Annotated in this window: 49 protein-coding genes (2 of these 49 only partly in view); 22 read left to right on the top strand and 27 right to left on the bottom strand. The window is 54.6% G+C overall.

Annotated elements, in window-relative coordinates; translation table 11 throughout:
* Window positions 1–316, top strand: partial view of a hypothetical protein gene (locus tag B2952_RS13055; RefSeq protein ID WP_290733529.1) — the 3' end only. It extends 2417 nt beyond the left edge of the window; only the last 316 of its 2733 coding nucleotides appear in the window; the start codon falls outside the window, past its left edge; it ends in the stop codon at window positions 314–316.
* Between the two features lie 11 nt (window positions 317–327).
* Here B2952_RS13055 and B2952_RS13050 read toward each other — a convergent pair whose 3' ends face one another.
* Window positions 328–1125, bottom strand: coding sequence for an HAD-IIA family hydrolase (locus B2952_RS13050; protein ID WP_290730872.1), 798 nt, complete (start codon window positions 1123–1125; stop codon window positions 328–330).
* Window positions 1126–1174: 49 nt separating this feature from the next.
* Between B2952_RS13050 and B2952_RS13045 the strand changes: the two genes are divergently transcribed.
* Window positions 1175–1885, top strand: a complete 711-nt coding sequence (locus B2952_RS13045; RefSeq protein ID WP_290733527.1) for an RsmE family RNA methyltransferase — start codon at window positions 1175–1177, stop codon at window positions 1883–1885.
* A gap of 159 nt (window positions 1886–2044) precedes the next feature.
* Window positions 2045–2587, top strand: coding sequence for an LPP20 family lipoprotein (locus B2952_RS13040; RefSeq protein WP_173365842.1), 543 nt, complete (start codon window positions 2045–2047; stop codon window positions 2585–2587).
* Window positions 2588–2710: 123 nt separating this feature from the next.
* Here B2952_RS13040 and B2952_RS13035 read toward each other — a convergent pair whose 3' ends face one another.
* The 5 genes from B2952_RS13035 to B2952_RS13015 form a co-directional block, all read right to left on the bottom strand.
* Window positions 2711–3889 (bottom strand): hypothetical protein, encoded by a 1179-nt coding sequence (locus B2952_RS13035; RefSeq protein ID WP_290733525.1) that lies wholly within the window; start codon window positions 3887–3889, stop codon window positions 2711–2713.
* A gap of 15 nt (window positions 3890–3904) precedes the next feature.
* Window positions 3905–4888 carry a DUF6175 family protein gene (locus tag B2952_RS13030; RefSeq protein ID WP_173381563.1) on the bottom strand — a complete coding sequence of 328 codons (984 nt, stop codon included), beginning with the start codon at window positions 4886–4888 and terminating at the stop codon, window positions 3905–3907.
* A 29-nt stretch (window positions 4889–4917) separates the two neighbouring features.
* Complete coding sequence (locus B2952_RS13025; protein WP_290733523.1) at window positions 4918–6570, bottom strand: FecR family protein; 1653 nt, start codon at window positions 6568–6570, stop codon at window positions 4918–4920.
* Between the two features lie 85 nt (window positions 6571–6655).
* Entirely contained in the window at window positions 6656–7192 is a 537-nt protein-coding gene (locus tag B2952_RS13020; protein WP_290733521.1) for a DUF4416 family protein, read from the bottom strand.
* A 36-nt stretch (window positions 7193–7228) separates the two neighbouring features.
* Window positions 7229–8467, bottom strand: a complete 1239-nt coding sequence (locus tag B2952_RS13015; protein ID WP_290781649.1) for a hypothetical protein — start codon at window positions 8465–8467, stop codon at window positions 7229–7231.
* Between the two features lie 156 nt (window positions 8468–8623).
* Between B2952_RS13015 and B2952_RS13010 the strand changes: the two genes are divergently transcribed.
* The gene (locus B2952_RS13010) at window positions 8624–10927 is read left to right on the top strand and encodes a DNA internalization-related competence protein ComEC/Rec2 (protein ID WP_290733519.1); all 2304 of its coding nucleotides are present in this window, start codon (window positions 8624–8626) and stop codon (window positions 10925–10927) included.
* Between the two features lie 25 nt (window positions 10928–10952).
* On the opposite strand, the gene hisN is transcribed toward B2952_RS13010, so the two are convergent.
* The gene (gene hisN, locus B2952_RS13005; RefSeq protein WP_290733517.1) at window positions 10953–11759 is read right to left on the bottom strand and encodes a histidinol-phosphatase; all 807 of its coding nucleotides are present in this window, start codon (window positions 11757–11759) and stop codon (window positions 10953–10955) included.
* A 1-nt stretch (window position 11760) separates the two neighbouring features.
* Complete coding sequence (gene hisC / locus B2952_RS13000) at window positions 11761–12849, bottom strand: histidinol-phosphate transaminase (RefSeq protein ID WP_290733516.1); 1089 nt, start codon at window positions 12847–12849, stop codon at window positions 11761–11763.
* A gap of 63 nt (window positions 12850–12912) precedes the next feature.
* Between hisC and B2952_RS12995 the strand changes: the two genes are divergently transcribed.
* Window positions 12913–13611: a hypothetical protein gene (locus B2952_RS12995; protein WP_173381556.1), complete on the top strand. Its 699-nt coding sequence runs from the start codon at window positions 12913–12915 to the stop codon at window positions 13609–13611.
* Window positions 13612–13687: 76 nt separating this feature from the next.
* Here the strand turns inward: B2952_RS12995 and B2952_RS12990 are convergent, their stop codons facing one another.
* From B2952_RS12990 to B2952_RS12980, 3 genes are all read right to left on the bottom strand, one after another.
* Window positions 13688–16240, bottom strand: coding sequence for an ATP-dependent Clp protease ATP-binding subunit (locus tag B2952_RS12990; protein ID WP_290733514.1), 2553 nt, complete (start codon window positions 16238–16240; stop codon window positions 13688–13690).
* A 21-nt stretch (window positions 16241–16261) separates the two neighbouring features.
* Window positions 16262–16387 (bottom strand): hypothetical protein, encoded by a 126-nt coding sequence (locus B2952_RS12985; protein ID WP_290724373.1) that lies wholly within the window; start codon window positions 16385–16387, stop codon window positions 16262–16264.
* Window positions 16388–16544: 157 nt separating this feature from the next.
* Entirely contained in the window at window positions 16545–16790 is a 246-nt protein-coding gene (locus tag B2952_RS12980; protein ID WP_290730891.1) for a DUF7675 family protein, read from the bottom strand.
* 761 nt (window positions 16791–17551) lie between these two features.
* On the opposite strand from B2952_RS12980, the gene B2952_RS12975 reads away from it, so the two are divergent.
* On the top strand, window positions 17552–18706 hold the full coding sequence (locus tag B2952_RS12975) for an A/G-specific adenine glycosylase (RefSeq protein WP_290733512.1): 1155 nt from the start codon (window positions 17552–17554) through the stop codon (window positions 18704–18706).
* Window positions 18707–18830: 124 nt separating this feature from the next.
* Here the strand turns inward: B2952_RS12975 and B2952_RS12970 are convergent, their stop codons facing one another.
* From B2952_RS12970 to B2952_RS12945, 6 genes are all read right to left on the bottom strand, one after another.
* Window positions 18831–20543, bottom strand: a complete 1713-nt coding sequence (locus B2952_RS12970) for a hypothetical protein (RefSeq protein WP_290733510.1) — start codon at window positions 20541–20543, stop codon at window positions 18831–18833.
* Window positions 20543–21127, bottom strand: a complete 585-nt coding sequence (locus tag B2952_RS12965) for a hypothetical protein (protein ID WP_290733508.1) — start codon at window positions 21125–21127, stop codon at window positions 20543–20545. Before B2952_RS12965 ends, B2952_RS12970 begins: the two co-directional genes overlap by 1 nt.
* Window positions 21124–22371, bottom strand: coding sequence for a transcription antitermination factor NusB (locus B2952_RS12960; protein WP_290733506.1), 1248 nt, complete (start codon window positions 22369–22371; stop codon window positions 21124–21126). Before B2952_RS12960 ends, B2952_RS12965 begins: the two co-directional genes overlap by 4 nt.
* Window positions 22359–23285, bottom strand: coding sequence for a methionyl-tRNA formyltransferase (gene fmt, locus B2952_RS12955; protein WP_290730898.1), 927 nt, complete (start codon window positions 23283–23285; stop codon window positions 22359–22361). The genes B2952_RS12960 and fmt overlap by 13 nt, the downstream gene beginning before the upstream one ends.
* A gap of 87 nt (window positions 23286–23372) precedes the next feature.
* Entirely contained in the window at window positions 23373–25208 is a 1836-nt protein-coding gene (locus B2952_RS12950; RefSeq protein WP_290733504.1) for an FISUMP domain-containing protein, read from the bottom strand.
* A complete protein-coding gene (locus tag B2952_RS12945) occupies window positions 25201–26037 on the bottom strand; it encodes a TIGR02147 family protein (RefSeq protein WP_290722662.1) in 837 nt (278 codons plus the stop codon). Before B2952_RS12945 ends, B2952_RS12950 begins: the two co-directional genes overlap by 8 nt.
* 201 nt (window positions 26038–26238) lie before the next feature.
* Between B2952_RS12945 and B2952_RS12940 the strand changes: the two genes are divergently transcribed.
* Together B2952_RS12940 and B2952_RS12935 are read left to right on the top strand one after the other, a co-directional pair.
* Window positions 26239–26664 carry a CidA/LrgA family protein gene (locus B2952_RS12940; RefSeq protein WP_097036730.1) on the top strand — a complete coding sequence of 142 codons (426 nt, stop codon included), beginning with the start codon at window positions 26239–26241 and terminating at the stop codon, window positions 26662–26664.
* A complete protein-coding gene (locus B2952_RS12935; protein ID WP_290733501.1) occupies window positions 26661–27353 on the top strand; it encodes an LrgB family protein in 693 nt (230 codons plus the stop codon). Before B2952_RS12940 ends, B2952_RS12935 begins: the two co-directional genes overlap by 4 nt.
* A 25-nt stretch (window positions 27354–27378) precedes the next feature.
* Here the strand turns inward: B2952_RS12935 and B2952_RS12930 are convergent, their stop codons facing one another.
* Window positions 27379–28803 carry a nitroreductase family protein gene (locus B2952_RS12930; protein WP_290733499.1) on the bottom strand — a complete coding sequence of 475 codons (1425 nt, stop codon included), beginning with the start codon at window positions 28801–28803 and terminating at the stop codon, window positions 27379–27381.
* A gap of 226 nt (window positions 28804–29029) precedes the next feature.
* Between B2952_RS12930 and B2952_RS12925 the strand changes: the two genes are divergently transcribed.
* Window positions 29030–31066 carry a cellulase family glycosylhydrolase gene (locus tag B2952_RS12925; RefSeq protein ID WP_349679811.1) on the top strand — a complete coding sequence of 679 codons (2037 nt, stop codon included), beginning with the start codon at window positions 29030–29032 and terminating at the stop codon, window positions 31064–31066.
* A gap of 131 nt (window positions 31067–31197) precedes the next feature.
* Window positions 31198–34803, top strand: a complete 3606-nt coding sequence (locus B2952_RS12920; RefSeq protein WP_290733497.1) for a hypothetical protein — start codon at window positions 31198–31200, stop codon at window positions 34801–34803.
* Between the two features lie 20 nt (window positions 34804–34823).
* Here B2952_RS12920 and B2952_RS12915 read toward each other — a convergent pair whose 3' ends face one another.
* The 7 genes from B2952_RS12915 to B2952_RS12885 all read right to left on the bottom strand — a co-directional run bounded on the left by B2952_RS12915 (window position 34824) and on the right by B2952_RS12885 (window position 42193).
* On the bottom strand, window positions 34824–36641 hold the full coding sequence (locus tag B2952_RS12915; RefSeq protein ID WP_290733495.1) for a homocysteine S-methyltransferase family protein: 1818 nt from the start codon (window positions 36639–36641) through the stop codon (window positions 34824–34826).
* Window positions 36642–36662: 21 nt separating this feature from the next.
* Window positions 36663–37109 carry a hypothetical protein gene (locus B2952_RS12910; RefSeq protein WP_173382296.1) on the bottom strand — a complete coding sequence of 149 codons (447 nt, stop codon included), beginning with the start codon at window positions 37107–37109 and terminating at the stop codon, window positions 36663–36665.
* Between the two features lie 3 nt (window positions 37110–37112).
* Window positions 37113–38051, bottom strand: a complete 939-nt coding sequence (locus tag B2952_RS12905) for a hypothetical protein (protein ID WP_290733493.1) — start codon at window positions 38049–38051, stop codon at window positions 37113–37115.
* A 13-nt stretch (window positions 38052–38064) separates the two neighbouring features.
* On the bottom strand, window positions 38065–38508 hold the full coding sequence (locus tag B2952_RS12900; RefSeq protein WP_173382295.1) for a hypothetical protein: 444 nt from the start codon (window positions 38506–38508) through the stop codon (window positions 38065–38067).
* A 66-nt stretch (window positions 38509–38574) separates the two neighbouring features.
* Window positions 38575–39897: a class I SAM-dependent RNA methyltransferase gene (locus B2952_RS12895; protein WP_290733491.1), complete on the bottom strand. Its 1323-nt coding sequence runs from the start codon at window positions 39895–39897 to the stop codon at window positions 38575–38577.
* Window positions 39898–39978: 81 nt separating this feature from the next.
* Window positions 39979–40443, bottom strand: coding sequence for a hypothetical protein (locus B2952_RS12890; protein ID WP_290730919.1), 465 nt, complete (start codon window positions 40441–40443; stop codon window positions 39979–39981).
* Window positions 40444–40450: 7 nt separating this feature from the next.
* Window positions 40451–42193 carry a hypothetical protein gene (locus B2952_RS12885; protein WP_290733489.1) on the bottom strand — a complete coding sequence of 581 codons (1743 nt, stop codon included), beginning with the start codon at window positions 42191–42193 and terminating at the stop codon, window positions 40451–40453.
* A 311-nt stretch (window positions 42194–42504) separates the two neighbouring features.
* Here B2952_RS12885 and B2952_RS12880 point away from each other — a divergent pair, with 311 nt between their 5' ends.
* The 6 genes from B2952_RS12880 (at window position 42505) to B2952_RS12855 (ending at window position 49268) form a co-directional block, all read left to right on the top strand.
* Window positions 42505–43563, top strand: a complete 1059-nt coding sequence (locus tag B2952_RS12880; RefSeq protein WP_290733485.1) for an MlaE family ABC transporter permease — start codon at window positions 42505–42507, stop codon at window positions 43561–43563.
* An 8-nt stretch (window positions 43564–43571) separates the two neighbouring features.
* The gene (locus B2952_RS12875) at window positions 43572–44354 is read left to right on the top strand and encodes an ABC transporter ATP-binding protein (protein WP_290733483.1); all 783 of its coding nucleotides are present in this window, start codon (window positions 43572–43574) and stop codon (window positions 44352–44354) included.
* Window positions 44355–44366: 12 nt separating this feature from the next.
* Complete coding sequence (locus B2952_RS12870; protein ID WP_290733481.1) at window positions 44367–45293, top strand: MlaD family protein; 927 nt, start codon at window positions 44367–44369, stop codon at window positions 45291–45293.
* A gap of 9 nt (window positions 45294–45302) precedes the next feature.
* On the top strand, window positions 45303–45905 hold the full coding sequence (locus tag B2952_RS12865; protein WP_290722626.1) for an ABC-type transport auxiliary lipoprotein family protein: 603 nt from the start codon (window positions 45303–45305) through the stop codon (window positions 45903–45905).
* A gap of 495 nt (window positions 45906–46400) precedes the next feature.
* Entirely contained in the window at window positions 46401–48758 is a 2358-nt protein-coding gene (locus tag B2952_RS12860) for a CotH kinase family protein (RefSeq protein ID WP_290722624.1), read from the top strand.
* Window positions 48759–48851: 93 nt separating this feature from the next.
* Window positions 48852–49268, top strand: a complete 417-nt coding sequence (locus B2952_RS12855) for a hypothetical protein (RefSeq protein WP_290730936.1) — start codon at window positions 48852–48854, stop codon at window positions 49266–49268.
* 61 nt (window positions 49269–49329) lie between these two features.
* Here the strand turns inward: B2952_RS12855 and B2952_RS12850 are convergent, their stop codons facing one another.
* On the bottom strand, window positions 49330–50160 hold the full coding sequence (locus B2952_RS12850) for an ATP-binding cassette domain-containing protein (RefSeq protein WP_173382288.1): 831 nt from the start codon (window positions 50158–50160) through the stop codon (window positions 49330–49332).
* Window positions 50153–50365, bottom strand: coding sequence for an exodeoxyribonuclease VII small subunit (xseB, locus tag B2952_RS12845; RefSeq protein WP_173365988.1), 213 nt, complete (start codon window positions 50363–50365; stop codon window positions 50153–50155). The genes B2952_RS12850 and xseB overlap by 8 nt, the downstream gene beginning before the upstream one ends.
* A gap of 69 nt (window positions 50366–50434) precedes the next feature.
* On the opposite strand from xseB, the gene B2952_RS12840 reads away from it, so the two are divergent.
* From B2952_RS12840 to B2952_RS12815, 6 genes are all read left to right on the top strand, one after another.
* On the top strand, window positions 50435–51184 hold the full coding sequence (locus tag B2952_RS12840; protein WP_290733479.1) for a hypothetical protein: 750 nt from the start codon (window positions 50435–50437) through the stop codon (window positions 51182–51184).
* Complete coding sequence (locus tag B2952_RS12835; protein WP_290733477.1) at window positions 51181–52758, top strand: hypothetical protein; 1578 nt, start codon at window positions 51181–51183, stop codon at window positions 52756–52758. Before B2952_RS12840 ends, B2952_RS12835 begins: the two co-directional genes overlap by 4 nt.
* A complete protein-coding gene (locus B2952_RS12830; protein ID WP_290733475.1) occupies window positions 52751–54154 on the top strand; it encodes a hypothetical protein in 1404 nt (467 codons plus the stop codon). The genes B2952_RS12835 and B2952_RS12830 overlap by 8 nt, the downstream gene beginning before the upstream one ends.
* Entirely contained in the window at window positions 54151–54774 is a 624-nt protein-coding gene (locus B2952_RS12825) for a hypothetical protein (RefSeq protein WP_173365992.1), read from the top strand. The genes B2952_RS12830 and B2952_RS12825 overlap by 4 nt, the downstream gene beginning before the upstream one ends.
* A gap of 7 nt (window positions 54775–54781) precedes the next feature.
* Window positions 54782–56386 (top strand): hypothetical protein, encoded by a 1605-nt coding sequence (locus B2952_RS12820; RefSeq protein WP_173382282.1) that lies wholly within the window; start codon window positions 54782–54784, stop codon window positions 56384–56386.
* 96 nt (window positions 56387–56482) lie between these two features.
* On the top strand, window positions 56483–57671 hold the 5' portion of the coding sequence (locus B2952_RS12815) for a hypothetical protein (protein ID WP_290733473.1). The gene runs 455 nt beyond the window's last position; only the first 1189 of its 1644 coding nucleotides appear in the window; it begins with the start codon at window positions 56483–56485; its stop codon lies off the right edge, out of view.

Here is a 57671-nt window from a genome sequence, read left to right as displayed (position 1 = left end):
GAACGGGCACGCGAAGCTTATCGCAAGCCCCAAGATGGACACCCAGGTATTCGAGGTAGAAAGCGACCGTGCAGGATTCATGGTTGTCGCGGGCAACTACCATCCCTACTGGAACGCGACCGTGAACGGCAAGCCCGCAAAAGTCTACAAGGCTTTCGGCACGCTCCGCGCCGTCGAAATTCCGAAGGGCAAATCCGAAGTCCGCATGGAATACCGGAGCCGTCCGTTGCACGCCTGCATCAAGGTGAGCGCGGTCGCGGCGCTGTTCCTCGTCGCTATCGGGGTGCTGGTTCTTATCCGTCGCAAAAAAGCCTAGCCAAGGCCAGTCTAGGCACGACCTTCGAAAAAGGCGTCGAAGTCAATATCGCGGACGCTTTCAACTATAAACTCGGGCTTGGTCTCGAGTTTTTCTACATCTTCGCGCTTGGTTTCGCCACAGAGCGGAAGCACAAACCTGCATCCGCTGCGCTTCGCAAGTTCGAAGTCGGTATAGAGGCGGTCGCCCACAAAGAGGATCTCTTCGGGTTCGTATTTTTTGAGTACGCCCGCAAGCATCGCCGGATTCGGCTTTCCGAAACTGCGTTCCGGTTCCACGCCATAGGCCGTCTTGAGAAGCGCCATGAAGCTTCCGATATCGGGCACGGGCCCGTTTGCATCGGGGCACACGAAATCCGTATGCGTCACCCAGAACGGGATCCCGCGCTGGACGCGGAAACTGAGTTCGCAGAGTTCGCGGTAGTCAAAACTGTTGTGATAGGCGACGAGCACGAGTTCGGTCTCTTTTACCGACGGGCAAAGGTTCAGGCTCGGATCCTGCGCCGCGAACCATTCATGCACTTCGGGATTCGCAAAGAAGAACACGTTCCTGATGCCCTTTTCATGAATCGCTTCGAGCGAGAGGTAGAGCGCAGAGATGATGGAATCGTCACGCAGCGGAAGTCCCATCACATGGAGGCGGTTCTCGTAAAATACAGGCGACTTGCTCGTGTTGTTGCTCAGGTAATAGACCGGCACGCGGGCTGCCACGCGTTTCACCGTCGCGACAGCACCTGGGTAAGGACGCCCGCTCAAGTAGAGCGTGCCATCCAGATCAAATACGACTGCCTTTACCGGTTTGTGTTCCACGATGCGGTAAATGTAGCAAACACCCGCAAAAAGTTTTATATTCTACGCCATGAAGACTCCCGACAGCCGTTTCTACTGTCCGCGAATTGACGTGGGCGAATTTACCCTCGACGAAAACGAAAGCGGGCACGCAGTCCGCGTTTGCCGCGCCACCGTCGGCGACACTCTCGAACTCTGCGATGGGCTCGGGCATTTTGCCGATGCGACAATCGTCAAGGCCGATCCGAAGGCCTGTGAAGTTCGCATCGACAGGTTCGAAACCGTATCGGCCGAGCGCCCCAAGCTGAACCTCGCCATCGCATGCCTCAAGGACGACGCGCTAGAAGAAGTCGTATTTCACGCGGCACAGACAGAAATTGACACTATCTATTTCTTGCGCACCGACTTTTCGCAGGAGCCGAAGAACTCCGACCTGCACAAGCTAATCCGCCGCGCCGAACTCAAGAGCCTGGTCAGCCTCAAGCAGTCGAAAAAACCATGGCTGACCCGCATCGAAGGTCCAGTCGAATTCGACCGCTGGCTCGAAAGCGAAAGCGGGGACCTCGTCCTCTGCGACATCGATGGCGAACGCAAAGCACCCGTCCTAGACCGTAGGACAACCCTCCTCATAGGTCCCGAAGGCGGATTTTCCCCCCGGGAAATCGGGGCCGTCAAATCTTACCAACAGGGCAAGACGCACCTCCTGAATTTGGGAAACACCCGCCTCAGGGCAAGGACTGCCGCCATAATCGCCCTTGGATGTTTAATTTATCACATCTAAAACCATGCCAAAAAGCCTCTTGTCCCTTAAAAATCACATTAAATCACTTTTTTGTAAGAAATACCGAATTTGACTTGACTTTCTTGTTTCTTTAAGATATTTTTGTTTACAGACTTCATATCATCCCATTTTGGGAAAAACAACAACAAGGAGTTTACTATGAAGAAGTTGATCGTTGCCGCACTCGCAGCATTCCTCATGATCGGTTGTAGCTCGACCCCGCAGGAAAAGTCTGCCAGCAAGCTCATCGAAATGCAGATGCTCAAGAAGAAATACCTGAAGGACCACGTGCCTGCCGGTATGGGTATCGGTGTTTCCACCGACGAACAGATTGCCATGGAAAAGGCCGATCAGAACGCCCGTGTCGACCTCGCCAAGGAAATCGACGCCCAGACCAAGGCTCTCATCAAGAACTTCAAGGAAGACGTGAACGACCAGGTTGCCGAACACTTCCAGAGCACTTCCAAGACTGTCGTAAACACCCACATGAGCGGTGCTACCCTCACCGACGTGCAGGTTGAAACCGACGAGAACGGCCACTTCAAGATCTACGGCATCATGACCCTCGACGCCAACCTCGTCGAAGAACTCATCAAGAGCCTCCAGGCCGCCGGTTCCTATGACGACGCTGTCGCCAACAAGATCCGCGCTGCTGCCACCAAGGCTTACGCTGAACTCGATGCCGAAATCGAAAAGCAGTAATTCCTAGCGGAATCCGCATTTGAAAAGGACCCGGCCGCATGGCCGGGCCCCCCTTTTTTTACCTCAACAAAAAGAAGAGGCCGACGCAGCCGTCAGCCTCTTCCTCTATACGTTCCTTCGCGCCTACTTTTTCTGACAGGCCTTGCCGAACATCTGGTTCAGCTTGGTCGCCGGGAGTTTCTTCACCGCGGTCGCCTGCGCAAAGCCCTCGTCACGGCCGACACCCTGGACGGATTCAGTCGTCTGCTGTTCAAAAGCACCGAGCGTCACGGTACCACGCGACGTGCAGAGGGTCTTGCTCGTATTCATCTTATCGGTGAACTGGAGCTTTGCATTGAGCGCCGGGAGCGACTCCTTGTCGAGGAGGGTGATTCCCGCATCGGCCAAGAAACTCTTGAGAGCGCCACAAGCCTCCACCGGTCCGTCGCAGACTAGCCTGTAGGTGCAGGCGGCCTTCTCGGAATCGTAGCGCACAGTCTGCGAAAGGAGGACCGCAGCACGGACGTAGCGGAAATTCAAGTCGGCATGCACCGTCACCTCGCCCGCCGGATGCAGTTTCTTCACTTGGGCAAGCGAGAACACGGCCTCGCCTTCATCGTTCGTTTTCTCGTGCGCGATATCCCTGCTATCCTGGGTCAATGCAAGGGGGAATCCCTTCACTGGGCCCGCGAAATCCGTCACGGTCACCATCAGGGCTTCGCTTGTGAGGTCGGTTTCAATCTTCAGGCTACTCATGCCCGAGATAAGGTATTCCTTCAGTTCGCCAAGGGTGCTCTCGAGTTTCATTTCCTTCGGAATCTTCTGCACGCAGCTCAAGTCTTCCAGGAGCTCGGTATAGGAATCGGCAAGTTTCTCGAGAGCGACCATGTCGACGCCCATCTTGCGGTAATCGCGGTCCACCATGTCGAAGCGGATGATGGAATCCTTGGACTTCATCTGAGCACGGATGGAGTTCAAGTCCATGAGGATCTTCGATGCCATCAGGTCGGTATCGATGGTCGCTGTAGACTGGAACGCTCCCTTCGACTTGGGTCCCTGGGTCAGCTTCGCGCCCTTGAGCGTCATGCTGGTAGAGGAGCTCTTCATGCCCTTGGCCGTCGTTGTCACCTTGCCCTTGGAATCTTCCTTCACGGTAGTCTCAAATTCGCTGGAGACCTTAGTCCGCAGCTGCTTTGCAAGTCCTTCCAACGCAAGCTGGTCAGCTTCCTTCTGCGACTTTTTCGAAGTCGCCGTGTATGTCAGCACCTCGGCCGAGGCGAACGCCGTCATAGCAACCAGCGAGGCGAGAAATAGTTTATTCATAACGTCACTCCCGGATTACTGGATTTCCAGGATAATCAGTTTCTTCGTGATGTTCTGCTTGCGGACCTTTGCGAGTCCATCAAGGCTTTCGACAAATTCGCCGTAGACCATCTGTGCATCTTCGTACTTGTCCGGATCCACATAGATTAGCAAGTCATAGGTGTTTCTGCTCATCGAAATCACCTGCATCTTGTTGAATTTCTTCCTCATCTTGATGGAGACGATGTTCGAGATTTCTTCGGCTTGGTCGTCGGTAAAGTCCCCGGTCAAATGCGCAACCACCTTGTACTGCACACCTTTCTCGAGTTCTTCGGCGAGACGGTCGCGGACCTTGTTTTCGAGTTTCTTGATAGCCCTCTGCACGGCCTTCTGCACAAGCACGCGCTGGCTTTCGCCGTTATCCTTGAGGCGCATGGATTCGCTAGCAAGGAGGTTCGCCGTGGAAGCTTCGCTTGCGTTCAGGTCAATCACGATGTAATCTTCCTGGATGCTACCCGCAAAAGTGATGTTGATGTCGGCTCCCACAGAGAGGCCCGCCACATAGGCAAGGTCCTCGTTGTTGCCAGCAATATCGGATTGGAGCTGCACCACTTCATCGAGCTGGGCCTGGCTTTCGAGGCCCATGACCGTATAGTCGCGGCTCGTGAGATAGGTATTGATGACTTCCATCGCCGTCTTCGCAAGCGGATTTTTGCGGATAACGTCAATGCTTCCTGCCATTTTTGCGCCCATCGCCGGAGCGACAAGAACCGTAGGACGGACCTTGAAGCTCACCGTCGAAACCTTGATATCGTCGTCGGCAGCCTCAGCAGCGTCAGCCGTTTTTGCAGAGAGTTCGCCCTGGGCCCTATTTTCCTTGCTCCTTGCAGAGGCGGCCGCGGAGCCGTCATCCTTCGCAGGGGGATTCGATGCGCAACCCGCCAGCACAAAGGCAACCGCAAAGGCACAAAGAACAGAGCCCAGACGGAGACCGAGCACACCTTTTTCATTTTTCTTCATAATCTGTCCTTTATAGGTTCCTAAACCTACTATTCGTTTTCAAGGCCAGCCTTGGCTGCCTCGTATTCTTCTTCCGGAGTCTTGTACTGGATGAAGTTGCGAGCATTGCCCATGTGGTTTCCGCGCACGCAGTAGACTTCGTAAGTCTTGGTCTTGCGCATGCTCTTGCCGTTCTTGAGGACAACCTTCACGTCGAACTTCGCAATCTTGTTAAGACCGATCGTGACGGGCACGGCGTATTCCATTCCATCGAGTTCAGCACCCGAGAAGGACTTGACAACCTTGCCCTTGCGCGTCACGACAATTTCCTTGATTTCGGAAAGGTCCGAACGGGTGATGCCACCGAGACTGAACTTCAGGTCCGTAGAGTATTCCGTCTTCGGCAAGTCGAGATGCTTGCGTTCGACGGATGCGCCCATTTTCAAGGTAAGGCTCTTGAGGTCCCTGCCCGAAGGAGCCTCTTCCTTCTTTGGTTCGACCTTGGGTTCTTCCTTCTTGGGTTCGGCCTTCGGTTTTTCCTTCTTGAGTTCGGCCTTCGGTTTTTCCTTCTTGGATTCCGCCTTGGGCTGTTCCTTCACCGGAGCCGGAGCGGGTTCAGCGGCAGCCGTATCGGCAGCGGGTTCTTCTGCCGGGGCAGATTCCTCGACCGGAGCCGGAGCTACGTACTCCGTCACCCACATGTAGCACTGGATTTCCACATCGCCTTCGCTACAGGTCGCAAGGAAGCGTTTGGTCCCGTAAGCATCGTCATCCCATTCGAACGTGCGCTGATAGACGCCGTTTGCACCCACCGTATCCGATTCGCCGAGGACCGTCACCACGACACCAGGGTTAACGCGGGCCTGCAGGGTCACGTTGGGGAAGAACACCTGAGGCGAGAGCGGGGAGGCCTGGAAGCGAAGTTTCTTCTCAAAGGCGTCCGCGCGTTTCGAGTAATCCTTGTCGAAATCGTTCAAGGTCTGTTCGAGGGAATCGATCATCCCGTCGCCAAAGATGTTCACGTTGGAAAGCTGCGTCGAAAGGGCCCTCGTACCGGAACTTCTCAACTGCAGTTTCTTCACCCTGCCGTTTTGGTCCACAAGCACGGTCTGGTTTTCGACAATGTTCTCGGACGCACCATTTGCGCCGGTAACATCGACCTTGCCTTCCTTCAGGGAGGCCACCATCTGACCGTTGTACCCGCCAACAAAGCCGGCGGTACCGCGAATGGCTGCAGTCGCCGTTCCCGTGCGGAACATGAGCGTATTTCCAGATTTCTGTTTCTGCACATCAAAGTGCACGCCACCATTATTGACTACAATGGAGACCTGTCGGCTCAGGGAATCGAATATTTCCACATCGAGCGTCACTTCGGAGAGTTCCGTAATCCACAGCGAAGAACCGTCGCTCACGGACAAGACCGCTTCGGATTCGGCTCCCGTGCGGATGCGGTCCTTCTCGATCACCGACTGCCCGATGCGCAGTTGCGACCAGTCACCTTCACTCTTGCGCTGCAAGTTCGCATCGCCCAGTGACTTGCGGACCTTCGCTTTCAACTTGGCATGTTCCGGCTTCACGGTTTCGACCTTGGCCGGGGCATCGGTCTTTGCCATGGTTTTGGGATCAGGCTCGTCATTGCAAGCCCAGAAAAAGGCGGCACACAAGGCAGCCGACATGAGGGAAAGTCTATTGGATACTCGCATATATTGCAAATATATATATGTTGACATAGAAAAATAAGATTCCGGCATCAAAAACACATGCAGAACCGGATTTCGGCATTCGCCGTTATCCGCGGACACTTTTCCGCCAGCGTTCACGGATAAGCTGGAGGTCGTGCTGGTAGGGATTGCGCCTAAAATCCTCAAAAGCCCAGGCTGTCGGATGGAAAACGCCCTTGGAATAGGTCAATAGCATGTCGAGCCACACCCCCTCCCCCGCATAGAGCTTGTAGGGGCCGCGCTTGTAGCTAGGAAGCACGACCTTGTCCAAATCCATGTAGCCGATGTCGATGTTCACGTGCCGCGCCCCAGACGCCGAGGAGACGTCTGCCGCAAGTTCCAGCGCATTGCTGCGGGCCTTTTCGAGGGCAATCGATTCCGGCGGGATGCACTTTTCAAACGAGACCACTCCACGGTAAAGATTTTCGCCCATTTCGGGCACATAATAGTCCGTTTGGTCGAATGCAAAGAGCTTGCCCCTGTAACGGAGTGGGCCCCAGGCATCTTCCAGAACCTCGATTACCCGCGTATCCCATTCCGCACCCTGCTGAAGCACAAAGGCTATCAGCTGCACATCTTCCGAAAATTGTTTTTTTTCTGCCATACAAGCACCACAAAAGCAAGCAAAAAACTGACCGGCCTAATGAGGGAACACCGTCAGGTTCTTGCGGACATGTTCCAGTTGCTGTTCGGAAAAGCCCTCGAATTCCTCGCCCGTCACGCTGGGGAACATGAGGTTACGGTGGTCCGGACAGTCCGTCACGCTGAAATCCGCGGCCGCAGCCAAATCCAAGCGGTAGGCGGGCACGGCAAAATCCGAATGCCCAACAGAGTTCTTCTTGAGAAGCCCGCTCAAAAGCAAGTCGCGACAGAACGGCGTATCCGTAAATCCGTCTTCAAGCACCGAGTAATCCATCGTCTCACTCATATCGCTGCGAGTCGAAGTCGTGTGGCGCAGCCCGAGAAAATGTCCCGATTCGTGAACAGCCGTTTCAAGGATTTCCCCGACCGTGACTTCCGATTCTCCGTAGGGAGTCTTCTCGCGGGTGCCAATGACGACCGTGCTGCCCTCTCCTCCGCCAAAGTTTCCTGAGTACAAATAGGAGTACCCAAGCACATGGTCGGCCTCGATACGGTGCACCAGGACCAGGTCCAGGGATTTTTTCAGTTCTTTCTCGGGCCAGCCCCCGAGTTCCGAAACAAACAGGTCGTCCGACGACCTTCCCGCAAGCCAGGGTTCGTCCGCCGGATATTTTTTTCCAAGATCCGGATGCTCATGGGCGTAGCGTACATACAAAGTATCAATACCGATTCCCTTGAAGAACTTGCGGAACGATTTGAGCATCGAATCGGCAAAAGCCTGAACCGTCATGGAGGAATCGGGGAAAACCACTTTACCCACGACAATCAGGTTTATGGAGAAGTTTTTCGAATACGGGCCTTCGGCGTCGAGCCGCACATTTTTCACATTGCCCGTATAAAAATCGCCATTCAGGGCTAGCGTCGTCACCCATCTCGCCCTGTCATTCTCCTCGCAGACAAAATCATAGTAGTAGCGGCCATCCTTTTCGACGGCATCCAAGGACCTCACATGTCTTATGGAATACCTCTGGTCGTCCAGCGCACCCCCCACCCTGAAAAGCTGCAAGACAGGAGCTTCATCCAGCGAAGAATCCTTGTCAAAAGACAATGTGTACGAGACTCCCGGATGAAGGCTCAGGACAGCCCCCGAAGTCAGGTATGCAGCCACAGAATCGCTTATGGCAGGATCGTTCGGGAAAAGGACGTATGGACTCATGAACGACGGTTGCAGGACAGGTTCGCCCGGGTCGACCTCGGAGCACCCGAGCAACATCACCAAATTCACGAGAAAAATCAAACTGAAAAATTTTTTCATCGATTTTGGCTCATTTTCCGTTTTCAACCGTTTTTATAGATAGAGACATCCTTTTAACCCAAAAGTAGATAAAAGATGGTCATAAAGACAAGAAAAAATGCACTTATTTTCGCCAGCCTGCAAGAACTGGCCGCCCCATTGGCCGGAAAACCGGCCCTCGTCAGCGCACTCACCCTGATGGCCGTATACGCAAGCCTCGATTTTCCGGGTTATGCGCCGTTCCTGCTCATCCCCATAGCCGTCGTCGCGAGGACATTCCACAGGAGTGTCCAATGCGCCATCCTGTTCACGCTCATCTGCGGTTGCGTAAGCCATACCGCGCAAGCCCACCGCGAACATCTGCATGCCGGCCACGAACCCAGCGAAATTCCGGCCAAAGCTTGCGGCAACATCGAATCGCTCCTTCCGAGGCCTAGCGGGACCGCCTTTATCGTGAAGGCGGACAGCGGCTACCGATTGCGCATTACTGAAAAACGAGCGTTCGAATCGCTCCCCGAACCCGGAGACAGCATCTGTTTCGAGGCCCAGTGGTACCCCGTCACGCCCCCGACAGTGCCCGGGGCTTTCGACACCCGCGAATGGCTCAGGAGTCAAGGGTTCGCCGCATACGGCAAGTTCAGGCACTGGACATCCTGGCACGGGAAATGGACCGCCGAGCGCAGCTTCTACGCATTCCGCCAATGGATAAAGCGCCGTTTCGAAGCACACCTCGACCCCGCCGAAACCGGACTTTTGCTCGGGCTCCTCGCCGGAGACCGAAGCGGAATCCCCGATGCCATCCGCAACGACTTCCAGCGAACAGGTCTTGTCCATGTTCTCGCCATTTCGGGATTCCACGTCGTGCTACTCGCCGGCATCCTGAGCGTCTTTTTAAAAGCGACACGGCTGCCGCACAAGGTGGCAAACCTCATCGCCATCGCGCTGCTGTTCGTCTATGTCCCTGTCACGGGAGGTTCCCCCGCCGTCAAACGCGCGGTGCTGATGTTCGCCATCCCGCAACTCGGCACCATGTTCGGGAAGCCCGCCAATACGTTCAACAGCCTGGGTGTCGCGCTACTGTTCATCCTGCTTCCCGACCCGTCGCAACTCTGGAACCCCGGATTCCAGCTTTCGGCAACGGCCACGGCGGGAATCCTGCTCGGCAACAGCTGCAACCCCTTCAAAAGCATCCCCGAAGGCCTCCGCAAATCCAGCCTCTGGAAACTTGCCGAAGGCTACGTGCTCTCCCCGACATACGTCACCCTGTGCGCGACGCTTGCGACCGCCCCGTTCCTGATTCACCATTTCAAGACACTTTCGCCGCTCGCCTGGCTCGGCAACATCATCATCGTACCGCTCGTCTCGTGGGGCATGCAGGCCGGACTTTTCGCGCTACTTTCGCCAATCGAATCCCTGTGCGACACCTTTTGCGCTGCAGCCGGATTCTTCTTGCGCATGGCAAGTTTCCTCACTCGCCTGCTTTCGGATTCGTCGGGAGCCGCCATCACCGTCGGTCCATTTTCCCCGGCCATCCTCCTGCTGCTGGGGGCCCTTTTTGCACTCCTTCCCGCCATTCGCAAAAATGCGGTTGCAAAGAAATTCGGACTATTGTGCCTGCTCCTGTTTTCGGCCATCTTCTGCGTCCAGGGTTACATGCGGATTTCGCATCCGTCCTGGAACCTCACGCTTATCGACGTGGGCCAGGGCGACAGCATTTTGCTCACGACGCCTTCCGGCAAGCACATCCTCGTCGATTCCGGAGACAGAAGCAAGAGAGATATGGGAAAAGACGTCATCGTCCCCTTCCTGCGTCACTCGGGAATCCAAAGACTCGACGCGCTCGTCATCACGCATCCCGACCTAGACCATTTCGGCGGAGCCTCCAGCATCCTGCGTACCTTTCCTGTCAAGGAACTGTGGATAAACGAATGTTCGCGCACGGAAGCGAAGGCAGATTGGCAAAAGACAATCGCCACCGCTGCCGACAGGGAAATTTCCATCCGCGACATAGGCCGCGGATTCACATGGAGGGAACACCGTTTCGAAATTCAAGCGGTCCATCCCAACCCGAATTCGACAGCAGGGCTCAAATGTAGCGACGCAAACCAGGGCAGCATCACGCTTCGGGCGCACGGGCTCGGGCACTCGGCGATGCTCACCGGCGACCTGACTGCCGCAGGCGAAAAGGAAATTCTCGCATCCGATGCCAACATCCGAAGCGACATCCTAAAACTCGGACACCACGGAAGCAAGACTTCGAGCAGTGCGCCATTCCTGGACGCCGTTGCGCCGCAACTCGCGCTGATTTCGAGCGGGAGAAAAAACAGGTTCAGGCATCCGAGCAAACAGGTCATCGAAAGGCTCGACTCCCTGCACATTCCCTACCTGAACACGGCGACAAGCGGAACCGTCTTCGTGACGTTTTCCGCGGATACTGTAATTGTCGAACCGATGCTGAAATGAAAGCGGACTATCTGCAAACAAAATGCTAGGAGTTCATGCAGTCGAGGCTCACGCCATGCAGGGCCCCGTTCGTCGCGACACTAGAGAACCCTTCATAAATCGGGGCCACAGGTTTGCCGTCTTCACCGAAAAGTTCCGTCTTGCCGTCGATGGTGCTGAACCTTCCGCCCGCTTCTGCAAAAAGGAGCGGATACGGCGCGATATCCCAGAGAGAAACGACCGGGTCCACCATCACTTCGGCACGTCCCGCCGCCACAAGGTAATATCCGTAGCAGTCGCCCCACCCGCGGTGGAGCCTTGCCCCGCGGCGGAGCTTCGCGAAACCTTCGCCATAGCCCTGGGATTCCATCGTGTTCACCGTACCCGAAAGCACGAGCGCCTCGTTCAACTGTGAAACGCCAGAAACACGCACCGGACGGCCATCCAGGAAGGCGCCACCGCCGTTCACCGCCCACACGGCCGTATTCATCGCCGGGATGCGGATAACCGAACACACCGGGACATTCTTCTTGTAGAGCGCGATGAGCGTCCCGAACAGCGGAACCCCATGCACGAATGCTTTCGTACCGTCAATCGGGTCGATGACCCACTGGTATTCTGCATCGGGGCTCTCGATTCCGTATTCCTCGCCAATCACGCCAAAGCCAGGAGTCTCCTTCGCCCAGAATTCACGGGCCAGTTCTTCCGTACTCTTGTCGGCGACCGTCACCGGCGTGTTGTCCTTTTTCCACTCGACTCCAACGCCGGACTGGAAATACTTCAGGATATTCTCCTGGGCCATTTCCGCTGTCTTGAGCGCAATCTGCAGCAGGTCGTTATATTCCCGGACCATATTACGCCTCGCACCATTTTTTCACGAGCGTGAGGAGGAAAGCGTTTTCTTCGGGTTTTCCAACCGTGACGCGCACGTGCTCGGGCATGCCGAAGCTCGTAAGCCCGCGAATAATCATGCCGTTGCTTTCCAAAAACGCGACCAGTTCCTTCGCGCGTTCGCCAATGCGCACGCAAATGAAGTTCGCCTGTGTCGGGAGGACCTTGAATCCGAGAGCTTCGAATTCGCGGGTAAGCAATTCCACGCCCTCGGCGTTCATCTTGCAAGTCGCCTCGACATGCGCAGTATCACCGAGAGCCGCAATCGCCGCCACCTGCGCCGCCTGGTTCACGTCGAACGGGGGCTTGATTTTCCAGAGGGCGCGGACAACCTCGACACTTCCCATGGCATAGCCCACGCGGAGCCCGGCAAGCCCGTAGATCTTGCTGAAGGTGCGGTTGACAAACAGGTTCGGGAATCTATCAAGGGCGGCGGCCATATTCGGATAATCGCTTGCGGTCGCAAATTCGGCGTAGGCCTCGTCCAAAAACACGAGCACATCCTGCGGCACCTTGCCCATAAAGTCGCAAATTTCTTTTTCCGTGTAGTACGCACCCGTCGGGTTATTCGGGTTGCAGATAAAGGCCACGCGAGTCTTGCCATCGATTTTCTTTGCAAGGTCGTCAAGCGACGTACGCACCTCGCCCTCGCCCACACCGATAAAGTCGGCGCCATTCGAAAGCGTCGTGAACTTGTACACAGAGAACGTCGGCGTAATGCCCACGCAGTTGTCGCCCTGGCGGATAAAAGCCTTGCCCACCATGTCGATAATCTCGTCGGAACCGTTCCCTATGACAATCTGGGACGTTTTCACACCGTATTTTTTTGCGATGGCGTCGATAAGCTTGGGCGCATCGCCACGCGGGTAGAGGTGCAGGCTGTCCGCAATCTCATGAAAAGCCTCGACCGCTTTCGGGGAGGCTCCCAACGGGTTCTCGTTGGACGCAAGTTTGACAATACGCTTCAATCCGTAGCGTTCGCGGATTTCCTCGATAGATTTTCCGGGAACGTAATCGGACAATTTCGAAAGTTCTGGACGCGGTTCGACCATAATTACCTCTTGATTCGCCCCCAAATATAGAAAATCGTCGCAGGATTATTAAATTTAGGGCGTATGAAACGACTCCTCGCCCTCATCGCCGTAGCTCTTGCAACTAGCGCTTACGCTGTCGATCCCATGTGGGATATCCGCTACACGCTCGGGCCAGACACGAGACCATCTCCGAGATGGGGAATCGGCGTCGGAGCCGTGAGCAACTACAGTTCGAACATCCTCTTCCCCGTAAACCTGACCACGGCACTCTCCAAGGAATGGAACATCGGCGGCAAGCTGAATGTCCGCAGCAAGGACAAGTTCGACGAAGTCATCGTCACGCTCGACATTGGCGGGCGATACCTGATAAACGAGAACAACTTCCTCGAACTCGACGGTTTCTTCGGGCTCAACCGAAACAACAGCACGGCCATCGTGCTCACCTACGGAAACGAGCAATTCATATCCAAGAATTTTGCCAACTTCTACGAAATCCGCGCAGGCGTCCTAGAAGGTGTCACCGGAGAAAACGGATACGTCAAGTTCGCCGCGGGAATGACCCCGACACTCTACTTCAACAAGTATTTCCGCACCTTTATCGAAATCAACATGTCCGGAAGCATCGGCAACCTGACCGACGACTTCATGGTCGACATTATCCCGAAATTTGAACTTACCTTCGGATTCATCCGGTTCCGCCTCGACTTCGACATCGGAATCTTGCAAGAAAAGAACAACGACAACGGGACCATAGCGCTCTACGTGATAGCAGCACTATAAAAACCAAGATTTTCAGAAGCAAAAAGCCCGCTTATAAAAGCGGACTTTTCGTTTAGGATGGAGGGATCATGAAGACTTACTTGACTACGAATTTCTCGCCGTCGTAGTCGATGACCACGGGCTTTGCGGCACTCACGTCTCCGGCGAGAATGGCGTGGCTCAGCGGGCGTTCCACGTTCCTTTCCAGGTAACGCTGAATCGGACGTGCGCCGAATTCCGGCTGGTAAGCGCCATCGGCGATGGCATCGAGCGCCTTGTCGGTCAGCGTGAGCTGCAAATCCTGACGGGCCGCACGTTCGGCGAGACCCTTGAATTTGAGCCTTACGATGTCACGAATCTGCGGCTTGGTGAGGCTCTGGAATACCAGCACTTCGTCTAGCCTGTTCAGGAATTCCGGCCTGAAGAAGCTGCGCAGTTCCGGCTCGATTTCCTTCAAGGTCACCGGGTTCGCATCACCCGCGCGATTCTGGAAGTGCGCGGCGCCCAGGTTCGACGTCATGAGAATCAAGGTGTTCTTGAAGTTCACGGTACGGCCCTTGCCATCGGTCAGTCGACCGTCGTCAAGCACCTGCAACAGCGTGTTGAACACATCGGGGTGAGCCTTCTCGATTTCGTCGAGCAGAATCACGCAATACGGATGCGTACGCACGGCTTCGGTCAACTGGCCACCTTCTTCGTAGCCCACGTATCCCGGAGGCGCACCAATGAGTCTCGAAACGCTATGCTTTTCCATGTATTCGCTCATGTCGATACGCACCAGCGCGTTCTCGTCGTCGAACAGTTCCACGGCAAGCGCCTTCGCCAGTTCCGTCTTGCCCACACCCGTGGGGCCCAGGAACAAGAAGCTTCCAATCGGAGCATTCTCGCGGCTTAAGCCGCTACGGTTACGCAGAATCGCTTCCGAAACTGCTTCCACGGCTTCGTCCTGGCCTATCACGCGGGCATGCAGGCGTTCGTCCAGGTGCAACAACTTGGCCTTTTCGCCTTCGCAAAGCTTGGTCACCGGAATTCCGGTCCAGCGGCTCACCACGAGAGCGATGGTTTCTTCGGTCACCTCTTCACTCAGGTCGCCGTCGCTGGCGGACTTCTTGATTTCTTCCGTCTTCGCGGCGATTTCCTTTTCGAGGTTCACGATCTTGTTGTACTTGAGTTCGGCGGCGCGGTTCAAGTCGTAGCGGGCTTCGGCCTGCTCCATCTCGTCCTTCGCTTGCTGCAAGGATTTCTTAAGCCCCTGCAACTCGGCGTTTTTCGCGCGCCTCTCCTGCCAGCGGTCCTGCATCAGCTTGACCGCCGCATCCGTTGTCGCCAACTCTTCGCGCAACTCTTTCAGGCGTTTTACGCTGGTGTCGTCGGTTTCCTTCGCCAAGGCCTGCTCCTCGATTTTCATTTGGAGTTCCTTACGCTGCAAGGTATCCAAGGCTTCGGGCACGGTATCCATCTGCGTCTTCACAAGGCTTGCGGCCTCGTCAATCAGGTCAATGGCCTTGTCCGGCAAGAAACGGTCACTGATGTAGCGGTTCGAAAGTTTCACGGCCGCCACGAGCGCGTTGTCGTGCAGACGCACGCCGTGGTGCGCATCAAAGCCATCCTTGATGCCACGGAGAATGGAAATCGATTCCTCTTCGCTGGGCTCGTCAACCTGCACGGGCTGGAAACGGCGTTCCAGTGCGGAATCCTTCTCGATGTACTTTCGGTATTCCTGCGTAGTGGTGGCACCGATGCAGTGCAGTTCGCCACGGGCCAGCTTCGGCTTCAGCATGTTGCCCAAGTCCATGGAGCCTTCCGTCTTGCCCGCACCCACGATGGTGTGGATTTCGTCGATAAACAAAAGCGTGTTGCCGTCTTCTTCAAGGGCGTCCAGCACGGCTTTCAAACGTTCCTCAAAATCGCCACGGTATTTTGCACCCGCCATCAAGGCAGACAAATCCAGTGCGAACAACTTCTTGCCCTTCAATGCGTCAGGCACGTCGCCGCGGTAAATACGCTCGGCGAGCCCTTCCACAATGGCGGTCTTACCCACGCCGGGTTCACCAACCAGGCACGGGTTGTTTTTCGTCTTACGGCTCAAAATCAAGATGACACGGCGGATTTCCTCTTCACGGCCAATCACCGGCGAAAGCTTGCCGTCGGCGGCCATTTCTACGAGTTCACGGCCATAGAGTTTCAGCGGAGACTGTTCCTCGGCATTCGCGGCACCCGCAAACGGGTCCGACAGCCAAGTTTCCACGACCTCGACGCTACCGAGCGCATCTTCAAAAACCTTCGCAAGGCCACGGTCGCCTGAGAACTTCATCAATGCCACGAGCATATCGCCCGGGGTCACCATACGGTTCACCTGACGCGCCGCCTGCACGGAGGCACGCAAAATGCGGTTCAAGTCGTTATCGGGTTCCACGTCAGGGTTCACGCCTTCCATACGCGGAATCTTCTGCACGAACGGTTCCAGCTTGCCGCGGAGTTCGTTGGTCTTCGCGCCTTTGGATTTATACAGTTTCTTCAAGGTGGCATCCGGGCCTTCGACAAGCCCCACCGCCAAGTGCGCCGCACCCAAGTAGGAATGCGAGCAACGGTCACGCAGGCTCTGCGCCTTCGCCAAAACTTTTTCTGCATCGTTGCTAAAATCGGACATAAATGAACCTTCTTTTTATTTTTACCGCTCTCTAGATGCAAAACCCGTGCCAAGGGCCTCGCTCGGCAAAAAAAACGCCCCAAATAGCGCAAAAACGGCAACTCCCGCCATCAAAAGCAAAAAAAATGTCGCATTTTTCAGCATCATTTTTTCAAAATAAGACGCGCGGGTGTTTAATTCCGCATAAATAAAGGTATATTCAGAAAGTGATCTTATAGAGGCTCTTTATGAGCCGAGGTAAAACAAAGACTCCCCAAAATTTAGGGAGCTATTGGGCTTTTTCAACACTAAAAGTGTAAGATAATCATCGCGACAGCCATTTCCTTTTGCGGAAAAAATTTGCCCAATAAGGGTTTTCTTTATCAAATAAAGCTTTTTGCTCTTTTGAAAAATTATGAGGATAATCTTCAAAAAGGAATAATATCGTTTTTTTGTCAAAAGAAACTGCATGAAGACCTGTTTGGTCAAAATAATCGACCCACCAGATTTTATCATCTTCATTTTCCTTGTAAAATTCAAATTTGCTTGTTTCTTTGTCAACCGTGATCATGATTAACCTCGCTCTCTAATATACCATTTCACCCAAGGAATTGCAATCCCATGTCAAAGTCTTATAGGGGCTCTTTACGGGCCAAATGTAGGACTAAGCACCATAAAACAACCCGTTTAGTCCTATGCTGTAGGCGGTTCGCGCCACAAAACAGCAGGCAAACCTGCACGCGGTAGGACTAAGCACCGCAAAACGAGCCATTTAGTCCTATTTTCAAAGCGTTCAGCCAGCATTTCTTGTCGCAGGCACCCCGCATAACCCCGGCAATTCTGCGCGCGGTAGGACTAAACACCGCAAAACATGCCGTTTAGTCCTATGCTGGAAGCAGTTCGCGCCACAAAACAGCCGGCAATTCTGCGCGCGGTAGGACTAAACGCCCCAAAACGAGCCATTTAGTCCTATTTTCACTGCTTTCTCACCACATTTCTTATCGCAGGCGCCCCCACAGGAGCGAAATTTCGCCGCATTTCCCCGCCGTATTGTAAACCTTTTGCAACAAACAATTCAAAAAGCCCCCTTCGCGCCCCATTTCCCTCAAAAAAATGCCCTTTTTTGCATGCTTTTTCGCAATTTCGCGTTGTAGGTGTTGTAAACCTTTACAATGGAATTTCGTCCAAACTACTACCCGAGTCCCGTTTCAGAATCTACATTACTACATGTAAACCAAACATCCCATACACCAACAACGGCATCCCCTTGCGGGGTGCCGTTGTGGTTTATAGAGCAAAAGTCTTCCCCCGTTTTCTTAAATTTATGCCGCTATGGATAATGTTTCGCTAAAGCGGCTTCGTGAATGGTTCAAGAAGAATGCGGCAGAGCTGCCGTGGAGGCCCGCCGACCTGGACGCCCCGCGCGACCCCTACGCGGTCTGGATCAGCGAAACCATGCTCCAGCAGACGCAGGTATCGACGGTCCGCGATTATTTCGTGAAATGGATGACGCGTTTCCCGGATATCGAGACGCTCGCGGCAGCTTCCGAAGACGAAGTTTTCCGCTACTGGCAGGGACTCGGCTACTACAGCCGCGCGAGGAACATCCTGAAGACGGCGCAGGCCATTTGCGGCGTAAACCGGCCAACACGGGGGGCGGCAAAGTGCGAAATGCCGCGCACCCGTAAGGAGCTCGAAGCGCTGCCGGGAATCGGCGCCTACACCGCAGGGGCAATCTTGAGTCTCGCCTATCACCAGCGCGAAGCGATTCTCGACGGGAACCTTGTTCGGATATTTTCAAGGCTATTCCTGCTCGATTTCCTGCCGACAGACAAGACACCCACCCAGAAACCGCGCAACAGTCAAGGCGAAAGCTGTTCCGAAACCTACTGGAACTACGCGCGCGAAATCGCGGACTCGCCCAAGGCCTACATGCACAACGAGGCGCTCATGGAACTCGGGCGCACCGTATGCAGGGTCAAGAATCCCGAGTGCTGCCTTTGCCCCCTCCAAAGCATTTGCCGAGCTGCGCTCGAAAACCGCACCGCCGAATATCCGCCTTCCAAAAAGCGCACGCAAATAGACTGGCACGGCACCGTCCTCGTCATAGAAAGCGCAGACCACAAGATTCTCGCCGTCCACGGCGGGCAGAAATTTTTCAGGAACCAGTTCACGCTGCCTCATTTCGAATCTCCCCGAGGCGCGACAGCGGGCATTCCCGCCGAAGCCGAAGATTACATCGCCGCAGACGAAATCTCTTCCGTCGAAACCCGCGATTCATTCCGCCACGGCATCACAGTCCACAAAATCGAGTGCGACGTGCTGCTGATCAGGCTAGGCACAACGGCAACAAACGCCACAAGGCATCTCGCCAAACAGCGCAGGGCACATCCAAAACTCGAATTCAAATGGATAGAGGCCAGCACGGCGCAAGCAGCGCTCGCCAACAGTTTCAGCCTCAAGGCTCTCAGGAAGGCTTTCGGCTAGCCGAACCAACAGAGGGCGAATACAACCACAAAGCATGCAATCAGATGAGCAAGCATGCGAACCATGGGATGCGACACGGCAACCGTCTTTTTAGAACAATGATTTTTTAATGTCCGAAAACACATTAGAACGTTTTCCTTACTGTACAAACAAATCGAAGCCTATCGTAATCACCGTTCGGCACCTGGATTACCTCGTCCGCAAGGACATGTATCAGGGTTCCCGTCAGGTACAATCCATGCCTCGGAAACTGCTGTTCGAACGTTGCATCCCAATACCAGTCTCCCTTCACGACTAGCGGGTCGGGGCTGCGCAGGTTCCACTGGGCATCGCTCCTGTAGCGAAGCGAATGCGACACCCGGAAGCTCTTGCGGATGAGCCAGTCCCCGGTAAAGGCGACAAAGTATTCCGCCGGAGTCACCTCGAAGCGTTCCGAAGGCCCGTCGATGCGTTCGAAACCAGCCAGCGCACGGAACTTGAACCAGTCCTCATACCACGTATCAAGCCAAAGTTCTCCAGTGACGCCCTTGATCCAGGAATCGATGCGCGACACATCGCCATAGCGGAACTCGAGAATGCCATCCTTCACAAAATCTTCCACGTCGAACGTCTCGGCGCCGTGTTCCGTCCAGAATGTAGCGCGACCCCCGAGAGATACCGAAGCAATGGTATCGGCAAAAGCCACGTAGCCCTGCACCAGGTTCATCTGGCCCGAAGGCGAAAGATCCATCGTATCCGACACGCTTTTTACGTTGAAATACTCCTTGTCATCGGCAAGCGGGTTCAGGCGCGTACCCGAAATGTTCTTGACGCCAATCGTAACGCCGAGACCCTTCACGGGAACGGGCATACCCATCTCGACGCTATCCTGCACGAGCCAGTCGGAATCGTTCATGCCGAACATGGCATCGGCACGGAGCCAGCGGAACGGCTGCACGCGCAACTGCATGAACGGCCAGAGCACGCGGTCGTTATCCAGCCCGGTATAAACGTCACCGTCGTCACTCACGAACCGGAACGCGATTCCCGCAGACAGCTGGAACATACCCTTCTGGCAGGCGTTTCCGCACTTGTAGAGGACAGAGCCGTTCACCTCGTTGCGTTCGCCGGACTCGTCGACACGAGCGTCCTGGTATTCCGCATGCTCGTAAGCGGCGGTCAGTTCGAAGTTCCAGAAATCCACACGGCCCTCCACGCGGGGCGCCATGTGCACCGGAATCCAGCGGGAAGATTCCATGTATTCCCAGAGATATTCCTCGCCCGCCAAGACGGATGCATTGACGAAATCGTTCGTAAAGCCCACGCCGCCGTATATGGAACTGAACATCGGGTAATTTTCACCAAAGATGGCAAACTCATCGGAAACCATCTTTTTGCGGTAACTGTATGTGCGGGCAGAATAATGGTCGTCCTGGAAACCACGCGCCATCGCCCAGAATCCCTTGAAACTCGGGCTTCTGAAGCCTCCTTCGAGAATCGGCGTGCGGTTCGTGGGCCTGTCCGTCTCGGTAATCACGTCCTGGTAAATCATGTCGCCGAGTTCGTTACCCGTCTTGACCCACACGGAGGGTTCCATCGGATTCCACGAAGGCAGCAGCGACATGCGGTTGAACAGCAATCGGTTGCGCAATTTCTGCGGGGTCCAGAGTTCGGTTTCGGAATGGATTCCACCGGCACCGAGAATGCGGTCAAAGAAATAAGTCGGGCCACCCACGAGGAAGGTGCCGTCGTCACGGTTCACCGCCTCCATGCCTTCCATTTCGGGGTCCACCGCAGCACCCGCCAAAACTGCAGAAAGCGTAAGTACAGACAACGTTGTCGAGAGCGAGGATTTCATTACCAGACCCTCCTTTCTACATAAACGCCGATGGTCAAGGTATTGGACCTTTCGGGAAGCGTCCAGATCTGTTCCCAAAGCGCATTGAACCCTATCGTAAACGACCTGTAGTACAGGAACGGCATGTTGATCCGCGCGAACCAGCCGAACTCCGTCTCGTTATCGAGAAGCATGCCGCCACGGCCTTTCAAATAGTCATCTTCGCCATCATAATCGGCACGGGCCCAGTTGCAAGTAAAGCCAGCGCCAATCGCAAGCGGCTTGACATATTTCCAGTGCCAGTCGAGACCGAGCCTCCCTACGAACTGGTGGACTCCCGGATACGGGATTCCCTCGGGGCGCACCTTCACGTAGGCGTAGTTGAAGTTGACAAAGCCGTCGAAATCGTCCCAGTAAGAATAGCGGAATCCGACTCCCCCATAGAACGAATTCTCGACAGCATCGATCAAGTCTCCGAAGGGGTACATCTCGCCGCCTTCGATGGAGACATAGATTTTCGAGAAAGCGGAATCTGCCGGATTCTGCGCAAAGAGCGTGGAAGCACAGCACAGAACTATTGCCGATAAAATAAATTTCAGTCTCATACTTTTTTCCGTTCCAAAGCCTGTGCAAAAAATCCGTCAAAACGATTATCCTGCGCGCCGGGGAGCACATGCTCGCCACGCTTGACTAATTCGGGATGAGCCTTCAAGAAGCGGTTTACGACCTGGGTCGTTTCCAGCGGATCGGGGCTACACGTGGCATATACGAGAATGCCGCCTTCCACAAGGCTTGCCGATGCGGATTCAAGAATTCCGTACTGCAGTTCGGCAAGTTCCTTCATGGAATCTTGCGTAATGCGGTACTTTGATTCGGGCCTGCGGGGCATAACGCCCATGTTGCTGCAGGGCACATCGAGCAAGATGCGGTCGAACTTCGACTGCTGCGGCGAAAGCGCGTCGATGCATTCCAGTCGCACGTTCTTGAGGCCCAGGCGGTCCACCACGTCGTGCATCTTTTCTACGCGGAATGCGGAAACGTCGCTCGCGAGAATATCGAGCGAACTGTCCATCTCGCCCATCAGCGCAGACTTTCCGCCGGGAGCGGCACACGCATCCCACACTTTAAGGCCAGGTTTCAGGTCGAGCAATTTCACGACCTCGTACGCGGAAGGGTTCTGCATGCTGAACTCGCCCTTCGCGAAAGATTCCGATTCCAGAATCGGCTTGAGTTTCGCATCTTCGGGAACCTGGATGTAGCGGTCGTAGAGAATCGAAGCACCCGTAAGCCCGAGCTTCTGGGCAAGTACCGGGGCGGAAGTCTTCTGCAGGTTCACGCGAATCCATTCCACCGGGCGCTCGAGCGTCGCCTTCGCAAGCGATTCTGCACGGTCACCGCCGTAAATATCGAACCAGCGACGCACCAGCCATTCGGGCACCGAACTTTCAATCGAAACGCGGCGCACGCGCTGTTGCGGAAGTGCGGGCAGCCCGGACCTCCGCGCGGAATGCAGCACGGCGTTCACGAGCCGCGCGGAACCTTCGCCAAGGTTCGCCGCCTTCGTGAGTTCCACGCTCGTCGAAACGGCGGCGTGGTCCGGGATTTCCATAAAGAACATCTGGAAGATTCCCATTTCAAGCACGGTCGCCACTTCAAGCGAGGGCATTTTCTTTACGAGAGTCTTTAAAAAGTATTGCAGGTACAGGTGCCTGCGGCACACGCCCAGGGCAAGTTCCATCGCAAACGGAGAAAGCCCACTTTCTTTAATAAAGCTACCGTCCTTCTGCCACAGCAGAAGCACGCGGTATGCGTCCATGCGCTCTTTCAGGGAATCGTCTAGCAAAAGCAAAGTCCTTCGCGCTTCTGGATTCCGCGCATAAAGTCGGCGACAGGCATAGGCTTCTTGCCTTCGGCCTGAATCTCGATGACCTCGAGCAGGCCCTCGCCCGTACCCACGTAAAAGCGATTGTCCTTGAATTCCACTGCACCCGGAGCAAGCTTCGGGCCCGCCTCCGGAGTATCCGTCTTGCGCAGGTAAACCATACGGCCGCCCAGTTTCCCGTAACCGCCGGGCCACGGGTTGAATGCGCGAATTCTATTGTGAATCACCTTCGCGGGCAGGTTAAAATCAATCAGGCCTTCTTCCTTCTTGAGCTTCGGCGCGCCACTTGCCTGCGCGTGATCCTGCGTCAAGTCCTTCTCGCGGCCTTCAAGCAACTGGTGAATCGCATCGTCCAGCGCGTCGCAACCGGGAGCGACCATCTTTTCCAAGAGCGAAGCCGTCGTATCCTGATGGTCTATCGCCACCGTGCGTTGCGCAAGAATCGGGCCGTGGTCCATCTTCTCGTCCAGGCGGAAAACCGTCACGCCCGTCTCTGGCAGTCCATCGGCAATCGCGCGCTGCACCGGGGCTGCCCCGCGGTACTTGGGGAGCAGGCTCCCGTGAACGTTCACGGCGCCGAACTTCGCGACACCCAGGATGTTCTTCGGCAAAATCGAGTATGCAACGACCACGAACAGGTCGGCTTCGAACTTGCGCAAATCCGCCTCGAATTCGGGCGACTTCAGGTCGGTCGGCTGCAGCACGGGGAGCCCGTATTCGAGCGCCAGTTGCTTGACTGGCGGGGGCGTGAGCACGCGCCCGCGCCCTGCCGGGCGGTCAGGCTGCGTGACAACAGCCACCACGTCCGCAAAATCAGATTCCTTGAGATGCTTCAAAAAACAGGCCGCGAACTCCGGCGTTCCCATAAATACGACTTTCATGAAAAACAATGTAGAAAAATAGCCTACACGCGTTTTGCATGCAGGCCAATATTCGTGAATAGGTCAGGTATATTTTGAAACGGCAGCCTAGTCCTTGATGCAGCGCACCGAGAACTCCAAATACTCGGGAGGGTCACGCACCCACGACCATTGCGAATCGTTCGAGAATCTAAGCACCTTGAGCCGAGCGGCATTCATCCACAAGCTATAATCAGCGGGATACAGGTCAGTCGGAGCCTCGTCCCATCCGGCCATCCAAAGACCCGCACCTTTCCCCTTGCCGTCGCAAACCAAGTTCGAGGAGTTGCATTTGCCTGCAGGGAGCAGAGAGAATCCGACAAGATCCGTCCCCTTTTCAAGCCAATCCCATTTGTCCTTCGCCCTCAATGCATTGAACGGAGAATCGCCCTCTAGATTCAACGAATCCAATAGTGACGCAATATAGAGTTTCTTAAGGGAATCGGTCTCGTCGGAATTCATCAACTCTTCAAAATCATCAGCCATCTGGTGCGCCATCGGATCATACCCTGTAATGGAATCCACATGGTTAAACAGGGTCAGCACTTCTTCGTGATTCGGCAAATGCCATCCATCGGGACAAATGCCCTGGACATTTTCACCGGCCTTGACCTTTTTTCCCAATGCGTCGCAATCTTCCGTCGGCATCTGTCCAAAAGCCATATCTATACCGCAGCCCGTCTTGACCGAATCCATCACGGCGCCCCAGGTATAGAGCCTTCCGTACTTGATGCAATTATCGGAATCTCCGCCGTAACAGGCATTCCCATAAATCGAACCACCCGCCTTGTAGGCATAGTTCAGGTTTTCGGCCATCCATTCCTGTTCGCCAATTACAATCGTCTTATAGGTTCTGCCGTCACGCTTATCTGTCAACGTACCGTAATCGAAATCGAGGGAATCCTTATCGTCCGATTCGGAAGCCAAGCTCCATTCGTTCTTGGAGCAGTAATAATTCTCGCCGTAGGTCGCGCTCAGCTCGTTCTTGTTTTTCCGAGTCAAACCGGCAGCCTCGTCATCGCATTCTCCCAATTCGAAATTATACCACCAGAATCTCTTGAAGAACTTTTCGAAGGCCGGGACATCCTCGCCCAATTCCCACGAACGGATGTTCGAACGGATCTCGGCCAGGTCCGCCGTACTCGCCCAATCCGCGATATCGGTCTTGGTCGCCTCATCTTCCCACGAGCCATCCTTCTCAATGTCGCTTGCAAAGCCCGCAAAGCGGTCGGAGAGCTTGCCTTCCGTAAGGTCGCCCTGCATCAAGATGCTTATGGCAAGGAGCGCCGCGTTATCGTCTCCGGTTGCAAAGATGTTCAAGTCTTCGGCAGTCGCATTGTCCACCTTGATCCCGAAGGCCTCAAAGACTTCCGCTTCCGCCTTTTCCTTCGCCTTCGCAAAATCCATCCCGTCTTCAATCAACTTGATAACGCGTTCGTATTCGAGATGCGTCAGCAGGTTGATGTTCGCCTTTTCGCGTTCGGAAAGGTCCACGAGCGCATTCAAGGTAATCTGGCTCTTGGATACGTCGCCAGTCACTTCGTTACGGTAGAAACCTTCCGTTTCAAGCAGGGCAAACTGCGAAATGAGCGAGATATCCTTCACGGAGAATTCACCCCTGTCGTTGGAAATCTTGCCCTTGAAGCTCTTGCCCGTCTGGCGGAGTTTTCCCGATTCCAGCAAGGCGGCTCCTTCCAGTTCCTGCACGGTAATGCTCGAACCCTTGAGGAACGGTCCCTTCTGCGAGACACCGGCCACAGTCTTGTCCTCTATTGCGATAATCTGCGTCTCTTCGCTCGTTCCGCCAGCCCCCTTGTTGCTGCCATCATCGCCACAACCAACACTCAAAAGAATGAAAAGTGCAGAAAAAAGGATAGCTATAATTTTTTCATCTAATTTACGCATTTTGGATCTCCTGGATGTTTTTTGTCAGGGGGAAAAGTTGCAAGTTCAGTCGGTAGACTCTATCCATGCCATCGTCCTCGCTAGCGATGGCAACAATTTTCTTTCGGAACTCTGCCAGTTCCGCCACGATTTTCGTGTATGCCTTCTGGGTAAGCCCCATGGTGATTCCAGAAACGTTCCTTTCCGAAAGGGGCAAGTTCTTGATGGCATCCAGTGCGAAATTTCCCATCTGCAGGTGCATCTGCTGGATTGCAAGCGGGACAAAGCTCATCTCACCCGTAGAAACGGACTTGTCCGACTGTCTGTAGGAGCCATCCTTGTTTTTCTTCAAGAGCCCCAGATCGACCAGATAGCGCACGGACTCCTTGACCTCGGCGGCCGTCATCTTGGGCAAGCAGCAATCCGCCACCTTCTTGGGAAACATTTTCGGCATGTGGGGCACCAACTCGCGGAGCACCGGATTCTTCCAGGATTCATAATAACCCATGGACTTTCGCCCAAGAACATTCACCTTATGGGCTTGGGCCAGCGCCTGCATTTCGTCAAATGCTTTTTTACGCTGTGGGCCTATTTTCGATTGCGTGAACGTCACCAGGTTAATGAAATAGGCCTTTTCGAAACCTTCCAGATCCATAGCCTGTGCAACCCGTTCGACACCGCCCTTCCGCAAGGAACTTTTTCCTTCGCTTACCAACTTGAGGAACACCGGCGACACGTACCCCGCACGATGCGAAAAATCGCGCCAGGTAAGGCCATGACGCAACTTGTTCTCGGCAAACCAGAGCCGCATGAACTCTCGATAATCTTGAAATTCTACTACTGAACGCATACCAGCAAAGATACTTTCGCGCCCCCTTCTCCGCAACAATTTTTGATACAAATCAAGCATTTTTTTGCAAATTTTAGGAATGTATGATAATTTTAAACTTTTTACGATACAAAAACGTCAAATTTCAGCAAAAAAAGCCACTTTGGGTTATTCGTGAGCACTCTTTTTTTAAAGCGCACTTTTTCTAAATTTACGCCCGCAATGAGAATCCCGCTCCAACTTGCCGTCATTTTCGCCATCTGCCTTGCCGGGGAATTCCTCCACCGCATCGTGGGCGTGCCCCTGCCGGGGAACATTATCGGCATGGTCCTGCTGCTCATATTACTTTGTACAAAAGTCATCAAGCCGGAGCAGATTTCGGGCGTTTCGAACTTTTTCCTGAAGCACCTCGCGCTGTTCTTCTTGCCGCCGAGCATCGCCATCATGGCCGTCGGTGACGACATCCTTTCCAAGTGGCCGCTACTCCTGTTCCTGTGTATCGCCTTCACGCTCATAACAATCGCGATGGGCGGCTGGGTCACGCAGTTTTTTATCCGCAGGCAGGAATACCGGGAAAACCTGGCCCTGCGTGCAGAACGCCTTTCCAAGCGTGCAGAACGCAACGGCACAATCGGGGGCGAAAAATGAACGCCATCATCAATTCTCCCCTGTTCGGCATATTCCTCACGCTCGTCGCTTTTGAAACCGGCGTGTTCATCAGCAAAAAATTCAAGTATTCCTTCCTGAACCCGCTCCTGATAGGCAACATCCTCATCGTCGGATTCCTGCTGATTACGGGCATCAGCCTCGAAAGCTACAACGTGGGCGGCGACTACATCTCGGTGATGCTCTCGCCCGCGACAGTCGTGCTCGCCGTGCCGCTCTACAGGCAGATTTCAAAACTCAGGCAATTCTGGAAGCCCATACTCGCGGGCATCTTCGCGGGTAGCCTCACCTCGATTGCGTGCGTGATTCTTTTCAGTAAACTGCTCGGGCTGAGCAACACGCTCATGCTCTCGCTGCTCCCGAAATCCGTCACCATCCCGATGGGGAGTGTCATCTCGTCGCAAATCGGCGGCATTCCTTCCGTCACCATCATCGCCATCACCGTCACGGGAATCACGGGTGCGGTCGCGGCCCCCGCCGTATGCAGGTTCTGCCACATAAAGCACAAGGTAGCGCAGGGTATCGCCATCGGCACCGCAAGCCACGCACTCGGCACCACCCGCGCCATGGAGATGGGCGAAGTACAGGGCGCCATGAGCAGCCTTGCCATCGGGATTGCAGGGCTATTCACCGCAGTCGTCGCACCACTGATTTTAGCGTGCTTGTCCTAAACGCTTCGTCTCTATCGGGAATTATCTAGCGGCCAACGAGAACTTCGGAAAGAAGCGTCTCCCTTTCAGGGAACTTGCAGAGTTTCCGGACTTCGTCTTCGCAAAAGAAGGGTTCGCGACGGGCAAACTTTCCTAGTCCGCGGGCCGATTCCCGAAGCATCTCGGCGATGAACCCCGCGTTCATGTTCAAGTAGCGGTAGGCGCGTTCCCCGAGCATGTTGCACGCTTCCTCGACATCCGCCGTAAAGAACACGGCAAAGGACGCATTCTCCACGGCCTCCGGCGAAAGATGCGCATTGCAGAACTTGCCCCGATTCACCGAGTTCGTCTGCAGATACAGAGTCTTTTTCAGCGGAACATAGCGATACAGGCCAGGAAACACCAGCATCACGTCAAAGCACACGACCCAGATTTTAAGGAGGCCCGCGCCGAACGTGTTCAGGTTGCAGATTTCCATCCAGCGAAGGATCGTCGAAAAGTCATCGAGCGACGCCTTCCAGGGCTTAAAATTCCTGTAGCTCACCTTACCCGGGCCCAGGAATTCATACTCGCGGAAAAAATACTCGTTCGGGAACTTGAGCGGCGTAAGCGGGAATTCCGTCCCTTCCGCAGGCTGGTTCACCACGCGGCATATCTTCATGCACCTCGACAAGTCCGTGATGCACTCGCCTCGGTTCTGCCTCAAGAACCTCGATGCATAGCGGCCTTCTCCCATGTCGGAATCGCCCTGGATTTCACCCCTATTGGAATAGGCGAAATCCGAAACAGCCTCGTATTTCTTGAGTGATTTCGGCATCAGGCATAAAGCTGCGAGCGGCACCTCGGAAGCCCCGAGGCCAAGAGCCACGGCAACATCGTCATCGACAAACGCACCGAACGGTATCGCGATCCCCCCCAGCGAACGCGCAAGGATGGAGACAAGTCCCGCGATGGAACCCGTATCGATTTCCAGCTCCCTATAGGCACCTTCCTTGTACCGCCAAACCGCACGGTCCAGGATGCCGGTAAAGAAAAGCGATATGCCAGCAGCCTGCATTATCTCGTTCGGCGGGAACGCCGCACAGAGTTTGTCGATGTTCGCCCTGCGCGCTTTTGCATTCTCGGCGGGGAGCTGCACCAGTTCGCCTTCTGCGTAGTCATAATAATAGAGCCCGTCCGGAAAACGTTCGCCGCGCAACAGCACGTAGATTCCAACCGAATGAAGCCCATCCGCGCTGACATCGTTCTTCAACTGCGAAAGCAGCCTGTTCAACATCGAAGACGACGCATTCACAAGCGAGAACAGGTCGCCGTCAACCACCTTTCCCTGCCCTTCTACCGGGAAACGCTTCGCTCCCGGATAGCTCTTGTCAGGAGGCGTCCTCCTATCCCAATGAAGAGTAACGGGATCCCCCACATGGCGCAGGGAATGCCTTACGGATTCATGATAAGCGATGGAATAGAAGCCCACGGCATGAAATATATAAAAAAAAGCGAAACAAACACTTGATACAGTTAGCGACATTTGGTTCTTACAAGACTCGTTTAGGCCTATCCCATTATATATATTAGCGTAGAAAAGAGAAATCAGGACCGTGCATAGTTTACCCTCGTAAACGCAAACTATACCGAAATCCTTTTTTTTCGCTCCATACCGATGTAGTTTTAGATTGCACAAAACCCAAAACGAGGAAACGATGAATTTCAAACTCAAAACTGGTCTTACCCTTTCCGCGGCCGCACTCTTCTTCATGAGCGCCTGCGGCGACGACTCCTCCAGCAATCCTTCCAACAAGGACCCCGAAAACGGCGTGCCGACCGATTCCCTGGATGTTCCCACGGATTCTATCCCGACAGACTCCATCCCGACAGACTCGATCCCGGCAGACAGCATTCCGCAAGGCACTGAGAATGTGAGCAAGGTCGTGATGCCCGAAGAGGCCGCTGACATCGTCGCCTCCATCGAAATTCCGAAGGACACCGGCAAGGGCCTCACCATTGACGACTTTGAAGACGGCAACAACGGCTCGCTGCAGGGTGAATTCTACTGGTACACCTACAACGACAACAACGGCGGTGCCGACGGTGACGGTGCATCCGAAATCAAGACTCCCATTGGCGAAGAAGGCTACCCAGTTGCCAGAAAGTCCGACAACGGAACAAACTATGTCTGGGCTGTGTACTACTCCCTCGACAAGGGCGAATACCTGTGGGACCCGTACGTAGGCTGGGGCGTCGAGCTCGATCCCGAAATTGACTACAGCCGCTTCGGCGGAATCACCTACTGGTACAAGGGTGGCGCCCACGAAATCCACGTGGAAACTTCCGACGTGACGGACTACGACGTCCACCTCGCAAAGGTCAAGGCATCCCGAGTCTGGACCAAGGCTGTCATCCGCTTCAAGGATCTCGCACAGGGCGGCTGGGGCGAAAAGGTCGAATTCAATGCGGCAAACATTGAAAAGATCAGTTTCCAGGCCAAGGGCAACGGCAAGATTGACTCCGTGCTCATCGACAACGTCTACCTGCAGGACACGAGCGAAGTCGAAAAAGACAAGCCCGACATGACCATCATGGACCCCGAAATTCCGGAAGTGACCATCGGCGACATCAAGATTTCGAACCCGCTCCAGGCCAAGGCCATGAAGTACCTCAACAAGGGTCTCAACATCACCAACTGGCTTGAAGAAGACAAGACCTACTTCAAGGGCGAATTCAAGTTCGACGAATCCGATATCAAGCTCATGGCCGACAACGGAATCAAGTCGCTGCGTCTGCCCATCGACCTCGACAAGTACGTCACCAACCGCGACGAATTCGTGGCCGACACCACCGGCAAGACCGAACTCAAGTTTGACGACAAAAACCTCTTCGCCGTCCTCGACTCCTTCGTCGAATGGACCGGCAAGCACGGCATGTCCTTCGTTATCGACTACCACGAATATGACAACAGCTACAACGCCACAAGCGCCGCGAATCCCAACTATACCAAAATGATGGCAAACGTGTGGAAGCACGTGGCAGCCCACTTCGCAAGCAACGACCGTGAAGATATTTTCTTCGAGCTCCTGAACGAACCCGACATGAGCAACGGCAAGGTTTCTTCTGCAACTTGGCGCGTTGCCGCCCAGGAAGACATCGACTCCATCCGCACGGTCGACACGAAGCACACCATCATCTTCGGTGATGCCGAATGGTACGCCATCAAGCACCTCGCCGCAGGCGAAAAGCTCAATGACGACAACGTTGTCTACGCAATACACACCTACGAACCGTTCGTGTTCACACACCAGGGTGCCGACTGGTCCGACACCAAGACCATCAAGAACCTGATGTTCCCCTACGATAAGGAAAAGTGGTCCGAATACAGCGCTGACTTCGGCGTCATTTCCACCGGTTCGACCAAGACCGTAAAGTGGGTCGCAGATGCCGTGAAGAACTACTACAAGAACGCAAGCAAGGAAGCCATCCTCAAACTCATCCTCCCCGCAAAGGAATGGGCCGTGAAGAACAACGTGCCGGTCATCATCAACGAATTCGGCGCCTACAGGCCGGCAAGCGACAAGCAGTCCGTCCTGAACTACATGGCCGCCATGAGGGATATCAGCGACACGCTTGAAATTCCGCTCACTCACTGGGGATACACCGGCGGCTTCGCCCTGTTCGAATCCGAAGGCGCAAGCCCGAAGGGCACCAAGCTCATCGAAGGCATGAAGGAAGCCTACGGCCTCTAATCGAAATACAAAGTTCTCCTCCTAACACATAGGTCGCGCGGGCAACCGCGCGACCTTTTTTTCGTCAGGGAACGAGAAGGAACAACCCCCAATTGGGTTTTCAAGCGCGAATTTCCTAAATTTATAGAACAATGTTCTTCGACGCGAAAAAAATCCGCGCTAAGGTTGCGGCTACACTTGCAGGCACATTGCTGCTTACGGGTTCTGCCTTTGCGGCCGGCTTCTACGGCAACCAGAGCGACATCAAGTGGAAGACCGCCGGCACGAAGCATTTCCAGTTCATCTACCCGCAGGAATACACAGAGCACGCTTCCGCACTCTCCGCATACGCAGAAGCGGTCTACGATTCGGTGGTAGGCCGCTACAAGAAGGACTTGCCGGGCCGCGTGAACGCGGTGCTCAACAACGCTCTCTACAGCAACGGCAGCGCCGTCCCGAGCGAAAACGCGGTAAACCTGTGGCTCACCAACTGGGATTTCAAGGTCCGTAGCAGCCACGGCTGGCTCGCCGACGTCATCACGCACGAATTCAGCCACCTGGTGAGCATCGAGAACGGGAGCAAAGTCAAGCCGAGCATCTACGGCGTGCAGCTCAGTTACACCGACTACTACAACGAGCGCATCACGAGCGACTTCGCAACGTTCGTCCCCTTCACGCTGCAACCGCTGTGGTTCGCCGAAGGTACGGCGCAGTTCGAATCTAGCCGCATGGGCTTTGACGCCTGGGACACGCACCGCGACATGCTGTTGCGCGTCGCGGCCCTCAACGATACCCTGCTCCCGCTCGAATACATGCACGATTTCTCGGACAACTCGCTGTTTGCCGAACTCGGCCCCTACACGCAGGGTTTCTCGCTCGTACTCTACATCTCTAAGCATTACGGCGAAGATGCAGTCCCGAAAATCTGGACGGAACTTTCGAAACCCTACCGCGTGACGCTCGACGGGGCGCTCAAGAAGGTTCTCGGCATCAGCGAGAAGGAACTCTACGAAGCGTGGAAAAAGGAAATCACCGAGGCGTACAAGGCGCAGAAGGATTCCCTCGGGCCTCTCGTCGAGGGCACGAAGATTACCGCAGACGCCTTCTGGCAGGACTTCCCCGTAGTCGCGGGCAAGCACCTCTACGGCGTATCGAATTTCGGCGGACCGTGGTTCGACGGTGCGGTTTTCAAGATGCCGCTGAAAGAGACGAAAGATAGCGCAGAAGTCAAGGACAGTACTGCGAAGGAAGACGAAAAGATTGACGGCATCGAAATCGGCCAGATATCTATCGAAGAAGAAACTGACGAAGATTCCACCATCAATATCGGAGACTACGCGAAGAGCGGGTTCCGCGCGAAGAAGCCCTGGTTCGACAAGGGCATCGACGTGTACGACGCCCCGGAGAAAGGCCCGATTCTTGCCTACGTGACGTTCCAAAACCGCGACAAGGACGGGCACGCCCACTTCGACATTGCGGTGAGCGACACGAACAAGAACAAGCTCACCCTCACCCACCTCGTGGACGCGGTCTACCCCGCATTCAGCCCCAAGGGGAACGAAGTCGCCTTCGTACGGCGCGAACCCTACAGCACGCGCTTCGTGCTGAGCAAGGTTCCCTTCACCGCAGACTTCAGCGAATACACGGCAGAAGACCCGATAGACATCTATGTGCCCGACGCGAAGTTCAGGTACTACAACATCTATAGCCCCAAGTACAGCCCCGACGGCAAGCGAATCGCCTTCAGTTTCTTTGACGACGTGCACCGCGGTATCGCCGTGATAGACGCGGACGGCAAGAACATGAAGGTCGTGAGCACCGAGGGCTACGACGAGCGCGACGTGAACTGGATTGACGACAGCAAGATTGTTTTCGCGAGCAACAGGAACGGGATCTTCAACCTCATCGAGAAAAACATCGACACCGGAAACGAACGCCCGCTCACGAACGTGGTCGGCGGTGCATTCACTCCGGTACTTGCAGGCGACACGCTCTACTTTACGCAGTACGACAAGGACGGGTTCTCGCTCTACAAGCTCCAGTATACTCCTGTCGCGATGATAAACGACACGACGATGAACATCGTGGAACGCGACAGTACCATCCAAGTTGCCGATACCGTTTGGAACAACTGCGCGGCAGCTGATTCTACAAAGATCCCCGCCTCCGCGGGGATGACGAAAGAAGAAGCTTCCGCGGGGATGACGAAAGACTCAGCCTCGGTTGACTCTACCGCGGCACTCGCAAACTGCGCATCTGAACCGGTCATCACAATGCGCGACAGCACCATCAAAGTCTACGACACAACCTACACCATCACGCAGAGGCCCGCCCCGAGCGAAATCGTGCTCAAGGGCTCGCCCCTCCCGCGCATCGAGAAGCATATCGAACTAGAAAGCCGCGAATTCGCCGGCACCGAGCGCGACTACAAACCCATCCCGACAGTCCCGCTGTTCATCCCGATGCTCTCGTTCAACGAGAACGCCCCCGACCTCACCGTATTCGGAGAAGGACAACTCAAGGCAAAGATCGGGCTTGCCGCCATCATCGCGGACCCGCTCAAGAAGAACACGGTGCAAGTCGGCCTCCTGCTCGAAATCGGCAACGGAATCGACTACATCAATTCGGGCGGAATCAACCCCAAGCAGGAAAAGGAGTTCTTCGTCGCATGGGAAAACAGGAGCACGCCCATCGACTTCGGATTATCCTATTCCTATGCGAACTACACGAGCAGGGACACCGTGCGCTACGAAGACGTTCGTGCCCACGACGGGGACAGCCTCGGCATCAGCAACTACGCCGTCCCGATGCAGGCGCTTGTGGCAACGGCAGGCTACAGCCCGTTCAAGAGCATCGACACGCTTCAAATTGCCGCAGGTTACGACTGGGCCGATTTCAACCTCTACGAAGACAACTTCGCATGGACCTACCAGAAGCGGTTCAGCGCGATGGCTCTATTCGGCATCTACGGCGACAGCGAAGGCGAGGACGGCACGGGCATCAGTGGCCAGGGCGACGGGGCCGTCATCTCGTACCAGTATTCCAACAGCGACCTGTTCCGTCCGGGAACATTCGCCGAAAGTTTCTACGTCACCGAGAGCGGACAGGCAAAGCCCAAGTACAGGAATTTCAACATCCACGAGTTCGGCCTGAGCCTCTACGGGAGCATCCAGAGCCCGCTCACCGGGGCACGCCTCGCCGCGGGAGCAAAGGTCGGCGGCATATTCAGCTGGGACACCGACTCGAAGGATTCCAGCGGAGCAAAAGTAGACACGCTCGACTCCTACTACTACAGTCCCATCTTGCTCGAAGGCTACCCCTACCTGCGCAGTTCCGAAAACTACACGCGCGCAGGCACCAAGACCGCCATGGCCGAGCTCCACTACCTATTCCCGTTCTACGACGACTGGCGCAAGGGTTTCTGGATTTTCGAGACTCGCGATTTCTATATCGATGCTTTCGCGCAGATCGGCGCCGCCTGGAATTCCAAATGGTTCGACTCCGACAAGTTTACCGACCACGATTTCTGGGACCGTTCCGTAGGGTTCTCGCTGCGCCTGAGCAACAGGATTTTCTACAGCGTCCCGCTCGACATCTCGCTCACGTTCGCCCGCGCCCTCAGCCGCATCGGCGACGAAAATGGCAGAAGCGAAAGCAGGAAGGTCAAACCCATCGACATTCCGCTATTGCCCGACGCGGCATCGCCCACAAAAATAAAGTTTGCTATCGGAATGGGATTTATAAACACCTGGCAATAGGCTGGTCGCCTGCAGCAGGGTCACTTTCTCGAAGCAACCACGAACTCGCGTAATTTTTCCATGGCATCGCTTTCGCGGTTGAACATCAGATTCTCGACGAGGCAACAAAGCCTATAAGGTATTTCGTCGTATGCGGGTTCCAGCTTGGAATCCACCAACACGAAATCCAGTCCCGCCTTGCGCGCATGGTGCAAAAACACGGAGTGGAACACGCCCCGCAAGCTATCGTCGCCTTCAAACAAGCGGCCAATCTTGCTTATGTCGCAAAGGATATGCGCATACGGCAAGTTCACCTTCACGAACTTGCAGATTCTAAAGAAGGTCTCTATTCCCGAGGCCAAATCGATATCCGAAGCGGGGACGTTCGGTTCGAAAAGGACATCCTCGGCATGGAAAGCAAGTTTACCGATAAGCAGGCGATACATCCGTTCCATAATGGCAGACTGACGCTCGAACGTAGTCGCCTCGCCTTCCTCATCCTCGGCACGGAACACGGCGGCAAAGCCATGCTTGCGAATTTCCTCGGCCTTGTAAAGGAACACTTCTTCCCCTTCTCGAAGGCTGACCGATCTTGCAATCCCCTTTCCAAGCACACATTCCATACCTGCGACAAGGGCATCCCACCTTTCCGAACTGACCATGACCGGCAACCGCGCGGATTCATCTTGCAGCAGCAAGCCGTCCAGCTGCGATTCCATGATTTTCTTGGCCTCTTTCTCATCCACATCGACGTCTACCGCAATAACCTTGGCATCGCAAGACTGTTTCCCGATGACAACCACGTCATTTTGCTTCGAGACATCCAGGGCGTCAAGACCGCTCAGAAGCGTGCTGTAACTGCGAGCAGGAATCTTGCGGGGCCGGCATCCCCGGAGCGCCTTTACGACCGTTTTCACCATGGCCGGAGAAGATCCACGACCGCCACCGACAATGTTGACGACACGGGAATCGGCCAACTTCCACATTTCTTCGGCAAGAGCCCTTTCCAAAGCGTTTGCCGCGACCCCGGCGCACAGTCTCTCAAAATCAACGAAGGCACTTACACGCACCGACGCGAGCGAGAAATCCCGGAGGCTGGGCAATATATCGGAAACCTCGGAAGCACACTCCACCCCAAGGCCAAATATCGGGAAACTACTGACGCTATGCCGCAACGCCCCTACGCCCAGCCCCGATGCTAGGTGCGCACCGGAATCAGACACCAATGCCGAAACAATAATCGGATAGAGCATACCGCGTTCGTTGCAAATCTTAAGGACCGCATACAGGGCGGCCTTCGCATCGAGCGAATTCGATATATTTTCAAGCATCAGGACATCCGCACCACCATCCAGAAGTCCCCTGGCTTGTTCGCCGTAGCAATCCACCAGATCCCGGAAAGGAGCCCGCCGTGCCGACGCACCCATGCAGCCCACAACGAACTTGCGTTCGGGAACCTGGCCCAGCTTCCCTGCGCGAGAGTTGAGAATATCGTCGTTGTATTCTTCCACCGCCTGACGCGCGAGTTCCGCGCCCGCCTTCGCGATGTCATAGGCCATCTTGTCCAAGCGATATTCCGTCTGGCCATGGGCATTCGCGTTTCGCGTAACCGTGCGGACAAGGTCCACTCCCGACTCAAGATAGGCCCGGTGCATTTCTTTCACACGGGCCGGAGCCGTAAGACACAGGACCTCGAAATTGCCTTCAAGCGACACGGGATGATCAGCAAACTCGTTGCCGCGGAAATCCTGTTCCGTAAGCGATTGCGTCCCGAACGACGCCACGTAATCCCCGTCCATCACAAGGATCCGTCCGATGCTCGCACGAGAAAGCTCCTGATATGATTTCGAAAGGTTCATGGGATGATTATCGCCCGGACACTATCGTCTGTTCGGGACTTCGCCTGGAAGCAACTGTCCGGGGCTCGTGCGCTGGGCATCGCGGCCCCTGAAATTCGGGTTGTACTGTTTTACCTGCGAAGCCTTCACCTCGGCCTGCAGCTCCATCAAGTGCGTCTCCCACTCCTTCATGGAGTCGTCGAATTCACCGCGAGCCTGCAGCATGAGTTCGCGGAGCTGCAAGAGTTCCTGCATCTGGTCTCGCTTCATGATCCACAGTTCCTCCTCCTCGGGCATTCGCTCGATGTTGAAGAGGATGTTCAGGTAACGCTCTTCCGCTTCCTTGTAGGCCTTATAGGTCTCCTTGTACATCATGTAACGGTCGTCGACCATTGTCTGCTGCGGCGACGGGTGCGTCGTGCATCCCGAAAGGACTGCCGCAAGGGATACGGCGGACAGGGCTATGATTATACGGAGGCAAGCGCGCATGGGCTATTCCTTTTCCGCGCGCTTGATGTTGAAGAGGCGTTCGTGCGTGATGTTGCTCTTGAAGGTGACCGTATCCTTCGTGACCGGGTGCACCATGTAGTGCGTCCCCACCTTCACTTCGCGTTCCTGGCACGGGATGCCCGTCTCGGGGTCGATCATGATTTCGAACTCGGTGTCATATTCCGCCTTGTGGCCGGCAGTGTACGCCTTGAATTTCTCGGGCACGATATTGCTGTTCACGTGCTGCTCCCAGATGTAGTACGGGAAGCTTTCCGTCTCATGCAGGTAAACCTTGTAATCCAGGCAATGGCGGTGGTCGCGGTTCTCGAAGCCCTTCGTCACCACGGAATCAATCTTGATGAGCGCAAAATTCAGGCGTCCCTGGTCCTTGAGCATCTGCGTGATGTTCGCCTTCACGGGCACTGAACCCGTAAGCAGGTGGTCCATTTCCCAGCGATGCTTTTCGAGGCGGCGCAGGTGAGGCTTGTAATCCGGGTTCAAGAGCTGCTTGCGCCAGCGTTCGGGCATCGGGATGTGCGCGAGAAGCGTGTCGTAACCGTCATCGAGGCCCGTAATGCTCGTCACTTCGCGGTCCACGGCAGCAAGGTTCACCTCCTTCACGCGCCATGCAAGTTCGGAGGGCATGAAGTTCTTGAGGTAGCCGCGGGAATTGTTCAAGCGGTACAGGCGCTGCACCTTCGTGGTATCGCCCGCAGTAGAGTAGTTCAGGTCCACATAGGCGGCGGTAATCGTGCCCATCTGCTCTTCGCCCTTCAGGTCAATCGTCGCGAAGTAGCTTTCGGTATAGACCTCCACATCTACAGGCTGTGCAAGCTTGTAGTTGAGCGTAACCTCAGATTCGCCGCACCCGGCAAGGGCAAACGGCAAGGCACAAAAAGCGGCAAGCACCCCAATAGAGGCGAAATGTTTTTCTCTAAGCATCAAAACATCCAAATTATTTCACTTTGTTCTTTACGAGCGTCACTTCCTTAAACGCGAGGAGCCTATCGCCAGCAGTAGCTTCGATAAGAATCGACCCCGGAGCCTTATGACGCGTGAGTTCTGCAGCCGTCATCAGTCCACCGCGCTTGGAATGTCCCTGCAGCGTGTAGACGCTCACTTTCTCGTTCACCTTGGTCTCGTAGTGCCAGATTTCCTTTCCTTTGCTCTTTTCTGTACCTTCGTAGAAGGTTATCTTCAAGGCAGGGAAATCGAAGCCGGTGCCGTAGCGGAACTGGACAATCATCGGATTGATAAGTTCGAACTCGCTGGTCGTATCAACAACCACCTGGTTCGCCGGGTTCCACTCACGACCGCAAACAATCTTCGCTTCTTCAGTGGAACAGGCGGCAAGGAGCGCGCCAAAGGCAACCACAGCAAGCAAAATCAGTTTTCTCATTCTTAAGCCTCCCATTGAGACAAATGTCTACCTAACAAGGTAGCAAAAAAAGCCCTGGAAAGCAAATCAGCGGGCAAGAACGAGCATCATTTCGAGGTGAGGCGTCTGCGGATAGAAGGCAAAGGCCTCGGCGCGCCGGATTTTGAAGCCCTTTTCGGCAAGGAGGGCGGTATCGCGGGCAAGCGTCACCGGGTGGCAGGACACGTAAATCAGGCGGTTCACGGAAGATGCGGCGATGGCATCGAGAGCCTCCTTCGGGAGGCCCGTGCGGGGCGGGTCCACGATGAGCGTCGCGGGGATATCCACCACGTTCTGCGCGAGCCATTCCTCGGCCGGGGCAGAAACGTTTTCTACTACACTTTCAGCACCGCTTGTCACAGATAAATTAACTTTCGCATGCTGCAAGCATTTTTCTTCGCGCTCCACGGTCGTCACGCGCTTGAACTTGTCCAGGAGCATCGCGGCGAAGAACCCTACCCCGCTAAAGAGGTCGATAAGCCATTCGTCGCTCGCCTCGCCGCTTGCAAGGCCCTCGTCCACGGCATCGCGCACGGACTTCACCAGCGCGGGCAACAGCGCGAGATTGCTCTGGAAGAACACGCCCGCATCGGCCTCGATTTTCTTCCCGCAGATTTCGGCGACGCTCACCGCATTCTCGCTGAACTCGTGAGCAGGCATTCCCTCGTAATAGTACGAGATTTCACCCGCGCCGTTATCGAAGAGGTTCACTTCCATCTCGCGGCCGGGGCGGAACTTGCCCGCAAAAATCTCGCGGGCGCGGCCCTGCAAAAAATCGTTGAGAGCGGGCGTCAATACGGGGCAGTTCTTGAACAGCGCCACACTGTTGCTTTCCTGCTTGCGGAACCCGAAACGTACAATCGGCTTGTCGCCGGCCTGGTCGCAAACCACAACGACACGGGCGCGGTTGCGGTAACCCCACGCGGGGCCCGTATGCACAGTGAAACTTTCGGGCAACTCTATGCGGGCGATGCGCCGGAAGTTCTCGCGTTCGACTTGCGCCAGGTATTCCGCCTGTTTCTCGCTATCCAGGTGCTGCAAGCTGCACCCGCCGCACTTGCCGTAGAGCGGGCAGCGCGCCTCTACGCGGTCGGGATTTGCGCCTTCCAGCACTTCCACAACATGCCCGCGGGAAAAATCCTTCTTAGTGAACGTCACCGCCACCTTGCAGAGTTCGCCCGGCAACGCGCCCGCGACAAAGCACACGCGGCCATCAGGCAGGCGCGCCATACCCTCGCCGCCCTGCACCATCTTTTCGATGCGGACTTCGAACACCTCGCGGGCGGGCGCAGAATGTGCGGGGCGAGCAGACGCAGGGCGCTTGTGGCCCGGCCTGCGCGGCTTGCCAGGTTTGTAGAAATTGCGGGACATCGGGCATAAAGATAGAAAAACAGCCCTGCGCAAAGGCAAAAAGCCGTTTTAAAGCACAACAATATAATTCTTTTTTGAAACCTATTCGCAGGGTTCAGCCTGCTCGTACATTTCAGGGGTGATATAAAACTGATAAAACTTCACAAGAGCCCCAATTGTAAGCCCCTCTCCAGTTTCTTTATATGCTTCTATTGTTCGCAAATCTTTGGTTTTATCCTCTACATTCCCTTTGAAATCGATGCATTTCTGCGGTTCTGTCAAAAAAATCAATGTTACGTTTATCGGTGAAGAATCACAGCCATCAACAAAAAGGCCACATTCATAGGAAGGAATATTCTTTTCTCGATTTTCTTCTACATACAAATAATCTTCATTTGCGTTAATATTCGCCGTTATCGTATCTTCTGCAAAAAAAACAACTTTCACATCGAAGCCGGAAATGTTTGTTATGCCATTTAACTGATGGACAACTTGTCCTCCGCAATCAATGCATTCGGAAGAACACGCCATCATTAAGAAAGAAAATAGAAGTATTATTTTTTTCATAGCAGACCTATAATTTTTCCCAATATTCAAATAGTTCATCCATGTCGCTGTCAGTATATTTTCTCCCGCCCTTCCCAGAAGGAAACTTTTCTTTAAGATATTTTTTTAGAGAACTCATTGAATTTGAGTTAAAGAAGGCCGTTTCAACATCCTTGATATTGAATCCCGATACATTGTCTATACCTCGTTTTAAATCTGCCGTAGACTTTGTATCATCAATCAAATCAGCGACTAATCCTGTATAGTCATGAAAATAACTAGGTATATTCTTTTTGTCTTTAGTAGAAAAGTAAACGCCTGGATTCCCATATCGTTCCTTGGCGAAGAACATCTCTATACCCCTTGCATAAGTTTCCAGATAAATGGTTTTTAAATCAGAATATGTACCCTTCTTCTGATTCGTATATTGAGATATATGCGATGATTCGTGAATTGTTGTTCTATAGATTATTTTGGAATCAAATCCATACGCCAAAACGGAAATTTTATCATCGTGAAAAAAAGATGGATTCGTTTGTGTACATCCAATTGTTTCGCCCGTGCATTTGACATCCTCCATATAATCCTCTTTATTTTCATAATAAACAATAATGTCCATGCTCATGTTGCTTGCTGTATTTGTTCTAGGCTTTTTCAAACCGTATCTTTCTCCGTACCAGTACTGATATGCCGCGGTCCATACAACGCACCACTTGGCCTTATTACCTGTAAATGTTTCCTTCCAGTCACCACTCATGTCGTTTTTCTCTATCTCAAGATCCTCCCCATAACCCGAATGACCATCTTCCAGCAAGAAATCCTCGGCATCAAAGTTCGCTTCATAGTCGATGTCGAAATTCCATTTTTCTGGAATCTTGAATTTCCCTTCAGCATCGGTGTGCGCTTCTCGCCAATAATAAGAGTATCCACCCGTAACACGAACCCCTTCAAGCGGTTGGACCCCTAACGAGTCATCCTTAAATTTCAGTTGACCGCCATGCTTTTTCCCGCCACCAAGCAGAGACCATGCCGCAGCTGGCAACTCTCCGATTTCACGTTTCCGCAATTTTGCCCGTTCTTCAATATAACCCGTCATTGTCATCGATTCCCACTGCACTTCATGGAGGGATATGCCCATGTCCGCAAGTTTTTCAAGCGTAGAACCGCTGGATTTGCGAGCAGCTTTTTTCAAAAGCGCTCTTTCCGTGGTCGCCGAATCAGTCTCTTCAACGCATTCGTCTTCTTCGCAGTCGCCATCTAGAGGCTCAACAAGAAAAAGTTCCTTGATGACTTCGTATTTCGTGGGCCCGAACTTGTAGTCTACTGGGACGGTAGCAAACAACGGAATAATGGAATCGGGAAGTGTCGGATCGATATAAACGACTGGCTTACGGATGTGTTTGTAGTCTAGAGGGTGCTTGAAAAGGACAAGCGATGTGTCGTATTTCTTAAGCTCCGCAGCCCCCCTTTTACCATCGGCAAGAAAGCGAACGTAAAGGTAGTTGGGGGCCAGACTCATTTGCTCTACGTCGGCCGTATCGGCGGCTCTTTTTGCTAGAATTCGATTGCGCATTGCCTTGCTCATGTTCTCGACAGAATAGGGGTCGTTCGCAGGATCACTCACGATGGGGCTTGTAAGAATGTTGACGCCGGTCACTTCGTGTTCCTGAGCGACACTTATTGTCCCCACTACGCTATCCGACGAATCAACGGAATTACTACAGGCGACAAGCAAAAATCCCAAAACTAAAAACGGAATATTTCTTTTCACCGTACAATCCAAGACAAATTCATCAGCAATAATTTATTTTGAAACTTTCGCCAAGTCAACAGAAATTCTTGTAAAATAATTCAAACGAATGGCCCGGTACAAGTGCAAAAAATCGAATTTGAGGATAAAAACCAAAAAAAGACGAAGAAACGGGGCAAAACCTTTCATTTTCACCGCAAAAATCAAATTTTGCAACCATTTTTAACCCGCGACAGCAACACTTTGTCGGCAAAACACGCCCGCTATCCCCTTAATGGTCAAAAGCGGGCCTTTTTTGGTTCATTTTTCTATATTTCGCCCGAAATTGTACCATGACGACCATTCTCTTGCCAGATACGCTCACGGCGGCGAACAGCAAAGACCTGCTGAGGAATTGCACTAGGCAACTCCGTAGCGGCGCGCTGTGCCTTGACGGGAGCAACCTAGCAAGCATGGACTACAGCGGAGACGCGTTCTTCGCGCTCCTCGCCGAACTTTCCGAAAAGACGGGCAACACGCTTACCCTCGCCCACTTCAACGCCGACATCAAGGCGCACCTTTCGGCACTCCGCAAGATGGAGCCGCCCGCAAGGCCCGCGAAGGGCACGAACAACGTTCTCGAGATGCTCGGCGGCATCGGATTCGCCGTGCTGAAGGAATCCTTCGAAGTCCTGACGCTCCTGTTCATGTCCATCTACTGGACCATCTTTGGCCCGTTCGACAAGGGCAAAATTCATTTTGGCGGTGTCGCCAAGCAGATGTTCAAGCTCGGGAGCGAAGCCATGGGAATATGCTTCTTGATGGTCGCCCTCATCTGCCTTACGATGGCGCTCCAGAGTTCCATCATGCTGAATGCGGTGGGCGGCGGCTCCTACCTCGCCTCGGGCCTCGGCTTCCTCATCTTCGCAGAAATCGGCCCACTCCTCACGACCATCATCCTCGCGGGCCGCTCGGGCAGTGCCGTCGCCGCCGAAATCGCAAACATGAGCGTGTGCGAAGAAGTCAAGGCCATCAAGTCGATGGCTATCCCTCCGGTGCAGTACCTGGTGGTGCCGCGCTTTATTGCCATGAGCATCGCGACGCCAATTCTCTCGTTCTGCGCCTCCATTTTCGGGTGCTTCTCCGGGTTCCTCATCGCGTACTTCTTCTGCGACATTTCTTTTTCCAACTACATGATGGGCATCCGCGACGGCATCGCGCCCATCACGTTCCTAAAGAGCAGCATCAAGGCGCTCGTCTTCGGCTGGATAGTGACGCTCATCGCCTGCAACAAGGGTCTGAACGCGCACGGCGGTGCCGAGGCCGTGGGTAAGGCAACCACATCGAGCGTGGTCGCCGCAATTTGCTGCATCGTGCTCGCCGACACCCTCTTCGCCTTCATATTCTACTAGGAGCAGCAATGGAAGAAATCCTGAAAGTAGACCACCTGAAGGCAAGTTACGGGCGCGAGTCCATTCTGAAGGATATTTCCTTCGGCGTGAAGCGCGGCGAAATCCGCATGGTGCTCGGGAGTTCGGGCTGCGGCAAGTCGACGCTCCTGAACAACATCCTGAAGTTCATCAAGTCCGACGCGGGCACCATCACCTACTTCGGCAAGACCTTCGGGCCCAAGGAAGGGCTCGACAGCGAGACCCGCATGCGCACGGGCGTGCTCTTCCAGAGCGGCGCCCTCATCGCCGACCTGACCATCGCCGAGAATGCGATGTTGCCGCTCAAGCGCAGCATGCCCTACATGCCCAAGAGCCAGATGGAAGCCATCGTGGCCGACCGCCTGGAGAAGGTGCACCTGCTGCACGCCTTCCACAAGTACCCGGGCGAAATTTCGGGCGGCATGAAGAAGCGCGCAGCCCTCGCCCGCGCCATCGCGCTCAAGCCGGAACTGCTCTTTTGCGACGAACCTTCCACGGGCCTCGACCCGGTAACGGCCCGCTCCCTCGACGAACTTTTGCTCGAACTGCGCGACACGCTCAAGGTATCGATGGTCATCGTGAGCCACGAACTCGAGAGCATCAAGATTATCTGCGACCGTTTTGTGTACCTCAAGGACGGCTACGTGCTCAAGGACGCCTCGCTGCAAGAAGGCATGGAGTCTGACAACCCCACGTTACGCCACTTTTTCAACCGGCAGTGCCCCAAGGAGGAATACTCCGAAGGACTCTACCACTTTAATTTTATAGATTGATTCGGAGAAACGATGGAAACCACCCGATCCGAAAGAATTAAACTTGGCGCGTTCATGCTGCTATGCGGAATACTCATCTGCGTATTCCTGGGCTATGTGCTCAAGCGCTACCTGAGCGAACAGTACGACAACTACTACACCATCTTCGACACCTCGGTGAACGGGCTCTTTGTTGACGCAAAGGTCAAGCTGAACGGCATCGACGTGGGTAGCGTCACGCGCATCACGATAAACGAAGAGAACCTGAACGAAGTCGTGGTCAATTTCAAGGTCACGCACGGCACGCCCATCAAGATTGGCACCCGCGCGGGCATGACGGCGGGCATGAACCTCACCGGCGAAAAGCAGGTGGTACTCTCGGGCGGCTCGTTCTCGGAACCGAACGTGCCCGAAGGAGGGCTCGTGCCGGCGGAAGTCTCGCACTTCGACCACATCACGAGCCAGGCGGGCAACATCGTCGCACACGTGGATTCCGTACTCGTTAACATCAACACGCTGCTCTCGGCCGAAAATGCGGAGAACCTGAGCAAGGCCATCAAGAATTTCGAAACCATGACGGCGAACCTGAGCCGCGTCACGCAGGGCATGGCAAAGCCCATCGAGAACATTTCCAAGTCCGCCGAATCGATGCACCGCGTGATGGGCGAAATCGAAGAAGCGAAGATTGCCGCGAAGGCGGGCGAAGACCTCGACATTCTGAAGCAGAAACTCGACGCCATCGACACGAAGGCGATGAACGAGAATTTGACGAAGGCGATGGAATCCATCAGCCAGCTCTCGAAGCGGCTCGACGGCATGGTCTACAAGAACCAGGACCAGGTGGGCGAAGCCATCGTGGAACTGAACGCCGTACTCGAGAATCTCGAAGAGTTCAGCCAGAAAATCAAGAACAACCCCTCCGCGCTCATCCGCGAACCCGCGAAGACCCGCCGCAAATAAGGAGAGAGCATGAAGAAGTTTACGTTTGCATTTTTAACCGCGGCCCTTGCCGCCATGACGCTTACCGCATGCTTTGGCGGAAGCACGAGCGAACCCACCCGCTACTTCACGCTCGCCGTCGAAAACATCGACATGCCGGCCGCAGGCGATGCCAGCGGCCGCCTGCAGGTGCGCAAGTTCACCATCGACCAGGCCTACCAGAGGAACAACATCGTCTACCGCGAATCCGCTTACGACTTCATGTTCTACGACCTGGACCTGTGGGCATCTCGCCCCGAGCAAATGGTGGCGCAGGTCGCCGCAGAATACATCGTGAAAAGCGGGCTTTTCGCATCGGTCGATACCCGCGCCTCGGGCAAACCCGATTTTGAACTCCTGGGCCACATCGACGCCATCGAGGAAATCGACGAAGGCAGCAACCAGTATGCACGCCTTTCCCTCAAGCTTACGCTCCAGAAACCCGACAGCGACGCTCCCCTCTGGGAAAAGCGTTTTGACGAAAGGCAATCCGTGAGCAGTCGCGAACCCCGCCTTGTGGCAGAGGCCATCTCGAAGCTCCTCGGCAAGTACATGGAAGAGGCCCTCGGGGCCATCGCCGGCGCAGGCAAGTAAATCTGGCGCGAGAATGCCTGTGCGGTGTAAGAATGCCCGCACAGTGTAATTTTCGCAGACAAAAACACATTTTTCGCGAAATTGGGGGATTAAACCTCGCAAAAGTTCTCGTTCAATCCCCAATTTTCAGAACAAATTAACTCATTTTTCTTCAAAAGTGACCTCCGCCCCTCCTTTTTCACTCTCCAATGGGGATTAAATTGCCCAAAAAGCAGCTTTTAATCCCCATCTGTCCCTTTTTTCGAGCAAAAGCTTACAAACAAGCTATCAAAATGGGGATTAAACCATAAAATAATTTGCCTTTTAATCCCCAATTTCGGCTTTTTCGGACACTTCAACCGCCAAACACGTCCAAAACTCGGCATTTTCGGGCATTTCGCAGTATTTTAGCGTATAAAAACGCACATTCGTTGTAAAAAAAAGTGAAGGTTTAATCGCTTTGCTTTTTTTGATTTTAAATTTAAGATGGGTTTGGTTGCATACTTAAAATACGGTATGGTGTACAAGATGTTTGACAGTTTCTTTACGCAAAAGATTGTCCCCGCGACGCTCGCCTTCGGGCTTGGGCTCGCACTTCAAGGCTGTTCCGACAACCCTTCCTCGGCAAAGGGCGAAGATATTCCTATCCCCAAGGAAGAACTCCACGTCTCGGACAACCCGATTCTTTCCCTTACCGAGATCTCTGCACTCAACCTCTCGTGGCTCGACCACGAAGGCGATGACCCCGCCTGGGTCGAAATCTACAACTCGAGCAACAAGGACATAAACCTCAAGGGTTACTCACTCGTCGAGAATCTCGCGAACCCGCAAAAATGGGTATTCCGCAACGAGACCGTTCCCGCAGGCACCTACCGTACCGTATTCCTCGACAAAAAGGACATCTCCAATATCGAAGGTTTGGTAGATGGAGTCGACGACGAAGGCCACGTACTCCACGCGCGCACGCACACGAACTGGAAACTCGACAAGAAGGGCGGGACGCTCTACATCATCGACAACCACAACGCCATCCACGACAGCCTCCCCTACCCGGAACTCATGCCCGGCATCAGCTATGGCAAGGTTACCGATGGCAGTCTTATGTATTTCGCAACAGCGACCCCCGAAGCGGCAAACAACGAAGCAGGCGCATACGCAACCCTCGCTCCCGCATTCGACTTCGGCACCAAGAGTGCAGGTTTCTACCCTAGCGAAATCACGCTCGACCCGCCCGCCGTACCGGAAGGCACGACAGTCCGTTGCACACAGAATGGCTCCAAGCCGACCGAAGCGTCACCCGAATTCAACGCGCCCAAGGCTATCTCGGCAAACACGGTTCTCCGCTGCGCCGCGTTCCAGCCCGGAGCACTCACCACGAGCGTCATCACCAAGACATTCTTTATCGGCGAAAACGTGCGCATGCCGGTCGTCGCTGTCAGCGTCGATTCCGCTTTTTTCAAGGAGAGCTACATCAAGACCAACGCGGATTCTCCTAAGAGCGCCCCCGCAGGACTCTTCGAAGAAAAAGAATACCCCGTGCATGTAGAATACTTCCCCGACGGCAGCAAGTCCACAGCACCCGCATGGGAAGTCGACGCTGGCATTTCCATCATGGGCGGTTACAGCAGGCTCAAGGACAAGAAGTCCGTCGCCGTCGTGATGCGCGAAGAATACCAGGACGGCAAGATCAACTACCCGCTGTTCGAAACCCGCAAGGACATCAACAGCAAGTTCCGCGGATTCAACCTGAGAAACAACGGAAACCGCTTCGTGAGCGACTACATCGGCGACGCGATGGGTGGAGCAATTCTCGAAGGGAGTGGCGTCGACTACCAGCGTAGCCGCCAGGTGGTGGTGTTCTACAACGGACGCTACTACGGCATCCACGACATGCGCGAACGCTTCAACAAGCATTACGTAGAAACAAACTACGGCATCGACGCGAACACGGTCACGATGGTAAAGCACCTGGGCCACGATGTCACCGCAAGCAACGGATCTGTCGACGAATACAAGACGCTCCTGAGTTTTGTGGCGCAGAACGACTTCAGCGGCGAAGGCAACAAGAACTACGAGATGGTGAAGACTCTCATGGACGTCGGCAACTTCGCCGACTACATGGCGGCCGAAATCTACATCCACAACGGCGACTGGCCGAACAACAACGTCCGCGCCTGGAAGAGCCCTGAGCAGCCGTGGAAGTTCATGGTCTACGACCTCGACCACGGATTCGACTGGATGTGGGGCGTGAACGGAGGCGAGTTCAACCAGAACAACGAGATGTTCCCGTGGATAAAGAAGGGTGGCGGCAACAAGCCCTGCAAGGACGAAGGTTGCTTTGCGAACCTGTACATCCAGCTCATCCAGAACCCGGAATTCCAGCGCGTATTCCTGAACCGCTCCGCCATGATGTTCCAGAACAACGCGAACGGCGATAACGTGACGCGCGTTGTCGACGCGATGACGGCAACCATCGACACGGCCGAAATGACTCGCGACCTGAAGAAATTCAAGCAGAACGAAATGTACTACGAAAACGCCTGCGGCAAGGGATTCAGCAAAACGGGTTCCTGCCTCAAGGAATGGTCTATGATCCGTAACGGGAACGTCGTCGACGAGTACAAAAAAGAATTCGGGCTCTCCGGCATGGTGACCGTGAACCTGAACGTTAGCGGCAGCGGCTACATCTCTGTAGAAGGCCGACCGGCACCCGCCCCCACCTATGCGGGCAAGTTCTTCGCGGGCATCGGGATGCTTATCACTGCGACCCCGACAAACGGCTCCGTATTTACCGGATGGAGCGACGGAGAGACCGCAGCCACGCGATTCATTGTCAACGAAGACGGCGCCACCTACACCGCCATCTTCAAGTAGACCCCTCGTTCTGTCCCAAAATGCACGGGGCACTTGACCCCGTCGCTTTTTGTGTTTATATTGTCTTATGATTCTGAACAAAGGACGGTATTTATGCATAGACAAGATCTTCCCGAATTGGCCAAGTCCTACCTGTTCAACGTAAAGATTACGTTCGAGAACGTCCCTCAAGGCAAGGAAGAAGAATTCGACGACCTTGCAAACAACCTATCAGCTCGCTGCAGAAAGATCAAGTTTCTCAAAGAAAACACAAGCGACGTTTTTACCATCGTAGAAGTATCCTTCGACGAGTTCGAGGACTACCTCGTCACCACCTGCATCAAGAACGAGTACCTCAAGAGCTTCCGCATGGTCATCATCCACTATTCCTCCGACATGAAGCCCGTGTACGAAGAAAAGTTCTTTGACTGCAAGGCAGTCTATGTGGAGGAATTCGCCTACGACAAGTTCGAAACGAACCAGGAACGGATGGTCAAGACCATCGGCATCAAGTGCAAGCGCGGCCACTAGGGAAGCAAGCGCGGCCACTAGGGACGAATCTTAGGGAGGGCCAGCCCCATAGGCGCCCTCCCTAATTTCTTATAGTAGGAACGCACGAAAGCAGTTTTTTCGTATAATCGTGCTGCGGATTCGTCAGCACTTCGTCGGCAACTCCGCGTTCCACCACCTTCCCGAAGTACATCACCAGCACATCGTCCGAGATGGCGCGCACAACTTGCATGTCATGGCTGATAAAGAGGATGCTGAGGCCAAGGTCTCTCCTCAGGTCGTCGAGCAAATGCAGGATCTGCGCCTGGACAGACACATCCAGCGCGCTCGTCACCTCGTCGCAGAGCAGAATCTTAGGCGAGACCATCAGGCTGCGCGCAATACAGAGTCTCTGGCGTTGTCCACCCGAGAATTCGTGCGGGAATTTTTCCATCGCCCCCACCGGGATGGACACCCGTTCCAGAAGCTCGCACGCACGCCTTTGAGCCTGTTCAAAAGAAACCTTCCGCGCCATCAGGGGAGCCGTAAGGATTTCCGATACTGTCTGTCGCGGGTTCAGGCTGCTGAACGGGTCCTGAAAGACCATCTGCACCAAGTCGCAGACGCGCATCGCCTTGCCGCCATCCATGGCGACCTTTCCTTCATGCACCTCGCGACCGAAAAGTTTCACGCTTCCCGAAGCAAGCGGCACAAGCCCCACCAGCGACTTCACGAGGGTCGACTTGCCGCAGCCCGACTCGCCCACCACGCTCAGGATTTTTCCCTGCGACAGAGTGAACGACACTCCGTCGACCGCGGTAAAGTAGTCCTTCACCTTGCCGAGCACGCCCCCGCGCACCGGGAAGCGAACGGCAAGCCCATCTGCCTCAATGGCAGGGACTCCTTCAAGGAAAGACGCCTCCTGGTTAGGCATCGGCCTCCCCATCCAGACTTTCTAGCGCAGTCTGCACGCTCTTTTCTGTATCCAAGAGGATCTGACGGCACTTTTTCAGGAGCGTTGTCGCTTCCTGAACATTTTCCGCAAGTTCGTCGATTTCCATCTCCGAATTATCGATGCGCGTAAGAATCGCTTCCAGGCGCTCCATTGCGTTCTTATACTCGAAATTTTCCTTACTCATGCGTCTGAATATAGTTAAACACGGGTCGATATGGATTTTTATTCCCGTCAATAATTACATTTACTCCCAGTGGACAAACTAATGCACCACAACCCGCGAGGCAATTCCGCGGGCATCTTCGGAGGTTTCCGCAGGGCTTGCGGAGCGGTTTTTGCCGTTGCGGCACTCGCGCTCCTGGGCTGCCTCGACATTCCCGACGATCCACAAACGAGCCAAGAAATTGAATCCGTAAGCCTCTACATCCTCCAGGAAGGGTCCCAGGATTCGACACTCCTCAAGATCCGGCCAGGCGACTCCGCCGTTCTCGGGGCGCAGGTCTACCCCAGACAACACAAGAAGGATCTTTCATTCCGCTGGGTCCTGAGGACTTCGGCCGGAGACTCCGTCCTCGGGAGCGAAGCCGTCTACACATTGCCCGCATTTGCGAACGAACTTTCGCTTCCCAACCTCCTGATTCTCGAAGACAGGGTCGGAAACTCGCAAGAGATCCCTGTATCCGTCATCGTCAACACACCTCCCACACTATCACAAAAAACAGAACCCGCGGACGGCGACACACTATACGGAAGCGAAAACACCGCAGTCCTCTTCAAGTGGAAGTCCTCCGACAGCGACGAATCCGACTTCAAGCAACTTTCGCACACGCTCGTCATCGATAGCGTCAGGGCGTCCGTCGGAAGCGTGACCGAAATCATGCAGTCCGGATTTGCCGAGGGCAAGCACACCTTCCGCGTCGTCGTCTACGATTCCTACGGCGATGCGGATTCCCTTTCCGAAAAGACATTCTATATGCTGGATACGCTGAGGGGGCAACGATGACAAAGCGCATGCTCGCCAACATTCCGACATCTCTTGTTGCGCTCTTCGCAGCCCTCGTGTTTTTCGCCTGCACCAACAGCGATGAACTGCTCTACGACGAATCGCAGTCCATCTTTGTCGACATCTCCGTAGAAATGGCGACATCCTTCGATTCAAGCAGCACGCGCATCAAGGCCGACACGGTCCGCGTCGGCGACTCCCTCATTTTCATCGCGAACATCCTTCCCTCAAAATCCATCAAGCTCAAGCGCTACCTCTGGTTTCTCGACGGGAAGCCCTATTCCTTCGACTTCAGTTTCCGAAGCTCCATAGACAAGCCGGGCTACCACGAGCTCGCCTTCATTCTCGAGACCACCTTCGGCGACACCCTGAGCGACACGCTGCGCCTCTGGGTTTCAAACCCACCCATCATCCGCGACAGCGATTTCTTCCCCGCACCAGGCACACAAGGAATCCCGACATCGGGCGGTGTCACGTTTGCTTGGGACGCCTACGACCCCGACTCACTCGCAAGGCTCTACTACCGAATCGTCATTGACAAGTTTGTCGATACGATTGTTCCGGAGCCCCACTTTACCTACTGGGGCAACCTTGCCCCCCTACACCATTACCACTGGTGGGTCGAAGCGATAAACGAATTCGGATTGACCTCCGAAAAAAGACTCCTGGGAGATTTCTACACCAAGGGCGCAAATGACGAGAGCGGCATTTGCGGAACCATAAACACGAGTTACAAAGATAACGGGCAAGGCACTCCGCTCCAGACCATCGCGTTCGACATCTACGATACAACCGGGACGCTCATCCGCACCGACAGCATCAACGGCAAGACACCCCTTTCCTTTTCCATTTCACCCATAAAGGCGGGCACCTACACGATACAGCCCAGAATCTTGAAGTATCCTGAATTCTTTATCGAGCCCATCACGGCAAAACTCTTCCAGAACGAAGTCCTCGACCTGGACATGCTCCTGATGCAGGATACCACCGCGCCCAAGATAGAGCTTGTCATCAACGGGATTCCCATCCAGACCGACACCATCGATTTCACCGACACGCTCACCTTCCTCATCAAGGACTCGGGTTCGACCGCATCCAGCAAACAAGTTTCCATCTATCTGGAATCCTCGCTACTTGTCGAAAAGCAGTCCCTAACCGACTCCTTCACGGTCGTCCTGCCCGAATCGGCACGCTCTTGGAACACCCGGCAACTGAATGTGATTGCCTTCGATGCAAGCCGGAACCGAACCGTCAGGAGCTACATCATCAATCCGTCCGAAAATTGGATAAAGACAAACAGCGACATGACCCTCGATTCGGCACAGGACATCAAGATGTTCATCATCGACAGCAATCCGTACGGCTTTGAGGTCGACTCCTGCATGTTCGAAATAAACGGGAAGCACACGCAATACGGACGTCCCGCGACAGAGTCAATCTGCACGGCTACAGTTCCATCCACCTACATCGCCAGCGGAAAGAACACCATCCGTAGCATCGTGAAATACACAAACGGAATCAGCCTCTGGGAAAAATGGAACATTTTCTATAACGCCGGAGGCGGCAATGACTAAGCTTTTGCAAAAGGCGACATTCGCAAGCCTCTTCGTATCCTTAACGCTTGCTGCAGCCCTTTCGCTGACGGCATGCGGAGAAGACGCGACAATCGAGCAGGGAGATGTCCCTCAGCTTGTCCAGCACATGTTCGTCCTCCCCGACCGAATTACAGGACAGCCCTACAATTATGGCGCAGTACCGGTCACGACCGTCTATCTCGACACAAACGAGACCGTAAAACTGTGGGCGGCCTATTCGATAGACAACATGTATCTGACATCGGACAATGCGGAAGCCCACTATATAAGCCACAGCTGGACCATCGACGACGAGACCTACAACATATCGCCGCTTCGCTACAGCTTTGCAACTCCGGGATTCCACCGCGGCATCCTCAAAACAGTCGACCTCCTTGGCGACACCCTGCAAGACACGCTCAACATATTCGTGAACACTCCCATTTCTATCCGCGCGATAGCCCCCGTCGACGGATACAACCTGTTCGACCCTACACCGGGAAGCGAACTAGATTTGCAATGGGAACTTGCCGGAGTCGACCCATGGGAAACGGCCCGTTGCTTCGTCTTTGCCTCATTCAATGTCGAAGAAGTCTGGAGCGAAAACATCGGCGAAGTAGACTGCTTCCATGAAGCCCAGTTCATCGGTTCTTTCCTCACAAAGAACCTCTTCGATAATATTGCCGCCGGAGTCAAGCCCGACACCTCGATTACCGTCTATTGGGGAATCAAGGCATCCCTGACAACGAGCCAAGGATTCATCGAGCGCGATTCCTCCAAGGTTTCCCGCTTTTCGACACGATACATCTACACCAAAAATTCCAGGATCGACATTCCCATTGTCTACGAGGACCTCCGCAAGTCCGACGTCCACACTGTCGTCACGATTACCAGTGCACAGGGCGATACGCTCTCCATATTGGAAAGCACCAAGGCTCCCGTCACCCTACACGCATACGTGACCGCACAAACCGGGATCCGAATCAACCTCCGGGACACAAAAAAGACAGAATTCCGCACCGGAGACATCACGCTGAATGTCCAGAGCGGGACCCAGATACAGCTCGACACCGTAAGGTTCTCCGACAAGATCCAGCCCCAAGTCGCCCAACTAGCACCCAGGCACAACCAGCGGGACACCGTCATCTTCTACGCCCTCGACAACGGTTCGGGAATCAACCCCAAAAGGATTTTCGTCACGGCAAACGCAGATACGCTCGAGCACACCTACGAAGAGCCCTTCATCAAGTTCCGCAACACCTGCGCAAGCACATGCAAGCTGAGAATCTCCGTAGAAGACAACGCCCGGAATTCAAATCCGCGACTTTACTGGAAACTGGAACCGGACGCTAACTCTGCCGAGGGACCCTTCTCCGAAATGGGAGGCGAGCCATGAGACGCCTCGTCCTGCTTATCGCCGTCTTCCTCTGCTCCATCGCATTTGCGCAGGATGCTCCCAAGTACCTACACGTATCCACGAACCCCTCCTATGCAGACGCATACGTCGGGACGTTGCACCCGAACCACTCACGCAATCCCGACAGCAAGTTGCCCGGGTTCATCAAAGTTCCCGATGGGGAAAATTCTGTCGCCGTTGCCATTTTCAAGGAAGGTTTCAAGGACACCGTCCTGAATGTCAAGCTTTCGGAATCGGACACCTCCTACCTGATTGTCTCCCTTACCCCAAGCTACGATGACGAGTTTCTCGACGAGCAACGTGCAGCCCTTTCGCGGAGGGCACGACACAACTTCGGATTCCGCCTGATGATCGCATCTGCAGTTCCTTTCGTTACGAGCGCCGTTGCGGCCATCGTCGCAAGCAACAGCATCGACAAGGCAAACGAAAAGAAGAAATTCGTGGAACAGAGTTTATTCCGCGACAGCGAAAGCTACAACCACAACCTCGAACGCTTCGGCGACTATCGAGACCGTGCAGAAACGGCCCGCACGCTATCCATCGACATGCTCATCGCAGGCGCCGCCCTTTTCGGCATCGGAGTCGTCCTTTCCTTCTAGGTATACCATGAAAAAGACCGCCCTATTCCTCATGCTCTTCTTCGTTTCGGCAGCACTTGCCGAAGTTCAGGCCCCGTACGCCCAGGTAGAACTCGTATCGGGCACCAAGCAGAAGGCCCAGTTCCTTGGAATCGCGAATGACACAGTGAGCCTCGGCGGTTACATCAAGAACAAGTTTACCGTCGTCAAGTTTCCCAAGTCGCAGTTCAAAAGCATCGTCGGCGAAGACGGCACCGACCTCCTGAACCTGTTCCCCGCAAAACCGGATTCCACCACCGCAGATACAACTGCAAGAATTGCAGATTCCGCCGCAAGCGAAACAGCAGACTCCACCGCCACTGCGGATTCAGCCGCCATCGCGGATTCTTCCGCGCAGGCCCCCGTCGCAGACGCGAACGGCACCCCCAAGGCAGACTCCGGTACCGAGATTACGCACAAACTATTTCTTGGGTTTGAAACAGTCGTCATCCCCCAACACGGAATCGAAAGGCTCGACGCATTCACGTTCGCCTTGCTGCAGGAACTCGATTCCACCTTCAAAAAGGCAAACATCGAAAGTGCCCCGGGCTGTAGCGACCGCGCCTGCCTCCAGGAATTCTGGAAAGACCGCGGAGAAAGGGACATGTTCTTCGGCAAGGTTTCGCATGCCAAGCACCCCGACTCCGTGGTTCTCGAAATCACGCGCGCATTTTACGAAGAAGAGCTTCCAACCATTTACAGGTCCGCCATTACCGTAAGCAGGAGCAACATGCTCCAGGATATGACCAAGGACGGAAGCGCAACGAACCTCGCGAAGGAACTGCTCGGACTTCCCGTGCAAAAGAAGCTCCCCCGCAGCTATATCCACGTCGAGACAGATCCCGAAAGCGCCACCATCTCGCGACCCGAGAAAGACGCCATCTGCAAGTCGCCCTGCACCTTCGCCGTCACCGACACAGGCAAAATCGAAATCGATGCCTACTGGACCGTGGACCAGCACCTGTGGGGAGCCCAGACCTTCGTTCGTCCGCTTCCCGGAGACACGACCAAGGTATCGCTCAAGCTCAAGCGGATCACTCCCGAAATCAAAATCGTCTCGAACCCCGTCGGCGCCGAAATTTTCCCGGGACAGGGTGAAATCACGCGCAGCAGCGAATCCATCGGCACGACGCCACAGAAATTTTCACTCACCACGCCGGGCATGGCCTACATGCGGCTCCGCAAGGAAGGCTATCGGGACACCCTCGTCCAGTTCTTTGTGGCACCCGTTCCCGAAATCAACCTTGACATCGCCCTGGAACACCTCACGGACTTCGACGAAGTGCGCAAGCAGCAGGACTGGCAACGCGAACGCAACAAGACCCGCATCGGGAAGATTCTGATGGGGTCGTCCGTCGCGCCGGCAATTATCGGAGCACTGTTTCTCTACCTCGCGCAGCAGGATTACGACGAGGCCGAAGATATCAAGGACGCGCTCAAGATGCCGAGCGCCGCTAAAGGCGAGAATTTCAATGCGAAGATCAAGAAAAACAAGGACCTCGTGGATTCCGGCGACAAGAAGAACATCATCGGCGGAAGCCTGGTCGGAGCAGGAGCCGTCCTGTTTGGCCTGGGATTTTTCCTCACATTTTAGCTATTTGGGGTAAAAAAACCTGAAAATGCCCGAAATAGCCTAAATTTCAACCCTCCGAGATTCAAAACCGCCACATAAAAACTAAATTTCAAAACGATGCGTAAACTACTTATCACTTTTTTACTTCTGACTGCAGCGGCCTATGCGGCCGATTTTGAACGCTCCAATTGGCGAGCCCAGATGTACTTGCAGGCAGAACCTGCCTTTGTTCACTTTGAGTCAGACAAGCCCCAGTTGCTGAAGGAACCCATCGACGAAGAACGCCTCACCGTCCCGATGAGCGTGGGTTTCTTGTTCAGCCCCCTCTACACTCCGCTCTTCAAGGCCGACATTCCGTTCACCATTTGGCTTGGCGCCGAAGTGAACTCCATCCAGTTCCGTGAAATCGCAAGCGACCCCGCCTACTGGGGTGTAGATGACAATGGCAAGCCAGACCACAGCGAGGACCTCACGCCAGCCGGAGAGGGACGCACGCTATCGTTCCGTGCCTACGCCCCGTCCGTAGTCGGTGGTTTCTCCGTAAACCTCGCCGGAGATTTCGACCTGCGCGTGCTCGGCGGTTACGGCATGCACTTCTTCACGTTCATCGACAACTACTCCACCAGTACGAAGGACCACACGGAAATGCTCCCGACGGCATTCGTCTCCGGAGCGCTCGAATACCGCATTACCGAAGTTTTCCAGGATGTGGACCTGAAAATCGGCGTAAACGTACGCAAGGAGTTCCTCCCTTACGAAGACCTGAAGGCGACCAATCCCTACAAGTACAACAAGGAAAACCCGACTCCCTCTTCCGGCTATTTGGGAATCACCTTCGACAAGATTTCTTACAAGTGGCCCGTGCGTATCGGACTTGAGCTTTCGCTCGACTTCGGCCGCGAGAGCCACCGCGACCGCCGCATGCGCTTCAACCTGCGCGACCGCGACCAGGTGCTGCGAGACAACAGCGAAGTCAAGGATACCCTCAGCGACTGGGACTGCATGGCCATCGAGCGCGACTACCGGTTCTTCCTCGACGAGAACGGCGACCTGCCCGACATGAGCGACGCCTATACCAAGACCCAGTTCTCCGACGTGCTCGAAAGCTTCCTCGCGTTCTGTCACCCGGCAGACCTCGCCACCAAGGAAAAGCTCTACGCGACACTCGATTCGGGCAAGGTCGAACTAAAGGAATACCAGGTTCGCCAGGAAGATTCCCGCTTCGACCAGGTCATGGCGTCCAACGACCCCGAAATGCTCGAGATGTTCCTGCAGTACTACCCCGACTCCCCACGTAGGGGCGAGG

This window comes from Fibrobacter sp. UBA7003, from assembly GCA_002449765.1.
GTDB lineage: Bacteria > Fibrobacterota > Fibrobacteria > Fibrobacterales > Fibrobacteraceae > Fibrobacter.
The sequence above is the reverse complement of the archived record's forward strand: the minus strand, read 5'-3'. Positions and strand labels throughout refer to the sequence as shown.

Coding starts and splice junctions, on each gene's coding strand:
- B2952_RS13045 (WP_290733527.1), top strand. CDS start 1,175: ATGAAGACTCCCGACAGCCGTTTCTACTGTCCGCGAATTGACGTGGGC.
- B2952_RS13040 (WP_173365842.1), top strand. CDS start 2,045: ATGAAGAAGTTGATCGTTGCCGCACTCGCAGCATTCCTCATGATCGGT.
- B2952_RS13035 (WP_290733525.1), bottom strand. CDS start 3,889: ATGAATAAACTATTTCTCGCCTCGCTGGTTGCTATGACGGCGTTCGCC.
- B2952_RS13030 (WP_173381563.1), bottom strand. CDS start 4,888: ATGAAGAAAAATGAAAAAGGTGTGCTCGGTCTCCGTCTGGGCTCTGTT.
- B2952_RS13025 (WP_290733523.1), bottom strand. CDS start 6,570: ATGCGAGTATCCAATAGACTTTCCCTCATGTCGGCTGCCTTGTGTGCC.
- B2952_RS13020 (WP_290733521.1), bottom strand. CDS start 7,192: ATGGCAGAAAAAAAACAATTTTCGGAAGATGTGCAGCTGATAGCCTTT.
- hisN (WP_290733517.1), bottom strand. CDS start 11,759: ATGGTCCGGGAATATAACGACCTGCTGCAGATTGCGCTCAAGACAGCG.
- hisC (WP_290733516.1), bottom strand. CDS start 12,849: ATGGTCGAACCGCGTCCAGAACTTTCGAAATTGTCCGATTACGTTCCC.
- B2952_RS12995 (WP_173381556.1), top strand. CDS start 12,913: ATGAAACGACTCCTCGCCCTCATCGCCGTAGCTCTTGCAACTAGCGCT.
- B2952_RS12990 (WP_290733514.1), bottom strand. CDS start 16,240: ATGTCCGATTTTAGCAACGATGCAGAAAAAGTTTTGGCGAAGGCGCAG.
- B2952_RS12985 (WP_290724373.1), bottom strand. CDS start 16,387: ATGATGCTGAAAAATGCGACATTTTTTTTGCTTTTGATGGCGGGAGTT.
- B2952_RS12980 (WP_290730891.1), bottom strand. CDS start 16,790: ATGATCACGGTTGACAAAGAAACAAGCAAATTTGAATTTTACAAGGAA.
- B2952_RS12975 (WP_290733512.1), top strand. CDS start 17,552: ATGGATAATGTTTCGCTAAAGCGGCTTCGTGAATGGTTCAAGAAGAAT.
- B2952_RS12970 (WP_290733510.1), bottom strand. CDS start 20,543: ATGAAATCCTCGCTCTCGACAACGTTGTCTGTACTTACGCTTTCTGCA.
- B2952_RS12965 (WP_290733508.1), bottom strand. CDS start 21,127: ATGAGACTGAAATTTATTTTATCGGCAATAGTTCTGTGCTGTGCTTCC.
- fmt (WP_290730898.1), bottom strand. CDS start 23,285: ATGAAAGTCGTATTTATGGGAACGCCGGAGTTCGCGGCCTGTTTTTTG.
- B2952_RS12950 (WP_290733504.1), bottom strand. CDS start 25,208: ATGCGTAAATTAGATGAAAAAATTATAGCTATCCTTTTTTCTGCACTT.
- B2952_RS12945 (WP_290722662.1), bottom strand. CDS start 26,037: ATGCGTTCAGTAGTAGAATTTCAAGATTATCGAGAGTTCATGCGGCTC.
- B2952_RS12940 (WP_097036730.1), top strand. CDS start 26,239: ATGAGAATCCCGCTCCAACTTGCCGTCATTTTCGCCATCTGCCTTGCC.
- B2952_RS12935 (WP_290733501.1), top strand. CDS start 26,661: ATGAACGCCATCATCAATTCTCCCCTGTTCGGCATATTCCTCACGCTC.
- B2952_RS12925 (WP_349679811.1), top strand. CDS start 29,030: ATGAATTTCAAACTCAAAACTGGTCTTACCCTTTCCGCGGCCGCACTC.
- B2952_RS12920 (WP_290733497.1), top strand. CDS start 31,198: ATGTTCTTCGACGCGAAAAAAATCCGCGCTAAGGTTGCGGCTACACTT.
- B2952_RS12915 (WP_290733495.1), bottom strand. CDS start 36,641: ATGAACCTTTCGAAATCATATCAGGAGCTTTCTCGTGCGAGCATCGGA.
- B2952_RS12910 (WP_173382296.1), bottom strand. CDS start 37,109: ATGCGCGCTTGCCTCCGTATAATCATAGCCCTGTCCGCCGTATCCCTT.
- B2952_RS12905 (WP_290733493.1), bottom strand. CDS start 38,051: ATGCTTAGAGAAAAACATTTCGCCTCTATTGGGGTGCTTGCCGCTTTT.
- B2952_RS12900 (WP_173382295.1), bottom strand. CDS start 38,508: ATGAGAAAACTGATTTTGCTTGCTGTGGTTGCCTTTGGCGCGCTCCTT.
- B2952_RS12895 (WP_290733491.1), bottom strand. CDS start 39,897: ATGTCCCGCAATTTCTACAAACCTGGCAAGCCGCGCAGGCCGGGCCAC.
- B2952_RS12890 (WP_290730919.1), bottom strand. CDS start 40,443: ATGAAAAAAATAATACTTCTATTTTCTTTCTTAATGATGGCGTGTTCT.
- B2952_RS12880 (WP_290733485.1), top strand. CDS start 42,505: ATGACGACCATTCTCTTGCCAGATACGCTCACGGCGGCGAACAGCAAA.
- B2952_RS12875 (WP_290733483.1), top strand. CDS start 43,572: ATGGAAGAAATCCTGAAAGTAGACCACCTGAAGGCAAGTTACGGGCGC.
- B2952_RS12870 (WP_290733481.1), top strand. CDS start 44,367: ATGGAAACCACCCGATCCGAAAGAATTAAACTTGGCGCGTTCATGCTG.
- B2952_RS12865 (WP_290722626.1), top strand. CDS start 45,303: ATGAAGAAGTTTACGTTTGCATTTTTAACCGCGGCCCTTGCCGCCATG.
- B2952_RS12860 (WP_290722624.1), top strand. CDS start 46,401: ATGGTGTACAAGATGTTTGACAGTTTCTTTACGCAAAAGATTGTCCCC.
- B2952_RS12855 (WP_290730936.1), top strand. CDS start 48,852: ATGCATAGACAAGATCTTCCCGAATTGGCCAAGTCCTACCTGTTCAAC.
- B2952_RS12850 (WP_173382288.1), bottom strand. CDS start 50,160: ATGCCTAACCAGGAGGCGTCTTTCCTTGAAGGAGTCCCTGCCATTGAG.
- xseB (WP_173365988.1), bottom strand. CDS start 50,365: ATGAGTAAGGAAAATTTCGAGTATAAGAACGCAATGGAGCGCCTGGAA.
- B2952_RS12835 (WP_290733477.1), top strand. CDS start 51,181: ATGACAAAGCGCATGCTCGCCAACATTCCGACATCTCTTGTTGCGCTC.
- B2952_RS12830 (WP_290733475.1), top strand. CDS start 52,751: ATGACTAAGCTTTTGCAAAAGGCGACATTCGCAAGCCTCTTCGTATCC.
- B2952_RS12825 (WP_173365992.1), top strand. CDS start 54,151: ATGAGACGCCTCGTCCTGCTTATCGCCGTCTTCCTCTGCTCCATCGCA.
- B2952_RS12820 (WP_173382282.1), top strand. CDS start 54,782: ATGAAAAAGACCGCCCTATTCCTCATGCTCTTCTTCGTTTCGGCAGCA.